Raw genomic sequence first — 57,671 nt, 5'->3', positions numbered from 1 at the left:
AAGAGCTTGCTGAACATCTGTTAGCGAGTTTTCAACACCGATTCTAGCCATAATTCTCACCTCCTACCATCTAGTTGCTAGTATGCTCAAGTACATCGCATATATTTATGAAAGATGGTAGGATACATTTAGCCGACTTTAATGGGCAGTAAGACCCCCACCTCAAAATGCAGCGAAAGCAAAGAAGTTAGGTGGGGGATGAAGAAAACCCCCACTGATTAAAATTTCACTTTATTTGTTTAGTCGTTATATACACCAGTAAGCATTTGGCTTACGAATTGATCGTTTAAAGTATCTTGGGCGGAAGAAGTATTTGAATGGATGTCGATGGAAGCAATAAAATTGTTATGTTTTTTATTATTTGGTTCTACCTCTACATAATTATCGAATTTACAAAAACCTTTCGTATCCATTAGATCAAATAGTTGAAGCATTTCTACTACCTCTTGTCTCGTTCCTTTAATTTGTACACACGCCATATTGATTTCCTCCTTCATTTTGACAAATTGTTTTTTTAAAATAGGATTATGATTCCGAAATGGAAAATATGAATGTTATTTTTAGACAGCGTTATTTTTACTATTTCCCCCTTTTTCAGCAAAAGTCGTTGTATATTCCCGAATTTATAAAAACGGACGTCCGTTTATTGAATACAATAGATTCGTATCAATTGACGAAAATCCTTCTTTTAAGCAAATATTTTTTTAATGGAAATTGACGAAAAAAATTTTTCGACTTTTTGTAAACGTTAACAATGTTGTTAAATCAATATAATTAAAGATGTACGTACGAATAAAAATTATAAATTTTCTAAAAATTCACTTGATTTATTTAGAAAGGAGAGTAAACTAGGAAACAATAAAAAATTCATAGAACATAGGAGGCGCTTTCCAGTGAACGAGCAATGGATTTTCTTAAATGGAGAATTTGTTCCAAAAGACGAGGCAAAAGTATCAGTATATGATCATGGTTATTTATATGGAGATGGAGTATTTGAAGGAATTAGAGTCTATAGCGGTAATGTTTTCCGTTTGAGAGAGCATCTTGTCCGGTTATATGAATCAGCAAAATCCATCATGTTAGAAATTCCATATTCTTTAGATGAAGTAACGAATATTGTTGTTGAGACGATTCGACAAAATAGATTATCTAATGGATACATTCGCCTAGTTGTATCGAGAGGAGCAGGAAATCTTGGGTTAGATCCTGATTCTTGTAAAAAACCGAATGTAGTAGTAATTGCAGAGCAACTATCTTTATTCCCGCAAGAATATTATGAAAAAGGGATTCCAGTTGTAACAGTTGCAACGCGCCGAAACCGTCCAGATGTATTGTCGCCTCAAGTAAAATCTTTAAATTACTTAAACAATATTTTAGTTCGCATCGAAGCGAAATTGGCTGGAGTACAAGAAGCGCTTATGTTAAATGATCAAGGATACGTAGCTGAAGGCTCAGGAGATAACGTATTTATTGTAAAAGGAAATAAATTAATTACACCACCAAGTTCTGCTGGAGCGTTAGAAGGTATTACACGAAACGCTATTTTAGAAATTGGTGAAAAACTTGGATATGACGTTAGAGAAGAGTTATTTACAAGACATGACGTATATGTAGCTGATGAAGTATTTTTAACAGGAACAGCAGCTGAAGTAATTGCTGTTACGACAGTAGATGGTAGAACGATTGGTTTAGGGCAAACGGGTCCACATACGAATCGTTTATTAGAGGAATTCCGAAAGTTAGTTATAGAAGATGGAGAGAAAATTTACGAAGAAAATAAAGTTGGATAACAACTTTTTATAACATAAGAAAGCGTTGATAGGGAGGAGTAGTTGATTGTGAAGCCTCACAGAGAGTCGGTGGTTGCTGGAAACCGATGGTTCACGTCGACGAACATCGCCCTTGAGTGCTAAGCTGAAGCATTTGTCTAGGCTTAGACGGTAGCTCCGTTATTAGCTAGACTCATTTATGGGTCACTGAGGCAAGAGTATTCTTGCAAAGAAGGGTGGTACCGCGAAATCTTTCGTCCCTTCAGCACATAGCTGGAGTGTGGACGTAGGATTTTTTTTATTGATAAAAGTTTTTAAAAGGGGGCTTATAAGAACAATGTCTTCAAAAACGGAAGAGAAACTGGCAACTGGTGCACAGCTATTGTTAGAAGCGCTAGAAAAGGAAGGAGTAGAAGTGATTTTCGGTTATCCTGGTGGTGCTGTTTTACCTCTTTATGATGCACTCTATGACTGTGAAATTCCGCATATTTTAACAAGGCATGAACAAGGTGCTATTCACGCTGCTGAAGGGTATGCCAGAATTACTGGCAATCCAGGGGTTGTCATTGCAACGAGTGGACCGGGTGCTACAAATGTGATTACTGGTCTAGCAGATGCGATGATTGATTCGTTACCACTTGTTGTATTCACAGGGCAAGTAGCGACAACGTTAATTGGAAGTGATGCTTTCCAAGAAGCCGATATTATGGGGCTTACGATGCCGGTGACAAAACATAATTATCAAGTGCGAAAGGCTTCAGATTTACCTCGAATTATTAAAGAAGCATTTCATATTGCTAGAACAGGAAGACCAGGGCCAGTCGTTATTGACCTTCCGAAAGATATGGTAGTAGAGCAAGGCGAACGATGTAGTGATGCGCAAATGGATTTACCAGGATACAACCCGAATTATGAACCGAATCTACTTCAAATAAACAAATTATTACAAGCAATTATGGTTGCAAACAAGCCATTAATTTTAGCTGGAGCAGGTGTATTGCATGCGAAAGCTTCGAAAGAATTAACAAGTTTTGCTCGTAAATACGAAATTCCTGTTGTGCATACATTACTTGGTCTTGGTGGCTTTCCGCCAGATGAAGAGCTTTTTCTAGGGATGGGAGGAATGCATGGTTCTTACACAGCTAATATGGCGTTATATGAATGCGACTTACTCATTAATATAGGCGCTAGATTCGATGATCGTCTTACTGGAAATTTAGCTTATTTTGCGAAAGAGGCGACTGTCGCGCATATCGATATTGATCCAGCAGAAATCGGAAAAAATGTACCGACTGAAATTCCTATTGTTGCAAGTGCTAAGCAAGCGCTCCAAGTATTACTTCAACCAGAAGGAAGCAAAGAAAATCATCATGAGTGGATCTCTTTATTAAAGAATAGAAAAGAAAAGTATCCATTCTCTTATAAACGAAATTCTGAAAGTATTAAGCCTCAATATGCAATTGATATGTTATATGAAATTACGAAGGGAGAAGCGATTGTAACGACAGATGTGGGGCAACATCAAATGTGGGCAGCCCAATATTATCCGCTGAAAAATCCAGATAAATGGGTAACTTCAGGAGGACTAGGAACGATGGGCTTCGGATTTCCAGCAGCAATTGGTGCCCAAATTGCAAAGCCTGATGAATTAGTTATTGCAATTGTTGGTGACGCTGGATTTCAAATGACTCTGCAAGAATTAAGTGTGTTAAAAGAACACTCTTTACCTGTTAAAGTATTTATTTTAAATAATGAAGCTTTAGGGATGGTAAGACAATGGCAAGATGAATTTTATAACAAAAGATATTCGCACTCTTTACTATCGTGTCAACCAGATTTCGTTGCTCTTGCGAATGCGTATGGCATAAAAGGGGTTCGCATAGATGATCCACTTCTTGCAAAGAAACAATTGCAGCATGCAATTCAATTACAAGAGCCAGTTGTAATTGATTGCCGTGTACTTCAATCAGAAAAGGTAATGCCGATGGTTGCGCCCGGGAAAGGTGTTCACCAAATGGAGGGAGTGGAAAAAAGGTGAAGAGAATTGTTACAGCAACAGTTCGAAATCAAAGTGGTGTGTTAAACCGAATTACAGGTGTTATGACACGAAGACATTTTAATATTGAAAGTATTTCAGTAGGTCATACGGAATCATCGGACATATCGCGGATGACGATTGTTGTACACGTTGAAAATGAACAGCAAGTAGAGCAGTTAATTAAACAACTTCATAAGCAAATTGATGTTTTGAAAGTATCAGATATTACAGAAGAAGCGATGATTGCAAGAGAACTCGCACTTATTAAAGTAGCAACATCAGTAGCAAGAGCAGAATTATACAGTTTAATTGAACCGTTTCGAGCCGCTGTAATAGATGTTGGGAAGGATTCCATAGTTGTGCAAGTAACAGGTACACAGGAGAAAGTAGAAGCATTAATTGAATTACTTCGTCCATACGGTTTGAAAGAAATTGCAAGAACAGGTGTAACAGCTTTTACGCGTAGTATGAAAAAACAAGATAAGCAAGTTATGTTAATTCAATAATCATTTAAATATAGGGGGAAATGAAAATGGCAAAAGTTTATTATGAAAAAGATGTAACGGTAAATGTATTAAAGGAAAAGAAAGTAGCAATCATTGGATATGGCTCGCAAGGTCATGCGCATGCGCAAAATTTACGTGATAACGGATTTGATGTAGTAGTAGGTTTAAGAAAAGGGAAGTCTTGGGATAAAGCGAAAGAAGATGGATTTTCTGTATATACAGTAGCAGAAGCAGCAAAGCAGGCTGATGTAGTAATGATTTTACTGCCAGATGAACTGCAACCAGAAGTATATGAAGCGGAAATTGCGCCAAATTTACAGGCAGGAAATTCTCTCGTTTTTGCACACGGATTTAATGTTCACTTTGATCAAGTGAAACCACCAGCGAATGTAGATGTATTTTTAGTAGCACCAAAAGGGCCGGGACATTTAGTTCGTCGTACGTTTGCTGAAGGAGGAGCTGTTCCTGCATTATTTGCAGTATACCAAGATGCAACAGGAGTTGCGACTGAAAAGGCACTTTCTTATGCCGATGGAATTGGAGCGACGAGAGCTGGTGTATTAGAAACGACATTTAAAGAAGAAACAGAAACAGACTTATTTGGAGAGCAAGCTGTACTTTGCGGCGGAGTAACTGCGCTAGTAAAAGCTGGATTTGAAACGTTAGTTGATGCGGGATATCAGCCGGAACTTGCATATTTTGAATGTTTACATGAACTGAAACTTATTGTTGATCTTATGTATGAAGGTGGACTTGAAAATATGAGATATTCAGTTTCAGATACAGCGCAGTGGGGCGACTTCGTATCAGGGCCACGCGTTGTAACGGAAGATACGAAGAAAGCGATGGGTACAGTGCTAGCAGAAATTCAAGATGGTACATTTGCAAGAGGTTGGATTGCAGAGCATAAAGCAGGAAGACCGAATTTCCATGCGACAAATGAGAAAGAGAATGAACACGAAATCGAAGTAGTTGGACGTAAATTACGTGAAATGATGCCTTTCGTACAGCCGCGAGTAAAGGTAGGGATGAAATAATATGAAGCAGATTTTGTTCATGGATACGACGCTACGTGATGGCGAACAATCACCAGGAGTGAATTTAAATGAACAAGAGAAATTGCAAATTGCAAGGCAATTAGAAAGACTAGGGATTCATGTTATGGAAGCTGGCTTTGCAGCAGCTTCCGAAGGGGATTTTCAATCGGTAAAACGTATCGCAAATACAATTCAAAATGCTACAGTTATGAGTTTAGCTAGAGCGAAAGAAAGCGATATTCGAAGAGCATATGAAGCTGTGAAAGGTGCGGTATCTCCCCGTTTACACGTATTTTTAGCTACGAGTGATATTCATATGAAATATAAACTTTGTATGTCAAAAGAGGATGTGTTAGATAGTATTCATCGTTCTGTTACACTTGGAAAATCATTATTTCCAACAGTACAATTTTCTGCAGAAGATGCTACAAGAACAGCAAGAGATTTTTTAGCTGAGGCAGTAGAAGTTGCGATTCGTGCAGGAGCCAATGTAATTAACATTCCAGATACAGTTGGATATACGAATCCAGAAGAATATTATTCTCTTTTTAAGTACTTACAAGAATCCGTTCCTTCATATGAAAAAGCAATTTTCTCTTGTCATTGTCACGATGACCTTGGAATGGCTGTAGCAAATTCGTTAGCTGCAGTTGAAGGGGGAGCATTGCAAGTAGAGGGAACAATTAATGGAATTGGTGAAAGAGCAGGGAATGCGGCGTTAGAAGAGGTTGCAGTTGCTCTTCATATTAGAAAAGATTTCTATCAAGCAGAGCCTTCTATGACGCTAAAAGAAATTAAAGCGACAAGTACATTAGTAAGCAGATTAACAGGTATGGTTGTACCGAAAAATAAAGCAATCGTGGGAGCGAATGCATTCGCTCATGAATCCGGAATTCATCAAGATGGTGTATTAAAAGAAGTGACAACGTATGAAATTATTGAACCAGAGTTAGTAGGCGAATCTCAAAACTTATTTGTACTTGGAAAACATTCTGGACGTCACGCGTTTACAGAAAAAATGAAAGAGCTTGGCTATGAATTTACAAAGGAAGAACGAGATGCAGTGTTTGAAGCGTTTAAAAAATTAGCTGATCGTAAGAAGGAAATTACGGAGGAAGATTTACGAGCACTTATGCTTGGTGAAGCAGCATTTGCGGCTCAGCAATATAATATTACGCAACTGCAAGTACATTTCGTATCAAATAGTACACAATGTGCGACAGTTGTACTAAAAGATGAGGAAGGAAATGTATTCGAAGATGCAGCTACTGGCTCTGGTAGTATTGAAGCAATTTATAATGCAATCCAAAGAATTTTAGGATTAGAATGTGAATTGGCGGATTATCGCATACAATCCATTACACAAGGTCAAGATGCACTGGCTCATGTTCATGTTGAATTAAAAGAAGGAGCACATCAAGTATCAGGTTTTGGTGTTGCGCAAGACGTATTGGAAGCGTCGGCAAGAGCATATGTCCACGCAGCGGGGAAATTGAAATCTTTTATCCAGCTTGTGAAATAAGTGTTTGATAGGTGAGAGGGGCTATTCTCACCTATCAAATTAAAGTTCTGAAAATTCAGTTAAAAGAGGTGTTGAAATTGGAAAAACGTATCGTTTGTTTAGCTGGTGATGGGGTTGGACCGGAAGTTATGGAAAGTGCGAAGGAAGTATTGCATATGGTAGAAAGGTTATATGGTCATCATTTTCATTTGCAAGATGAGTACTTCGGCGGGAGTGCTATCGATTTAAATGGGCAACCATTACCACAACGAACGCTTGCCGCTTGTTTAGCAAGTGATGCGGTTTTACTAGGAGCAGTTGGTGGACCAAGGTGGGATAGTGCGAAAGAAAGACCAGAGAAAGGATTATTAGCTTTAAGAAAAGGGCTCGGTGTATTTGCGAACGTTCGCCCTGTAACGGTAGAAAGTGCAACGGCACATTTATCGCCATTAAAAAAGGCTGATGAAATTGATTTCGTTGTCGTTCGTGAATTAACAGGTGGGATTTATTTTTCTTATCCGAAAGAACGAACCGACGAAGTAGCAACGGATACACTTACGTATCATCGCCATGAAATTGAACGTATCGTTTCTTATGCTTTTCAATTAGCAAGTAAACGGAAGAAAAAAGTAACATCTATTGATAAGGCGAATGTTTTAGAATCTAGTAAACTATGGAGAACTGTAACAGAAGAAGTAGCACTTCGTTATCCAGATGTTGAACTAGAACATATTTTAGTAGATGCAGCTGCTATGGAGTTAATTCGGAATCCAGGACGGTTTGATGTAATTGTAACAGAAAATTTATTTGGGGATATTTTAAGTGACGAAGCTTCCGTATTAGCTGGATCATTAGGAATGCTTCCGTCAGCAAGTCACGCGGAAAAGGGCCCTTCGCTATACGAGCCTATTCACGGATCAGCACCGGATATTGCCGGGAAAAATAAGGCAAATCCAATTGCGATGATGCGCTCTGTTGCGATGATGCTTGGGCAATCGTTCGGATTAACGAGAGAAGGGTGTGCAATTGAAGAAGCGATTTCAGCAGTCCTTAAATTAGGAAAATGTACAGCAGATATCGGGGGGACTGAAACGACAACTTCATTTACGAAGGCAGTAATGCAAGAAATGGAAGAGCAAGCACTAGTAGGGAGAGGAAGATAATGGGGAAAAGGTTGCTAGATAAACTTTGGGAAAGACACGTAGTTGCGACAAATGAAAATGGATTAGATTTATTATATATCGATCTGCACCTTGTTCATGAAGTAACGTCACCGCAAGCCTTTGAAGGCTTGCGGCTTACAAATCGAACGGTACGCAGACCAGATTTAACGTTCGCAACGATGGATCATAATATTCCAACGAAAGATGTTTGGAATATTACCGATCGCATTGCGAAGCAGCAACTAGATACACTTCGGGAAAATTGTAAACAATTTCAGGTGCCGTTAGCGGATATCGGAGATGAAGAACAAGGGATCGTTCATGTTATAGGGCCAGAACTTGGGCTCACGCAGCCAGGAAAAACAATTGTTTGTGGTGATAGTCATACAGCGACGCACGGTGCGTTTGGTGCGCTAGCGTTTGGTATTGGTACGAGTGAAGTGGAACATGTATTGGCAACGCAAACGCTGTGGCAAAGAAAACCGAAAGCGATGGGAATTGAACTAAAAGGAAAATTAAAGAAAGGTGTTTACGCAAAAGATATTATTTTGCATCTCCTTTCAAAGTACGGTGTAGCAGTTGGAACTGGATACGTAATGGAATTTTACGGAGAGACGATTCAGGCTATGGAGATGGAAGAGAGAATGACGCTTTGTAATATGGCGATTGAAGGAGGAGCAAAAGCAGGTATTATCGCGCCAGATGAAAAAACAGTTGCTTATGTAAAAGGACGTAAATATGCACCGAGAGACTATGAAACTTTCGAGAAGAAATGGTCTGAACTTTATACAGATGCAGATGCAATTTATGATTTACATATTTCGATAGATGTTACAGATTTAGCGCCATACGTTACGTGGGGAACAAATCCGAGTATGGGAGTTCGTATTGATGAGAAATTGCCAGAAAAACATGATGTAAATGACGAAAGAGCATTTTCTTATATGGGATTAAGCCCTGGACAAAGTACGTATGACATTCCAGTTCAGCATGTCTTCATTGGATCTTGTACAAATTCCAGGCTCTCTGATTTAGAAATTGCTGCAGCTGTTGTGAAAGGGAGAAAGGTAAAAGAAGGTGTGCGAGCCCTTGTTGTGCCTGGATCGAAAAGAGTAAGGGAAGCAGCGATGCAAAAAGGACTGCACCGCATATTTGAAGAAGCAGGATTTGAATGGAGAGAACCTGGATGTTCCATGTGTCTTGGAATGAATCCAGATCAAGTACCTGAAGGAGAGCATTGCGCTTCCACTTCAAATCGAAATTTTGAAGGAAGACAAGGAAAAGGGGCACGAACACATTTAGTTAGCCCAGCAATGGCGGCAGCAGCTGCGTTATATGGGCATTTTGTTGATACTAGAAAGGAGAGTTATGATGGAGCCATTTCGTATTCATAAAGGTACTGCCGCAGTACTTATGAATGATAACATTGATACAGATCAAATTATTCCGAAGCAATATTTAAAGAGAATTGAAAGGACGGGATTTGGAAAATATTTATTTGATGAGTGGCGATATGATAATGAACGACAAGAAAACCCTAATTTCCCGCTTAATGCACACGAAAGAAAAGGGGCAAGTATATTAATTACAGGTGATAATTTTGGATGTGGTTCTTCAAGAGAACATGCACCTTGGGCACTTGCTGATTATGGTTTTCGCGTAATTATTGCGGGAGGGTTTGCAGATATTTTTTATATGAATTGTATGAAGAATGGTATGTTACCAATTGTAATGGATAAAGAAATGCGAGAAAAGCTTGCCAAAACGGATGCAAGAGAACAAATAGAAGTAGATTTAGAGAATGAAGTCATTACAACGAGTACGCACAGGTTTCATTTTACAATCGAAAAAATGTGGAAAGAGAAATTATTAAATGGTTTAGATGAAATTAGTATTACAATGCAATATGAACAAGAAATAAAAGAGTATGAAAGAAGGGTAGCTGTATATTAAAAGATAACGGAATTTTTAAAATGTATTTACATTCAGAATTAAGTGTTATATACTATGTAAAAATTAGAGGAGAAAGGGAGTAAGTATTATGAAAACAATGCAATCTATTAAAATGCTTACACAACTACATCATCATACATAAAGCCCTTGAACCTAGCGTGAAAACGTGTAGGTGCAAGGGTTATTCCCGTTGTACCTACACGCTACGAAAGAGCCTTGTAGGTATATTTTATCTACAAGGCTCTTTTTATTTTCGGTTTAGGTGCATGAAATAAGCATACATTAGAAAGGGAAAGGTGTGAGAATTTCGATGACAAAATGGAAACGGGCAAATCCAAATGGAACGAGAGATTATTTATTCGAAGAATGTACGTTAATTGAAGAAGTGGAGCAAAAATTAAGGCGTACTTTTTTAGAGAGAGGTTATGAAGAAATAAGGACACCAACAATTGAATTTTATGATGTGTTCGCCTTTCAAAGCAGGCCGATAGATGAAGAAAAGATGTATAAATTTTTTGATGAAAAGGGACGGATTATCGTATTGCGTCCAGATATGACAATTCCTTTAGCGAGAGTGATGGGAACACAGAGGTGTGATACGCCACTTAAAGTAACATATAGCGGAAATGTATTTCGAGCGAATGAGTCCCTTGCTGGAAAATATAATGAGATTGTACAAAGTGGTATTGAAGTTATCGGTATTGATAATGTAAGAGCTGAAATTGAATGTGTTATAAGCGTCATTCAATCACTTCAAAAGTTGAAGGTGCAATCTTTTACAATAGAGATTGGGCAAGTACAGTTATATAAATGTATTGTCAAAAAGCTCTCCATTCATGAGGAAGAAGAGAAAGCTCTTAGAACATATATTGAAAGTAAAAATTATGCTGCTCTATCAAATTTTATTAGAGAAAAGAAATTAGATCGATGTGATGAAACAGTAAGTTTACTAGAGAAATTACCAAGGTTATTTGGGAATTTAGAAGTAATTGAGGAAGCAGAAAAACTCGCCTCCAGTAATGAAATGAAAATGGCCATTGCCAGAGTGAAAGAAATATATGAAGCAATTGACAAGCTAGGCTATGGATCGTACATATCCATTGATTTAGGTATGATTCAACATTTGGACTATTATACAGGTGTTATTTTCAAAGGGTATATATATGAAATTGGGGAAGAAATTGTTAGTGGCGGAAGATATGATGAGTTAATTGGAAATTTTGGAGAAATGTTGCCGGCTGTTGGACTCGCGGTGCAAGTTAATCAAATTGTAAAGGCGCTGCAAGAGCAGCAAGAGCCATATGAACGAAAGAGAATAGATATTATGATTCATTATGAGTTAAATAGATTAGCAGAAGCGGAACGGTTACGAAATTTACTTCAAAAGGACGGGAAAAAAGTAGAGATATCTTTATTTTCTAATTTAAATGACACCTTTCAATTTGCAAGAAAAAATCAAATCGTAACGGTCGTTGAGGCAAAGAACGAATCGTTAGTGGAATATGTATGGAAAGAGAAATGGGTCATCCAGAAAGAAGGAGAAACTTCATGCGTAACATTCAAATTGCGTTAACGAAAGGGAGATTAGAAAAACATGTGATTCCGCTCTTTGAGCAGATTGGAATTGATTGTTCAGAGCTCAAAAATAAAGGAAGAAAACTGGTCTTTCAAAGTAAAAATACGGACATCTCATTTATTTTAGTGAAAGCAGTAGATGTTGCTACTTATGTAGAACATGGAGTAGCGGATATCGGAGTCGTTGGAAAAGATATTTTAATGGAAAACGAGAAAGATATTTATGAAATGTTAGATTTAGGAGTAGGCGTGTGTAAGTTTTGTGTCGCTTCTATTCCTACGTATAATCCGAAGAGCTACCGGAAGAAACGTATTGCGACGAAATATCCACATATTACTTCTAACTATTTTCATAATAAAGGAGAGGATGTAGAAATTATTAAAATAGAAGGTTCTGTAGAAATTGCTCCTATTCTTGGATTGGCAGATGCGATTGTTGATATTGTTGAAACAGGAAAAACATTACAAGAAAATGGACTCATTGTATTTGAGGAAATGTATTCTATATCTGCTCGAATGATTGTAAATAAGGCTGCATTAAAAACTAAAAAAGATGAAATATTCAGTATTATAAATGTGATGGAGCAAGAAATTTTGTCAGGAAAATAGGGGGACTTGTAATGGAGATCGTTTTTGAAGATTTTCAAAAGGCTTTATCGAAAATAAAATTACTACGAGAAAATGCCAATATAATAGAAGAAACTGTTCAAAGAAGTGTAAGTGAAATCGTTCAAAATGTAAGGGAGAGTAGGGATGATGCCTTATCTTTTTATACAAAAAAGTTTGATGGTGTAAAGATTAAAGAGTTTCGTGTAAGTGAAGAAGAAATAAAACGAGCGAGTATGTTTGTAGAGAATTCATTTTTAGAAGCGTTACAAGAGGCGAAGAAAAACATTATTTCGTACCATGAAAAGCAAAAAAGACAATCGATGTTCGATTGCGCGAGTAAAGGCATCATTAGAGGACAAATCATTCGGCCGTTAGAGAATGTAGGAGTATATGTTCCAGGCGGAACTGCTTCGTATCCTTCGTCAGTATTAATGAATGTATTGCCAGCAAAGCTCGCTGGTGTGAAAAAGATTGTAATGGTAACACCGCCAAGAGCAGTAGGAATTGATCCGCATATTTTAGTTGCTGCAAGCCTTGCAGGAGTAGATGAAATTTATACGATAGGTGGTGCGCAAGCAATTGCTGCTTTAGCATACGGGACGGAATCGATTCCGAAAGTGGATAAAATAGTTGGACCAGGAAATTTGTACGTCGCTTTAGCGAAACGAGAAGTATATGGAATAGTAAATATCGATATGATTGCTGGACCGTCAGAAATTGTAGTTATTGCAGATGAAACTGGCAATGCAAAATATATTGCTGCTGATTTATTATCACAAGCAGAACATGACGAGAGAGCGACAGCAATTTGTATTACAACGAATATAGAATTAGCAAAAGAAGTAGAAAAAGAGATAGAAAGGCAGTTAGAAACATTACCAAGAAGCGAAATTGCACGTGAATCAATAAAGAGAAATGGAGCCATTTTTATCGTTCCTTCTTTAGATGAGGCGCTAAAGTTATCGAATGAAATTGCCCCGGAACATTTAGAGTTACATATAAAAGAACCGATGAATGCTCTAGCTTATGTGAAACATGCAGGATCTATCTTTCTTGGACCATATGCACCAGAACCACTCGGGGATTATTTAGCAGGACCGAATCACGTATTACCGACAAGTGGAACGGCAAGGTTTTTCTCGCCGTTATCAGTCGATGATTTTGTGAAAAAATCAAGTTTTCTATCTTATACGGAGGAAGCATTAAGAGATGTAAAACATCATATTGTAGAACTTGCCAATAAAGAAGGGCTACATGCGCATGCGAGAGCAATTCAAATAAGATTTGGGGAGGAAGAATAATGCGGGAGTCTAGTCAAATACGTGAGACGACAGAGACAAAAATAAAATTAAGTTTACAGCTTGATGATGGGAAGAACGTTTCTGTACAAACGGGAGTTGGTTTTTTTGATCATATGCTAACTTTATTTGCAAGGCATGGAAGATTCGGTTTGCAAGTGGAGGTAGAAGGGGATGTATTCGTTGATGCACATCATACAGTTGAGGATGTTGGGATTGTACTCGGAAATTGTTTGAAAGAAGCATTGCACAGTAAAGAGGGGATTAACAGGTACGGCTCAGCATATGTACCGATGGATGAGTCTTTAGGCTTTGTTGCAATTGATATAAGTGGACGCTCATATATTGTATTTCAAGGAGAATTAACGAATCCGAAGCTTGGGGATTTTGATACAGAACTAACGGAAGAATTTTTTAGAGCAGTTGCTCATGCTGCCAATATTACATTACATGCTCGTATTTTATACGGAAGCAATACACATCACAAAATTGAAGCGTTATTTAAAGCGTTTGGTAGAGCGCTTAGAGAAGCAGTTGAAAGAAATGCCAATATTACTGGTGTAAATTCAACGAAAGGGATGTTGTAATTGATTGCCATTATAGATTATGGAATGGGAAACATTCGTAGTGTAGAACAAGCATTAAAGTATATTGGAGCAGCGTATATCGTAACGAGTGATAAAGAAGAGATTTTTAGAAGTGATGGAGTGATTTTACCAGGAGTAGGTGCATTTCCAAAAGCGATGGATGTATTGGAGGAAAAAGATTTAGTACGTGTGTTACAAGAAATTGGGCGTTCCAGAAAACCACTTCTAGGTATTTGTCTAGGAATGCAGCTTTTATTTGAAAAAAGTGAGGAACTACAAGACTGTAACGGGTTAAGTTTATTGCCAGGCGTTATTCGAAAGTTAAAGGTTCCTTATAAAATTCCTCATATGGGATGGAATGAGTTAAAGAAAGAAGGAGAAATAGCGCTTTGGAATGGAGTAGAGGACGGTTCTTTCGTATATTATGTCCACTCTTATTACGCAGATTGTCCAAATGAAATTGTATATGGAATAAGTGAATATGGAGTGAAAGTACCTGGTTTTGTAGCAAAAGGAAATATATATGGTGCACAGTTTCATCCTGAAAAAAGTGGTGACATAGGAATGCAAATGTTGAAAAATTTTAAAGGAGTGGTAGAATCATGGAAATCTTCCCAGCTATCGATTTAAAAAAGGGACGATGCGTTAGACTGTATCAAGGAGAATTTAGTAAAGAAACAGTAATGAATGAAGATCCGGTTGCGCAAGCGATTATATTTGAAAATTTTGGAGCGAAACGGTTGCACATTGTTGATTTAGATGGTGCAGTTGCTGGTGAGTCGTTAAACTTGTCCGTCATTGAAAGAATTTGCAAGGCAGTACGTATTCCAGTGCAAGTTGGCGGAGGAATTCGATCACTTGTAGCCGTAGAGAAATTATTTTCAGTAGGGGTAGATAAAGTGATTTTAGGAACAGCTGCTCTTTATGATAAGCCATTTTTAGAAGAAGCAGTTTTTCTATATAAAGAAAAAATCATCGTCGGAATTGATGCGAAAAATGGTTTCGTAGCAACGAGAGGCTGGCTTGATATGTCTGAAATTTCTTACATTGATTTAGCAAAACAAATGGAGAATGTAGGTGTTCAAACGATTGTATTTACAGACATTTCGAAAGACGGGACACTTGCAGGACCGAATATAGAACAATTGGAGTTACTACAAAAAAGCGTTTCTACTCGACTTATTGCTTCTGGAGGAATTGCATCTATACAAGATGTGAAAAAGTTAAATGATATGAATATATACGGCGTCATAATTGGTAAGGCTCTTTACGAGAAAACGATTGATTTAGAAGAAGTGCTAGAGGTAACAAAGTTATGTTAGCGAAACGCATTATTCCATGTCTAGATGTGAAAGAAGGGCGAGTCGTAAAGGGGGTAAATTTTATAGGGTTACAAGATGTCGGTGATCCTGTTGAAATAGCAGCTTTATATAATGATGCGGGAGCAGATGAAATAGTATTTTTAGATATTACGGCAACGCATGAAGGACGAAAAACGATTATAGATGTTGTAGAAAAAACGGCTTCAAAAGTATTTATTCCTCTTACAGTTGGAGGAGGAATTTCAAGTGTGAAAGATATGTACAATTTACTAAGAGCTGGAGCAGATAAAGTTTCAATTAACTCAGCAACAGTGCGAAATCCAAAATTAATCGAAGAAGGGGCAGAGCATTTTGGCTCACAATGTATTGTTGTAGCAATTGATGCTAGAAAAGTAGCGGAGGATAAGTGGAATGTATATGTGAACGGCGGAAGAGTTGATACAGGAATGGATGCAATCAGGTGGGCAAAGCGTGTTACAGAGCTAGGCGCAGGCGAAATTTTATTAACGAGTATGGATGCAGACGGAACGAAAAACGGATATGACCTTCGTTTAACAGAAGAAATTTCAAAAAGTGTTTCCGTACCTGTCATCGCGTCAGGTGGATGCGGTCATGCTGATCACATTATAGAAGTGTTTCAAAAGACAACAGTTGATGCAGCATTAGCGGCATCAATCTTTCATTACGGTGAGGCGACAATAGGGGACGTAAAGAGAAAGTTAAGAAATGCAAATGTTGAGGTGCGGCTATGAAACCTAACTTTTCAAAAGGACTATTACCAGCAGTTGTAATTGAAGAAGATACAAAAGAAGTTTTAATGCTAGCTTATATGAATGAAGAGGCATATGAAAAAACAATAGAAACGAAAAGAACATGGTTTTATTCTCGTTCAAGAAGGTCGTTATGGAATAAAGGAGAAACATCAGGTAATGTCCAAAATGTGCAATCTCTTTATTTAGATTGTGATCAAGATTCAATCGTTGTTGTCGTAAAGCAAGTAGGACCTGCATGTCATACGGGAGAAAAAACATGTTTTCATTACAAAATTATATAGGGGGATACATATGAAAAATGCCTTTACATTACTATTTGAAACAATTAAAGAACGAAAGAGAAATCCACTTTCTGAATCATATACAAATTACTTGTTTTCAAAAGGAGAAGATAAAATTTTAAAGAAAATTGGTGAGGAATGTACAGAAGTAATTATTGCATCCAAAAATAATGATAACGAAGAGCTAGTGAAAGAAATGGTTGATGTAATGTATCACTGCTTCGTTTTATTAGCCGAAAAAAATATATCATTAGAAGATATTATGGAGGAAGTGACAGAAAGAAATGGGAAGCTTTCGAGAGTAGGGGACAGAAGAGAAATAGATACATTATAGGGGGAATATGTATGAAGGTGGATTATCACATTCATTTAGAAGAAGGGCCATATTCAATAGGATGGCTAGCTAAAATAAATGAATCATTACAACATTATGAACCGCTAAAAGAAGAAAAACATTCTATGGAATGGCTTGTGAAAACACAAGAACGCCTGCAAAGACGTGTGAATGAAGGGCCATTTACAATGAAATGGATTGATTTATATTTAGAAGAAGCTTTGCGAAAAGGGATAAAAGAAGTTGGTATTGTCGATCATTTATATCGTTTTTATGAAGCGAAAGAATACTATGAAAAATATGTTGATATTAGTGATTCGGGTCTTGGACGTTTACAAAAGGAATGGTTAGACCAAGTAAGGGTAGCTTCACTACATGATTTTACAAAGGCAATTGAAGAGGCGAAAGAACGGTGGAGTAAAAGAGGTGTTACGCTTAAACTTGGAATTGAAGCAGATTATTTTATTGGTGGTGAACAACAATTACAATCTTTACTCGCATTAGGAGATTTTGATTATGTAATTGGTTCTGTTCATTTTTTAAATGGCTGGGGATTTGATAATCCAGATACGAAAGAATATTTTAAGGAACATGACTTATATGTTTTATATGATACGTTTTTCAAAACGGTTGAGTGCGCAGTTCGTTCTGAGTTATTTGATATTATTGCTCATCTTGACAACATAAAAGTATTTAATTATCGATTAGATGAGAATGAACAACTTTCTTATTATAAGAAAATTGCGCGTGCATTAGTAGAAACAAATACAGCAACGGAAATAAATGCGGGATTGTACTATCGCTATCCTGTGCGCGAAATGTGTCCGAGTCCGCTATATTTACAAGTATTAGCTAAACACGAAGTTCCGATTACACTCTCTTCAGATGCTCATTATCCGAATGATTTAGGAAAATATGTGGAAGAGAATATAAAGACGTTACGTAATCATGATATTGCTCACTTAGCTACATTTACGAAACGAGTTAGAACGATGAGATTACTAGAAGAAGTAACAATTTCAAAATGATCACGATTTTTTCATGAAAACCCATCTTTTTGTTCAAAATAAGAAAGAATAAAAAGGAGGGTAAGAAATGTCGAAACAGCAAAATAAGCAAAATGTACAAGGTGCACAGCAACAAGCGTATACTTCTGAAACGAATGCTACATCTCAATCCGTTATTGAGGAACAAATTAGTGATACAGTTGCAGAAGGAACGATCGATGTGAAGCTTGGAAAACAATCGCAAGAAAAAGCATAAGAAGAGGGGGAGACTTGCATCTCCTCTTTTTTTGTGGAAAAGTGTCGATTTTCAAAACTATAATCAAATTCCTTGGTTTTTATATGTGGATTTCTTACAATGAAAGATAAGAGAGATCTTATTTTCTATAGAAGAGGTGTTAGTAGTGGCAAAAATATTAGTAGCAGGGAAAATTCCAGCAATCGGATTAGAACTATTAAAGGATCATGATGTAGAAATGTACGATAAAGAGGAGTTAATTTCTTTAGATGAATTAACAGAGCGTGTAAAAGACAAAGATGCATTGTTAAGCCTACTTTCTACAAAGGTGACAAAAGAAGTGATTGATGCGGCACCTAATTTGAAGATTGTTGCAAACTACGGTGCTGGTTACGATAATATTGATTACTCATATGCCGAAAAAAAGGGGATTGCGGTAACGAATACACCGAAAGTATCAACGGAAGCTACCGCAGAACTAACATTTGCACTTCTTTTAGCAGCGGCACGTAGAATTCCTGAAGGTGATACGCTATGTCGTACAACTGGATTTAACGGATGGGCACCGTTATTTTTCTTAGGCCGCGAAGTACATGGTAAGACAATTGGAATTATCGGCCTTGGAGAAATCGGAAAGGCAGTTGCAAAGCGTGCGAAAGCGTTTGGAATGAATGTTTTATATACAGGACCAAATCGAAAGCCTGAAGCTGAAAGTGAACTGGAAGCAACATATGTAACATTGGAAGAATTATTACAAACAGCAGACTTTATTACAATTAACTGTGCGTATAATCCGAAATTGCACCATATGATTGATGAAGAACAGTTCAAAATGATGAAGAAAACAGCGTATATTATAAATGCTTCACGTGGACCAATTATGCATGAAGCGGCACTTGCTCATGCTTTAAAAACAAATGAAATTGAAGGGGCAGCTCTTGACGTGTTTGAATTTGAGCCGAAAATTACGGAAGAGCTAAAAGGATTAAAGAATGTGGTACTTGCTCCTCACGTAGGAAATGCAACATTCGAAACGCGTGATGCGATGGCCGAAACGGCGGTAAGAAATATTTTAGCTGTATTAAATGGCGAAGAAGCTGTAACGCCTGTTAATCAAAAAGTATTCGTTACAAAATAAAAAGAAACCTTCCGATTCCGGAAGGTTTCTTTTTATTTTTCTTTATTTGCTCTTTTTGATGGTCTTTGTCTAAGGAATTGAGATAGCATGTACAAAATATATAGTGGAATAGCAATGAATAAGAAAACAGAAAAATTACCGAACCCTGTTTGGTACATTGTGATAATGATGCCCACTAAAAATAGTGTAATAATGATGCTATATCGTGGAATTGGTACATCTTTTAAACTTGGGATACGAATGCGGCTCACCATTAAAAATGCGAACGTTACAAATACTGTAATAAGAACGATTTTTGGAATGGTATGTGAAAATAATGTTAAGAAAGCAACAAGCCCTCCCGCTGCTGTAATCGGTACCCCAGTGAAATATTTCATTGAAGTAGAAGATGGTGTTACATTAAATCGTGCTAAACGATATGCTCCGAAAAGAGGGAATAGCCCCGCTATGTATAGTCCGATGATTCCATAATTAGAGAAAGATGTGTAATACATGAGAACAGCAGGTGCTGCACCAAATGTTACGACATCCGCAAGCGAGTCAAGCTCTTTTCCCATTTGTGAATCAACACGTAATAAACGAGCAACACGCCCATCAAGACTATCTAACATCATCCCGATAAGTACTAAAATAGCAGCTGATTTATAATATCCTAAAGATGCATAGCCGATTGACAAGAATCCACTATATAAATTTCCGAGCGTAAATAAGTTTGGAATAGCTGCTCTATACAAAATCTGATCCCTTGCTTTCTGTAATAAATTCTTAATTAGTGTATGAAAGTTTACTTATTTTATCATACCATAAATTTCTTCTTCACACGAAAGAAATTCCCAATTTGTGAAAGATTTCATATCAGAATGATTTGAAAAATAAGTGAAAAAAGAAGGGGCTGTCTCATAAGTCTCTTTCGAAGTAAGATCACATGAAATTGAAAAGGCAGAAACGTTATAAAATTAACATTTCTGCCCTTCACTTTTTATTCGATTTTGGCTAAAAAGCACTTTTTGGGACAGCCTCTTCTTGTATTATTCAAAGTTCGTTATCATAGTTCCAGTTTTATACCGATTGTTAGGATCGAAACGTAACAAATCTCCATAAATGAGTTTGTCGGAAAGTTTCAATTCTGTTTTTGCTTTTTCAATATTCGGTTGACATAATGAGATGTCTGCTTCTTCACCTGTGTTTCGTTTATAGCACATGTTTTTTGTATACACATAATCTTCCGAAACGAAGCTACCATCACGCATTACCATAAGTGGATCTTCTTCTTTAATAAATAAGTCAGTTCCAAATTCAACTGATTTATTTGTTTTAATACCAAGTAAATGAAGTAGCGTTGGTTTAATATCAATTTGACCAGACACTTTAGAAATGACTTTTCCTTCTTGACCAGGTACATGAATTATGAGAGGGACGCGTTGTAATTGCATAGAATCAAATGGTGTAATAGCGTCTTTCCCAAGGAACTGAGCCATAGCTGCGTTATGGTTTTCAGAAATACCGTAATGATCTCCGTAAATGACAATAACAGAGTTGTCATACAGTCCTTCTGCTTTTAATTGTTTAATAAATTGTTTAAGAGCTTCATCCGTATAACGAACGGTTGGGAAGTAACGGTTTACAACGCCACTTTCCGAATTAAACTCATCAACATATTGATCTTCTGGATTTAGAAGAAATGGAAAATGGTTTGTTAAAGTAATGAATTTTGTATAGAACGGCTGTGGTAAAGATTTTAACTTTGGAATAGATTGTTCAAAGAACTCTTTATCTTTTAACCCCCAACCGACAGACATTTGTTCCGTGCCTACGTAATCACTTAAATTAAAGTAACGATCATATCCAAGTGCAGGGTACATTACATCACGATTCCAAAACGTTTTATCGTTTGAATGGAAGACAGCAGAAGAATATCCGTATTTCTTTAATTGTTCTGGTGTAGCTGTATATTCATTTGTTGCATGAGTAAAGAATACAGAACCGCGGTCTAACGGATAAAGTGAATTTTCAACGATAAATTCAGCATCAGAAGTTTTACCTTGCCCTGTTTGATGATAGAAGTTATCGAAATAAAAACTATCTTTAATAAATTCATTTAAAAATGGAGTAATTTCTTTTCCATTTATTTTTTTATTAATAACAAAACTTTGTGTAGATTCCATTGAAATCAAAATTACATTTTTACCTTTTGCAGCTCCAAATAAGTTCTTATCAACTTGCTTATCTTTTGAGTCTGTATAGTTTTTAATTTCAGAGAATCCGTCCCCACTTGCAAATACACGTTCAGCTGAAGATTTTGATTGCAGTGTAATATCAAATAGATGATATGTGTATAAACCTAAATTTTTCACGACAGTTTGACGGTCAAACGAGCGTGAGAACATTTGTGGTTTATAAATAATGGAAACAACAATTTGTAGTGCTAATAGAGCTGTTACACCGCTAAAGAAAGTTCTCTTCTCAGAGCGAGAAAGCGGCGTTTTGTCGCAAAATGATGGGAATTTACGCGAAAGAAACATTAAGATGATCGCATCTGCAAATAACAGTAATGTTTTATACGTAAAGAGTTCTTTTATACTCGTCCCTAAATCAGCCATATTATTTGTTTGAAATAATACTGGGAACGTAACGAAATCGTTATAAAACCCATAAAACATTGCATTTCCAAATAAAATGAATGACAGTATAAAACTAATTCCAACTATAATGCGATTTCGGTGTTTAGATGCAAATAATGCAAAACCGAAAAATAAAAGTAACGCAGCTAGTGGATTCATAAAAAGCATAAATTCTTCAAAGAAATTATCAATTTTAATATCAAACGCTAGCTTGTACACAATATATGTTTTTATCCATAATAAAACGACTGCAACGAGTGCGAATCGCAGTTTTGGAAACAGACGTTGTAGCATAATATACTCCTCTCCTAAAAAGCATGACGGTTCTTGTGGGCCTATTTGATTAGCGCCTCATTTTATATATACGAACAGTCCTTTATTATTATGTTTATTATACTATGAGTATCATTATACGAAAATAAAAGAGAGTTGTGGACTTTTTTATAACAATTGAGTAGAAAAAGGGCAGTAGGAGACAATAAAATGGAGTTTCTATGTATGATTATTATCGTGCGCGGAAAGAATCGTGTAACAATACGGAGGTTATAATGCGAAAATTATTATATTTTATAGTATGCAGTAGTGTTATACTTTTTGCTTCACCAAGTGTGTCGGTAGCAGAGTATGATGCACCTCTTATGGAAGATGCCCTTTATTCTGTGTTATTTCCGAAAATAAATAAAGCAATCGAAAAACAATATGGGAGCTTGAAGCCTTATCAATGCCCGAAAATTATTAGTTTAAAAAAAGTGTATAGCGGCACATATTTATTTCAAGCGAGTATTGAAGTGACAAAGTATGAACGTGTTGCAGGGAAAATTGCGCCACCATTTGAGAAGGTAACGATTACATTTAATAACGAAGAAGGCGAATGGGAAGTGATAAAGGTTTCAGTAAAGCGCTTACCAAACGATACGAAACTAAACTGTCAAAAAGCAATATAAAAAATTGTTTGACAAATAAAATGGTCCTTTGGTATTGTTAATAGCAACAATCAGATGTTTGAAAATTAAATAGACTTACCTCATCTACTCTCAAAGGTAGAGGCCGCGATAGGAAAGAGTAAGCTATGGGAGATTTAATGGAATCTGTGATCATAGGTTGAAAGGGACTATTGCCGAAATATAAGAATAACCATCTTATTCATATATTGGGACTGCATTGAATAAATGTAGTACTGTCATAAGATTTATTTTATGGAGAGCTATTTGGAGATGTTGATGCGGTTTCTTATTTTGAGGAGATAACAACTCGTTTATTTTTTCAATATATATTTTTCCTAATAAGAAACGCGTGTGAACATTGTTCCGCGCGTTTTTTGTCTATCTAAAAGCGTGCTGCAATGAATAGAAGATTGGGGTTATGAGTTTTAGAGGAAATAAGGGAGGAATTCAAATGTATTTACACGGCACAAGCCGAATCAATGGGCAAGGACACTTAGAAATTGGAGGGTGCGACACGACGCAGCTAGCAAAACAATATGGAACACCACTTTATGTATACGATGAAGAGTCAATTCGAGGAAAGTGCCGCGCGTTTCATCGTGCTTTTAAAGAAAGTGGGTTCTCTTATCAAGTAGCATATGCAAGCAAGGCGTTCTTGTGCATGGAGATGTGCCGAGTAGCTCGTGAAGAGAATATGTCATTAGATGTTGTTTCTGGAGGAGAATTATATACTGCACTACAAGCAGGATTTCCTGCATCGCGCATTCATTTTCATGGCAATAACAAAACAGATGAAGAAATTGTGATGGCTCTTCAGGCGAATATTGGTTGTTTTGTCGTAGATAACTTCTTAGAATTAGAAATTTTGCATGATTTAGCAGTGCAACATGGGAAATTTGTGAACATATTAATTCGTGTAACGCCCGGAGTAGAGGCGCACACACATGAATATATTACAACAGGTCAAGATGATTCAAAATTTGGATTTGGCGTGTCAAATGGTCAAGCGATGCAGGCAATTGAGCTTGCTTTACAAAAATCAAATTATAACGTGTTAGGAATTCATTCACATATTGGATCACAAATATTTGAAACGGCTGGCTTTGTGCGAGCGATTGAAGTTCTTCGTCAATTTTTAGAAGCAGTGAGAGAGCGAACAAACTATGTAGTAAAAGTGCTAAATGTAGGGGGAGGATTCGGAATACGCTACACAGAGTCCGATACACCATTAACTCTTGAGACGTATGTGCGAGCTGTAACAAGTGCGGTGAGAGAACAATTTACGTTATGTAATTATCCATTGCCAGAAATATGGGTTGAACCAGGCCGTAGTATTGTGGGTGATGCCGGAACGACACTTTATACAGTCGGATCTGTGAAAGACATTCCTGGTATTCGGAAATATGTATCAGTGGATGGTGGGATGACTGATAACTTAAGACCTGCTTTATATAACGCTCGTTATGAAGCGATGTTAGCGAATCGAGGGAATGATGAGAACGAGGAAGTTGTTTCGATTGCAGGGAAATGCTGTGAGAGTGGAGATATGTTAATTTGGGATATTAATCTACCGAAAGTTGCTTCTGCGGATTTACTAGCAATTTCTTGTACAGGGGCATACGGGTACTCGATGGCAAATAATTATAATCGGATTCGTAGACCAGCTGTCGTCTTCGCGAAAGGTGGTACATCACAAATTGTTGTAGAGCGCGAAACATATGAAAATATTATTGGGAACGATCGCATACGTATAAAAGAACTTGTTTAAATGAGGAAAAAGGAGTTGTTCGGATGGGCAATTCCTTTTTTATAAAATAAAATAATTAAAATATATCGGAAAACTAGGATTGAAAAAAATCAGAATTGTGATAAAATACAAATACAAAGCTTATCAAGAGAAGCGGAGGGAACTGGCCCGGCGAAGCTCGGCAACCTGCTTATAGAAAGCAAGGTGCTAAATCCAGCAAAATGGAATCCATTTTGAAAGATAAGGTAAAATATATTACCGAACAGTCTTTTCGAAATGGGAAAGATTTTTTTTATGAATAAAAAGGGGGGCTGTTCGCGTGAGCGTACGGGAACATTTTGAGGAAGTATCTGAGAAAATTGAAGCGATGCTTGCTGATATGAAATATGGTTCAATTACAATTGTTGTGCAAGATGGAAAAGTCATTCAATTAGAGAAAAGTGAAAAAGTACGTTTAAAGTAAAAAGCGCTGACTAGAAAAACTAGAGGCGGTTTTAACCTATTTTATTAGGTTAAAACCGTCTTTTTGCTTTTACAGGGGGAAAAAACATGTTGACGTATGAAACGTGGGAAGAAAATGATGTTTCATTTTCAGAAGAAGATGAAACGAAAGGCGCGTTATCTGTATTAAGTTGGGCTTATAAAGAATATAAAAGTGAAATTGTATACGCATGTAGCTTCGGAGTGGAAGGGATGGTACTGCTGCATCTTATTAACCAAGTAAATCCATCTGCTAAAGTTGTTTTTTTAGATACTAACGTACATTTTCAAGAAACGTATGAATTAATTCAAAAAGTGCGGGAACGATTTCCTTCATTAAATATTATAGAAAAACAGCCAAAACTTACACTTGATGAACAAGTCAACTTGTATGGTAACAAGCTATGGGAAAGCAATCCTAATCTTTGTTGTAAAATTAGGAAAATTTTACCGTTAGAAGAATCATTAGCGAATGAAAAAGCGTGGATATCGGGACTGAGGAGGGAACAATCAGAAACCCGTAAGCATACAAAGTTTATAAATCAAGATCATCGCTTTCGATCTATTAAAGTTTGTCCGCTCATTCATTGGACGTGGAAAGAGGTATGGCGATATGTATACAAACATAGTTTGCCGTATAACCCATTACATGACATTGGATATCCAAGTATTGGGTGTGAGAAGTGTACGTTACCTGTAGGAGAGGGTGGCGATTCAAGGGATGGTAGATGGGCAGGGAAAGTAAAAACTGAATGTGGCCTTCATTATCAATAAGGTGAATTTGAAAATAAAGCTAAGAGAGGGTTTAGAAAATGAGTACAAGAAACGAATTAGTAAATCTTTTAGACGAGACATATGATGTATCACAAATTGAAAAAGAAATTGAGCTAGACAACATTGCGTTAAGTGATTTAGAGCTATTAGCAACAGGAGGATATAGCCCGCTTACTGGTTTTCTAGGAAAGAAAGATTATGATTCGGTTGTAGAAACGCTTCGTTTAAATAATGGAAGTGTTTGGAGTATACCAATTACATTACCAGTAACGGAAGAGGTAGCAGAGACGCTAAAAGTTGGAGAGGAAGTAAAGCTTGTTAACGGTGGAAACGTATATGGTGTCATTCAAATAGAAGATATTTTTGTGCCTGATAAGGAAAAAGAAGCGTTACTAGTATATAAAACGACGGATGAGGCTCATCCGGGAGTGAAAAAATTATATGAACGACCGAACGTTTATGTCGGTGGGGCTATTGTTCTTACGAAACGCTTTGAAAATAATCCGTTTCCTTCTTATCATTTAGACCCAATTGAAACGAGAGAAGAATTTAAAAAACGTGGTTGGAAAACAGTAGTCGGATTCCAAACGAGAAATCCTGTACATCGTGCCCATGAATATATTCAAAAATCTGCTCTTGAAATTGTAGATGGTCTCTTTTTAAATCCCCTCGTTGGGGAAACGAAGTCGGACGATATTCCTGCTGATGTAAGAATGGAAAGCTATGAAGTGTTACTTCAAAACTATTATCCGAAAGATCGTGTCTTTTTAAGTGTATTTCCTGCAGCGATGCGTTATGCAGGACCGAGGGAAGCAATATTTCATGCACTAGTCAGAAAGAATTTTGGATGTACCCACTTTATTGTAGGGCGAGATCATGCAGGGGTAGGAGATTATTACGGTACTTATGAAGCGCAAGAAATTTTTACAAACTTTACAGTAGAAGAATTAGGGATTACACCGTTATTTTTTGAACATAGTTTTTACTGTACGAAATGTGAAGCAATGGCTTCGACGAAAACATGCCCGCACGGAAAAGAAGATCATGTTATTTTATCGGGTACGAAAGTAAGAGAACTATTACGAAACGGTGAGATTCCGCCAAGTACATTTAGTCGTAAAGAGGTAGTGGAAGTGCTAATTAAAGGCTTGAAAAAAGAAGTAGTAACAGAATAGGGAGAGAATGAGATGGACACAAATATTACTTGGCATACAGCTTCGGTTTCAAAAGATGAGAGAAGAGTGAAGAATGGGCATCATAGTTTTGTAATTTGGTTTACTGGTTTATCAGCGTCGGGTAAATCTACAGTAGCAAACGCGGTTGCTCGTAAACTATTTGAAAAGAATATTGGAAACTATGTACTTGATGGAGATAATATACGCCACGGTTTAAATAAAGATTTAGGTTTTTCTGAAAGTGATCGTATGGAAAATATAAGACGGATTGGCGAAGTGGCAAAGCTATTTGTAGATCAAGGTACTGTTGTTCTTACAGCGTTTATTTCACCGTTTCGAGTAGACCGAAAACAAGTTAGAGATCTATTAGCTGCAGATGAATTTATAGAAGTGTTTGTAAAATGTCCAATTGAAGAGTGTGAGAAACGTGATCCGAAAGGGCTTTATAAAAAAGCAAGAAAAGGTGATATTAAAGACTTTACAGGTATCGATTCACCATATGAGGAACCAGAGAAAGCGGAGTTAATTGTACAAACGCACAAGTATTCTATTGAAGAATGTGCAGAACAAATCGTGAAGTACTTACAAGAGCGTAGTTTTATATAGGGGGATAAAAAATGAGTTATGAAAAAGTATGGGCTAACAATGAAAAATTAAATCAAACTGAGAAAAATAAATTAAAAAAAGATGGATTGGAAATCTTTAATGACATTCCTTACTATGCAGAGAATGGCTTCGAATCTATTCCGAAAGAAGAGTGGGACGCATTCAAATGGGCAGGGTTGTATTTACAAAGACCGAAAGAAGCTGGTTATTTTATGATGCGTGTAAATATTCCTTCTGGCATTATTACGAATGCACAGGCAGAAGTGCTTGCTTCTATCGCTGAGGATTATGGACGTGACGTAATAGATATTACGACAAGACAGGCGATTCAGTTTCATTGGTTACAAATTCATCAAATTCCAGATATTTTTAAAAGATTAGCAAGAGTTGGGTTATCTTCAGCTGGGGCGTGTGGTGATATAACGCGTAATATTACAGGAAATCCACTTGCTGGCATTGATGCAAATGAATTATTTGATACAACGCATATTGTGAAAGAGGTATATGACTACTTCCAACATAATGAAGAGTTTTCTAACTTACCACGTAAATTTAAAATGTCTATTAGTTCTAACATTTATAACGCAGCAAACGCAGAGATTAACTGTGTTGCATTTACACCTGCTACGAAAGAAATAGATGGTGAGAAAAAAGTTGGTTTTCATATAAAAGTAGGCGGTGGGTTATCGGCTCGTCCATATTTAGCTGATGAATTAGATGTATTCGTTTTACCAGAAGAAGTCAAAGCGGTAGCGATTGCGATTGCTACGATATTCCGTGATTTTGGATATCGTGAAAAACGTCATTTAGCTCGTTTGAAATTTCTTGTTGCAGACTGGGGAGCAGAGAAGTTTAAAGAGAAACTAATAGAATATACAGGACCATTACAAAGTAAAGGAGAAAGTGCTCTTAAAGGCTGGAATGCGGGATACTTTTATGGTGTCCAAGACCAAAAACAAGATGGACTAAAATATGTAGGTTTTAATGTGCCGGTAGGACGCCTACATGCAGAAGAAATGTTTGAGATTGCAAGAATTGCTAAACAATATGGAAATGGACAAATTCGTACATGTAATTCACAAAACTTCATTATTCCGAATGTTCCGCCAGAAAATGTAACTGGCTTGCTAAATGAGCCGTTGTTTGAAGCGATATCAGCAAATCCGAAATCGTTTATTGGTCACGCGGTTTCTTGTACTGGTATTGAATATTGCAATCTTGCATTAGTAGAAACGAAAGAAAGATTACGAAAAATTGCCGAATACTTAGATACACAAATTGCACTCGATGTTCCGATTCGTATTCATATGGTAGGATGCCCGAATTCATGTGGTCAACGTCAAATTGCTGACATTGGATTACAAGGTGTAAAAATGAAAACGAAGGAAAAAGGAATTGTTGAAGCCTTTGAAATATATGTAGGTGGAACGCTGTTAGATGGTGGTGCTTATAACCAAGAGTTAAAAGGAAAAATAGATGGTGAGGATCTACCTGATGTACTCGTATCATTTATAAGTTATTTCAAAGAAAATAAATTACTAGCTGAAACGTTTTATGATTTTGTAGGCCGTGTTGGTGTAGAGACATTACAAACAGCGTTAAATAACGTGTTAGAAGAAGTAATAGCGTCTTAGGAGGGACAATATGGATTTATATCGATTTGAAGCTGTATTAGAGAATAGTATTGTTCCAATTGTTGTTGTTGCTGAAAGTGAAGAAAAGGCATTTAAGATGGCGGAGATTGAACTTGAAAAACATTTTTTACCGTTACCAGAAGTAAAGGAGATTGCTCTATTTGAAAAAAAGAAGATTCGAAAAAGCGCGGCTTTTGTTATTCATGAGTAAGGAACATTGAAATATGAAGAAATGAAAACTTCCATTCCTATATAAGGATGGAAGTTTCACTTTAATAGTAGAAATGAGGAGAGATGATGGGAAAAGTATATATCGTTGGAGCGGGCCCTGGAGATCCAGATTTAATTACTGTAAAAGGATTGAAATGTATTGAGAAGGCAGATGTTATTTTGTACGACCGTCTCGTAAATAAAGAGTTGCTTTCCTATGCAAAGTCTGGAGCGGATTTAATTTATTGCGGAAAACTACCAAATTATCACACGATGAAGCAAGAGACAATTAACACGTTTCTTATTAAATATGCGAAAAAAGGAAAAGTTGTAACGAGGCTAAAAGGTGGGGATCCATTTGTATTTGGTAGAGGAGGAGAAGAAGCTGAAGCGTTAGCAAAGCAAGGTGTACCGTTTGAAATCGTTCCTGGTATTTCAGCTGGAATAGCTGCTCCTGCTTATGCTGGTATTCCAGTGACACATCGTGATGCAAGTGCAAGTTTTGCTATTGTGACAGGGCATAGAAAAGAAGATGCTGAAGAGGAAGTGAAGTGGGAAAATTTAGCGAAAGGTGTAGAGACTTTAGCTGTATATATGGGGGTTAGCAATTTACCCTACATATGTGAGCAACTGATAAAGCATGGAAAAAATAAAAGTACGCCTGCTGCTATTATTGAGCGGGGAACGACATCTATGCAGCGCACAGTTGTTGGGACGTTAGGAACAATTGTAGATGTTGCGAAAAAAGAACAAATTCAAAATCCAAGCATGATTGTAATTGGAGAAGTCGTCCGTTTTAGAGAAAAAATCCATTGGTTTGAAAAGCAGACAGAAAGTACGTATCAAGTAAGTGGAGTGTTATAAAATGAAAGCCATCTTATATATATGTCATGGAAGTCGCTTGAAAGCAGCGAAAGAAGAAGCGGTTGCATTTATTACGTCATGTATGAACCGTGTAGAGGCAAGTATTCAAGAAATTTGTTTTTTAGAGTTAGCGAGTCCAACTATTGATGAAGGGTTCCGTACATGTGTGAAGCGTGGTGCTACAGAGATTATCGTTATTCCAGTTTTTTTATTAGCAGCAGGTCATGTGAAAAAAGATATTCCGTTTGAATTGGAAAAGTTAAATAATCAATATCCAAGTATAAAAGTGACCTATGGTAATCCATTTGGCGTATCAGAAACACTTATAAAATCAGTGTATAACGGTAGTGGCATTGAACAGGAAAATAAGAATGAAGTGACGTTACTTCTCGTTGCAAGAGGGAGCAGTGATCCTGAAGTATTACGAGATATAAACTGGATCGCTTCTTTATTTCAAACGGAAGAGAAAATTAAAAAAGTAGAAATTTGTTATTTAGCAGCTGCCGAGCCGAAATTTGAGAAGAAGTTAAAGGAAGTTGTAGAACGAAAAGAAAAGAATATCGTTGTACTGCCTTACTTGTTATTTACAGGTTTGCTTATGAAGCATATTGAAAAAGAAGTACGCCAATATGAGCTAGATGAGATAAAAATAAGTCCATATTTAGGGAAGAATGAAGCGTTTCAGTATATGTTAATTCAGAAAACGAAGAAATTATTGAAGGGAGATCAATATGTATCCACTTACAGTGCGAGTTGAGAAGAAACGTGTTGTTGTCATTGGTGGAGGGAAAGTCGCGGGATTCAAAATTATTCCTTTACTCAAACAAGGTGCAGATATAGTTGTGGTAAGTCCTGAATTGGATGCAAATTTAGTGAAACTTGTAGAAGAAAAGAAAATTCGTTGGTATCAAAGGGAGTATGAAAAAAGTGATATTAAAGACGCCTTTTTAGTTGTTGCAGCGAGTAGTGATGCTGTATTGAATGAACAAATTGCTGAAGATGTCGCAGAGAATCAATTAGTAAATGTTATTACGAATCCGGAAAGTGGTAATGTTCATTTTCCGGCAGCGATTCATCGTGGATTACTGAATGTGGCTGTTTCTACTGGCGGAGCGAGCCCAAAACTTGCAAAAAAAATTCGTGATGATATCGCAAATAAATATGATGAGACGTATGAATCGTATCTTGATTTTTTATACGAAGTTAGAATAAAAGTGAAAGAATTACAAATAGAGAAAAGGCAGAGAAATATATTGTTGCAAGAGGTATTAAAGTCGATATATGTTCAAAATGAACAAAAAAGAGAATTGTTTTTACAAGAATTAGAGAGAAGAGTTCATATAGGATAATAAATAAATTGTACTTTACAACTATAAGAATATAATTTATAATCACAAGTAACTTCAATAGATGAAATCGATGAGCAAGAAGAGTATGTATATTTGATACGTTCAGAGAGCTGGGGTAAGGTGTGAGCCCGGTACGATAAAATATACAGAATGGGCTTGCGAGAGGTATGTTGAACATTGTAGTAGGCAACCCGGGTTCCGCCGTTAAAAGGATAGAGTATCGGAGTTTTTCCTGTACTTGAACAAGTGGGATTTATCAATCCAATTGAGGTGGTACCACGGTATTAATATTACATATATCGTCCTCTACATGCATATTTGCGTGTAGGGGACTTTTTTATTTTCTAAAGGAGGTGTGCGAGTATGAAATGAAAGTGTATAATTAACAAAAGTTTAAATATTCAGAAAAGGAGAAATTATGATGAAAGAAACACAGCAATGGACGTCGAAAATAGGCTTTGTACTCGCAGCAGCCGGAGCCGCAGTAGGTCTTGGTGCGATATGGAAATTTCCATATGTTGCAGGTAATGGCGGGGGAGGCGCATTCTTCCTTGTATTTTTACTATTAACTTTATTTATAGGTATGCCGCTTCTTATAGCTGAATTTGTTATTGGACGTAGTACACAAAAAGAGGCAGTTACTGCATATAAAGTATTAGTGCCAAATAGCAAGTTATATCCTTGGATTGGTCGCATGGGAGTTGTTACTTGTTTTAGTGTACTATCTTTTTATAGTGTTGTAGGTGGATGGATTTTACTTTACTTATACTATAGTGTGACAGGAAGTTTCTGGAATGGAGTGACTGATTATGGGCAATTATTCGGTGAGACGATTTCAAATCCAGTAAGCGCGATCGGAGCACAATTTATCTTTATGCTTTGTACGATTTTTGTCGTAAGTAAAGGTGTAGAGAAAGGGATAGAAAAGGCAAGTAAGTATATGATGCCGTTATTATTTATTTTATTTATTGCAATTATTGTTCGTGCGTTAACACTGGATGGTGCTTTTGCTGGGGTAGAGTTCTTCTTAAAACCAGATTTTTCAAAGCTGACAGCAGATACGATTTTATATGCGATGGGACAATCTTTCTTCTCTCTAACAGTAGGGGCCTCAGTAATGGTAACGTATAGTTCATATTTAAAGAAAGAAGAACATTTAGCGAAGTCAGCAACATCTATTGTAAGTTTAACTGTTTTTGTTACAGTACTTGCAGGATTAGCGATTTTCCCGGCGATTTTCGCACTAGGTGTTAAGCCGACTGAAGGACCAGGGTTACTATTTATCGTCCTTCCAGCAGTATTTGCGAAAATACCATTTGGACAATTTTTCTTCATTATGTTTTTAGTGCTATTCTTCTTTGCAACGTTAACATCTGCGATTTCCATGCTTGAAATTGTAGTAGCATCTGTTGCGAAGGGGAATGAGAAGAAGCGTCCGTCAGCATCGTTATTAATTGGTATTCTAATTTTTGCAGTTGGAATTCCGTCAGCGTTATCGTTTGGTATTATGAGTGATGTGAAAATATTTGGGAAAACATTCTTTGACTTAGTCGACTTCTCAGTAAGTAACGTATTGCTGCCGTTAGGGGTACTAGCTATTTCGCTATTCGTACCAAATAAAATGAGTAAAGAAATGTTAATGAAAGAATTAGAAGTTACGGAAACGAAAGGGAAAACATTATTTAATATTTGGTTCTTCTTACTTCGTTATGTTATTCCAATAACTGTAATTATTGTATTTTTAAATGTGATAGGTGTATTTAAAATGTTTGCATAATAAAAAGACGGAGAAATCTCCGTCTTTTTATTATGTTGTAGGTGTATTTAGTAAGCGATTATATGCTTTGTAGGCTGTGATGACTGCGAGGAATGATCCGATTAAAAATAAAACTGAGCCACCAAATGTAAATAGCCGGCCAATAAAAGTCTCTCTAGCTTCTTGTATTTCTTGCTGTAATTGTGTATTCATATAATTCACCCCGTAAACTATAGATAGGCATTTAGTTATAGTCTATGTAGAATGCCTATAGTGTGTGAAGTGGAAATAAAAGAACTCGGTATGCACCGAGTTTTTTTATAATCCGATATAAGGAGATGGATCAACTGCGTTTGTCTTGCCGACATTCCATTCTCCCAGATGAAGTTCGAAGTGTAAATGTTGTCCGTATGATTGGCCAGTATTCCCCATAAATCCAAGTTGAGTTCCTTGTTTTACAGTTTGTCCATTTGATACAGAACGGCTACTCATATGAGCATATACTGTTGTATATGTTTTTCCGTTAATACGGTGAGATAAGTACACAACATTTCCGTAACTAGATGATAATTCTGAGCGAATAACAACGCCATCTGCAGCGGCAATAATTGGAACAGTTCCTGAAGCAGCGATATCGATTCCTTTATGGTTATCTATAGAGCGTACGCCAAAACCAGAAGTTTTTGATCCAGCTGCTGGTTTAATAAATCCTCCGATGTTTGTATCGTGTGGTGTTGGGGCCGCTTGAGCTGTTTGAGCAGATGTAGCAGCTTGTTTACGAGCTTCTTCCGCCTTGCGAGCTTCCTCAGCTTTACGAGCTTCTTCTGCGCGTTTTTCTTCTTCAATTGCCTTTTGAACAGCTTGACGCTGGTTTTCTAAAATGCCTTTAGATTCTTCTAATCCTTCAATCTCTGAATCTACTTTTGCTACTTTCGTATGTAGATCGCTAATAAGAGTTTGTTGCTGTTGTTGGTTGTTTTGTAATTCTTGTTGTTTTTGTTCTAATTTTTGCTCGGATTCTTTCAGTTGTTGCTCTTTTTTCTCAACAGCCTCTTTTTCTTTCGTCACAGCATCTTGGTCATTTGTTTGTTTTTTCACAATGTCAGTATCATTATTTAAAATTAAACTGACAGAGTACATATTATCAACAAGATCAGCAATGTTTGCAGAATTTGTTAATACTTCCGTAATGATATTTGTGCGAGGTTTTTCTTGCATAGATTGCAGTCGTTGCTTAATAACTTCCTGACGCGTATCTATGTTTGTTTGTAATTGCTCTATATGTTTCTTTTTTTCAGTAATTACTTGTTGTGTCTTACTAATTTCTTTTTTTGTATCGTTTAATTCAGCTTCGTTTTTATTAATAGAAGTAGTTAAATCGTCGATTTTCTTTTGTAATTCTTGAATTTCTTTTTCTATTTGTTCTTTCTCGGCTGATTTATTTTGTAAGTCATTTTGTTTTCCTTCTAATTCAGATTGAATATTAGATAATTTATCTTGATTCGTTTCAGCGTATGTGGGTGAAAGTAACGGGGAAGCAAAAATCGTTCCTGCTGCTAAAACGCTGAACGCTACAAATTTCTTTTTCATGGTTGTCTGGCTCCTTTCCCTATGAATGTTATATATCATAAGAAGAAGAGTGTCTATCGTTGTAACCATAATGTAAAGAAAATTTTATAAAATTACTAAGTTTTGTCGGAATTTATCATTGTTTTACGGTAATTGTAATGGTGATTCTCTTTCTTAATTTGTGTAACAAAGGTGTGTTCTGGATTACATTTTGTTAAATAAAGGAATAAATAGGTCTATTTTATGTAGTGAAATTTAATTTGGAAACTCAATAAAATACTAGTAAGGAATCGTTCTCATGTGAGGTTTTCTGACATGGGTTTTGTTTTTGTCAAGAAAATTATTTGCGTTCGGGCAAAGTTATTTTGTTGTCAGATTTTAAATTTTGATTTATGATTTTTAACAGGGACAAAATGTAGTGAATTGTCGAATAATATGTAATACTCTTAATTTCAAGTTTTATAGATATAGAATGAGAGGTAGAGTGACACATCGAAGAGGGGGTTACAACAAATATGAAAAGAATAGGACTTGCATGGCAAATTTTAATAGGGCTTGCGCTTGGTATTGCAGTTGGAGCGATTTTCTTTGGCAATCCGGCAGTGGTGAGTTACTTACAACCAATTGGTGATATTTTCATCCGATTAATTAAAATGATCGTTGTACCGATTGTTGTAGCAAGTATTGTTGTTGGGGTTGCTGGTGTTGGCGATGTAAAAAAATTAGGCCGACTAGGCGGAAAAACAATTATTTACTTTGAAATTATTACAACAATTGCAATTATTGTCGGTCTATTAATTGCGAATATTTTCCAACCGGGAAAAGGCGTAAATATGGATCAGTTAACGAAGACAGATATTTCGAAATATACACATACGACAGAGCAAGTACAAAGTCATTCATTTGCAGATACATTTGTAAATATTGTTCCAACGAACATTATGAAGTCATTAGCTGACGGAGATATGCTTGCTATTATCTTCTTCTCTGTATTATTTGGTTTAGGGGTAGCAGCAATTGGTGAAAGAGGAAGACCGGTTCTTCAATTTTTCCAAGGTGTAGCTGATGCAATGTTTTATGTAACAAACCAAGTTATGAAATTTGCACCATTTGGTGTATTCGCACTAATTGGTGTTACAGTTTCTACATTTGGTCTTGCTTCATTAATTCCATTAGGGAAATTACTAATTGTAGTATATGGGGCAATGATTTTCTTCGTTGTAGTTGTCTTAGGACTTACAGCGAAAATATTTGGAATTAACATTTTCCAATTCTTTAAAATTTTAAAAGACGAACTGATCTTAGCGTATTCAACAGCAAGTTCAGAAACAGTTTTACCGAAAATTATGGAGAAAATGGAAAAGTTCGGTTGTCCGAAAGCAATTACATCTTTCGTTATTCCGACAGGTTATTCCTTTAACTTAGATGGATCAACTTTATATCAAGCAATTGCAGCTCTTTTCTTAGCACAAATGTACGGTATTGATTTATCTATTACACAACAAATTACATTATTGCTTGTATTAATGGTTACATCAAAAGGTATTGCGGGTGTACCGGGCGTATCATTCGTTGTATTATTAGCGACACTTGGTACAGTAGGTATTCCAGCTGAAGGTTTAGCCTTCATCGCCGGTATTGACCGTATTTTAGATATGGCTCGTACAGCAGTTAACGTTGTAGGTAACTCTTTAGCAGCTGTAGTTATGTCTAAGTGGGAAGGTCAGTATGATGCTGAAAAAGGACAAGCCTATTTAGAGGAAATTTCCAATAAGCAAGCAGCTTAATTATAATTTGAAAGAGCTCTCACATAATATGTGGGAGCTTTTCTATATAGAAGGGGAGCGGACGTAATGAAACGTAAATATGGTGACGGTTCTTCGTGGAAGCGACTAATAGAGAAAGATTATACGGTTAAGCAAATAGAAGAGGGAATACTAGGAATACTGGAAATAAAAAAGGTGAGAGAACCTAGTTGTAAAGAATATGACGGTAAAGAGCTATGTATTGCTGGCAATCAGTATACGTGGATTCAATATTTCATAGACGAGAAAAACTTTGCGATTACCGCTATGTTAGATGATCAAAAGGAATTAGTGCAATATTATATCGATGTGGCGAAAGACTATGAAATAGACGAGCGTGGTTTACCGTATTTTGATGATTTATATTTAGATGTAGTATTATTACCGAATGGTAAAATGTATGTATTGGATGAAGATGAGTTAGAGGATGCTTATAAAAGTGGCGATGTTACAAAAGAAGAGTATGAGTTAGCTTGGTACACTACAAAGTGGATTATAGCTGCAATAAAAAATAATGAATTTTATTGGATTTCAATATTGGAAGAAGAAATCAAAAAGTTAAAATGATTATTGTATTCAAATTTTTGTATAATTACCAAAAAAATCTATACAAAAAATAATTGACTTTTGTTTTGTAAGCGAGTAAAGTTAGGGAAGAAATTATTATTAAAAAATAAATATGAAACCTTCTTATAAAGAGAGGCGGAGGGACTGGCCCTACGATGCCTCGGCAGCGGACTCGATTTCAGAGTGCTGTGCCAAATCCAGCAAGCATATGCTTGAAAGATGAGAAGAGCGTTTCTTATAGATGTATAAGACCTCTTCTCGTTGGAAGAGGTCTTTTGTTATTCATTAGAAAAAGGTTGAAACTAGGGAGAGATGGTACTTTGAAAGAAACGAGAGGAAATGGTTTGGCATTATTACCACTTGGGATATTTTTGGCGCTATTTATTGGTTCTGGAATTATTACAGGTGATTTCTATAAATTGCCGATACTTGTAGCAATTTCAATTGCTGTAGGAGTCGCTTTAGCAATGAATCGTAAAGAAAGTTTTCATGTAAAAGTGGAACGATTTGCTAAAGGTGCAGGGAACCCAGACATTATGATTATGGTTCTAATTTTTGTACTGGCAGGGGCATTTTCTGAAACAGCAAAAGGGATGGGTGGCGTTGATTCTACAGTTAACTTAGCGTTATCAATTTTACCACAAGGATTTATCGTAGCTGGCATTTTCGTTATAGGAGCATTTATTTCATTAGCGATGGGAACTTCAATGGGAACAATTGCTGCATTAGCACCAATTGCTGTAGGTATTAGTGGGCAAACTGATATCTCAATTGCACTTACGATGGCTACTGTTGTTGGCGGAGCGATGTTTGGTGATAATTTATCATTTATTTCAGATACAACAATCGCAGCTGTACGTTCACAAGGAACAGAAATGAAAGATAAGTTTAAAACGAACTTTTTAATTGTATTACCAGCAGCTATTATTACAATTGTACTATTAGTAATCATTACTTTAGGAAGTGATACGCAGATTAAAACGCATAGCTTTGACTGGATAAAGATTTTACCGTATGCAGGAGTACTTATTACAGCGCTACTTGGTTGGAATGTACTTATCGTTTTAACTGGTGGAACTGTACTATCTGGGGTTATCGGTCTTTTAGATGGAAGTTATACGTTAGAGAGTTTCTTTAAAAGTGTAACGACTGGAATGGGCGGTATGATGGAGTTAGTATTACTTGCTATTTTAATTGGCGGTATGGTCGAATTGATTCAATATAATGGTGGCATTCAATATTTAATGAATATTTTAACGCGTAACATTCGTTCAAAAAAAGGAGCAGAGTTCGGTATTGCTGGCTTAGTAAGTATGACGAATATGTGTACAGCGAATAATACGATTTCTATTATCTTTACAGGTCCGCTTGCGAAAAACATTGCAGATCAATATGAAATTGATCCTCGTAAATCAGCGAGTGTATTAGATCTTTTCTCGTGCTGTGTGCAAGGTTTAATTCCGTATGGTGCGCAAATGTTAACAGCAGCAGGATTTGCGGCGTTATCTCCAATTGAACTGTTACCATATGCGTTTTATCCAATCTTAGTTGGAGTATGTGGAATCATTTCTATATTAATTGGTTTCCCGAGGTTTTCTAAAGTAGCGGAAAAGAAAGAGTATGATAAAACAGCATAATGAAAATGAAGTGTATGAAAAGTAACGAAAGCCGTACAGAGAATGTTCTCTGTACGGCTTTTTATGTACGGGAAAAGAGTGGATGATCCCATGCTACCGTATGTTTTTACAAAAGGCTGAATGCAACTCGGTCTTAAGTCTGAGTTAAAAACGGTTCTTAAGCTCGTTATGGAAAAAAGAAAAAATAGTTAAGATAAGAGTATCAAATCGAAGGGAGGCAAGCACAAGATGAAACAATTTCTAGCGTTTATCGCGGCTGGTATTTTAGCTTTAATTGCTCTTGGTAGTCTTGCTGGTATTGTAGGATTCGCAATCGGAGCAGGAGTTGTGTACTGGAGCTATAAATCATTTGTGCGAGCACAATCATTTTTTGGAAAGTTAGCTTGGGGTATTGTTGGTTTGATCGGTTTGTCCATCGCCCTTTCTCATTCCCCAGCATTAATCGGTATTGCAGCATTAGTAGTTTTATACTACGGATACCGTGAGTGGAAAAAAGAAAAAGATGTAGTTGTTGATTCTGCTCCAGAAAGTTCTAAACCATATAGCAACTTTGAAGATGAGTGGAACAAGTTAATGAAAAACTAATATAAAATCAATCAAATCAAATTTATAAAGTAGAAGAGAGGAAGATTATAATGAAACAATCTTTATTCGGACGTGTACGCGATGCAATTTTAGCAGATTTTCATAATGTGTTAGATGAGAAAGAAAGAAAAAATCCAATTGCTATGTTAAACCAATATTTACGTGATAGTGAGCGTGAAATAACAAAAATTGAGAAGTTAATTCAGCGTCATAAAACATTAAAATCTAACTTTGCTCGTGAGCTTGAGCAAGCACGTTATTTCGTGAATAAAAGATCTAAGCAAGCGATCATCGCTCAAGAAGCAGGCGAATTACAACTACATGAGCGTGCATTAGAAGAAGTAGCTTATTATGAAGGGCAAGTAACTCGATTAGAAGAAATGTATGCAGGTGTTGTAGAACAAATTGATGAGCTAGAGCGTCGTCTTTCTGAAATGAAAAATAAATTAAAAGAAATGCACGCAAAACGTATGGAATTAATGGCACGTGAAAATATGGCACATGCAAATCGTCGTATGAATACTGCGATGCATAAAATGGATGAAAATAATCCATTCTTACGCTTTGAAGAAATTGAAGATCATATTCGCGACTTAGAAACTCGTATGAACGAGGAGCATGAACGTGATACATTTGATATGAAGATTGCAAAGCTTGAGCGTGAAATGAAAGAAAAGAATGATGTATCGTTAACGAAAGAGTTAACAAAATAATAGTAGTATATTATAAAACAGGCTTATGATATAGTGATAGGAGAAAAGGTGTTGGAAAGCAATGCCTTTTCTTCTATGTATATGTGACAAGAAGGGGGGAGCTGAAATGAAGAAACATTTTTCAAAGACACAATTAATGGGGATGCTCCTCATCATATTTGGATTCGGTCTTTTTCTTGATATGATACTTGGACATTTTGAACCAGGTGGTCTCATTTTTGCATTTATTATGCTTATGTTTGGAAGGCATTATCGTAAAAAGAATCGTTATGTACGGGGAAATGTATTTTTATTTGTCGGTGGTATCGTATTTTTATTCTTCTTATTTTCATCAGCAGCATTTGTTCTTGTCGTATTTGCTTGTTTAGCTTTAATTGGTTATCAATTGATTCAACAAGGGCATCAGCAAAAAGCAATGAAGGTTGAAATTAAAGAAGAAGGGATTATAGACGAAGAGAAGCAAATATATCGTACAGAACCATATTTGAAAAATATGTTTGTAGGCAATGTACGAATGATGGATCATATTTATGAACTTGAGGATATTAATGTTCAATATGGTGCTTGTGATGTGGAAATAGATTTAACAACTGCTATGATTCCAGAAGGAGAAACGGTAATTGTTATTCGGGGTGTTGTTGGTAATATTCGTTTATATGTGCCATATGATATTGAACTGTCTTTAAATCATTCTGTTATTGTCGGGCGTGTGCTCTTGCCAGGTCATGAGGAGACAGGGTTTAACCGCAATGTTACATTTAGAACAGAGCAGTATAAAGAGGCTCCTCGTCGTATTAAAATTATTTCTTCGCTTGTCGTAGGCGATACGGAAGTGAGGAAAGTATAATGAAGAAACAAAAAAATATTTCGTGGATGTATATTCGTTATTCTATGTTGTCCTCAGTTAGTATCGCACTCATTTGTACAATTGTATATGTATGGAAAAGCGAGCAACAAGTATATGATTTATTATGGAAGGAATCCATCGCTTCTGTTCCAATTGGCTTGTTTATTATGACTACAAGCTTACTTATCGGGGGAATTGTAGGATATGCAATCGGTTACTATATAGAGCAGCGTATACAAGGATTAAATACGTTTCTATTTGAAGTAGAGCGAGGGAATTTTCCGAGTGATGTTTCGTTTACCGCAGATGATGAATTTCATGAAGTGGAACGAAAAGTGATCGGTCTGGCTCGTCGATTAGAGGAGCAAGCTGGACTCTTTCAAAAGGTAACGAATGAACGAGCTCATTGGAATGAAGAGATGAGACAAGAAGCGATTTCCCAAGAAAGGCATCGATTGGCGAGGGAGCTGCATGATTCTGTAAGTCAGCAGCTTTTTGCAATGTCGATGATGATGTCGGCTATTAATGAACAAGTAGCTGAATTTCCAGAAACGACGAAAAAGCAGTTACAGCTTGTTGAAAATATGGTTGTAAATGCACAGTCAGAAATGAGAGCATTGCTTCTTCATTTACGCCCAGTACAGTTAGAAGGTAAGAAACTAACAGAAGGTATAGAAGAATTATTAACAGAACTATCTAGAAAGCAACATATGAAAATTGAATGGTTAATTGAACCGATTCAATTAAAAAAAGGTGTAGAAGATCACTTATTCCGCATTGTGCAAGAGGCGCTATCTAACACTTTACGTCATGCGAAGGCAAAGAAAACAGAAGTGCGTCTTCGAAAAATTGATCAATATGCAATATTGAAAATTATTGATGATGGTGTAGGTTTTAAAGTAGGAGTGAATAAGGCTGGTTCTTACGGATTAAGGTCAATACAAGAGCGTGTTCATGAAATTGGTGGGACATTAAAGGTACTTAGTTTTCCAAATAAAGGTACACAAATAGAAGTAAAAGTACCGATTATGATTGAGAGAGGAGGAGAATCATGATTAAAGTATTACTAGTGGATGATCATGAAATGGTTCGAATGGGTGTATCAGCATATTTATCAACGCAGCCAGATATTGAAGTAGTTGGAGAAGCTGAAAATGGAAGAAAAGGTTCAGAGTTAGCACTGCAATTAAGACCGGATATTATTTTAATGGACCTTGTCATGGATGAGATGGATGGTGTTGAAGCAACACGTGCTATTATTCAAGAATGGCCAGAAGCAAAAATTGTAGTTGTAACGAGCTTTTTAGATGATGAGAAATTGTATCCTGTTATTGAGGCCGGAGCGACAAGTTATTTATTAAAAACATCAAGAGCGAGTGATATAGCAGACGCTGTACGAGCTACTTATGATGGAGAAACGGTATTAGAGCCGAAAGTTACTGGTAAAATGATGTCTCGTATGCGTCAGAAGAAAGAACAACCTTTGCATGAGGAGTTAACAGAAAGAGAGTCTGAAATTTTGTTATTAATTGCAGAGGGGAAAAGTAATCAAGAGATTGCAGACGAGTTGTTTATTGCCCTCAAAACAGTAAAGACACATGTGAGCAATATATTAAATAAGCTAAATGTAAGTGACCGGACACAGGCGGTTATTTATGCGTTTCGACATCAATTGACGAAATGATAAAGTGAAATTTTAACCAGTGGGGTGGTCCCCACTGGTTATTAGTTTGTACAAAATCTTTTTATTGACGCTAATAAATGTAAGCGTTATCATTTAGTTGTTAACAGTACATACAAAGGGGAGAATGTATATGCTAGTTCAAACGATATTTGGCATGGATAAATCAAAAAAATTAGGGGATTATGTGAACGCATTACAAGCGCTTTGTGAACAATATAATGTTGAAACAGATAAAATTGCAATTGTTGAGGCGACAGAAGAGTACTATTTATTTTTAGTAAAGCAAGAAGAGTGCTACGATGTTGTCAAAGTAGAAACAGTGGATACAAATATTGATTATTATACGAAAGCGTATAAAATAAGTAGTTTTAATCATAGCGCTTATCAAAAGTAAAAAAACTCCCTTTTGGGAGTTTTTTAGGATGCTTTTACTTCATGAGATTCGGTTAGTAAGGGAACTTTTTTCGCGCCACTTAGCTTAGCGATTGCAAGGCCAATAAGAGCTCCGGCTAATGCAGGTACTAGCCAACCTATTCCTTCATTATATAAAGGGATAAATTCAAAATATGATGTGATAAATGAAACTGAAATACCACCTTGTTTTAATCCATCAAATACGCTTACAATTGCAGCTCCAATTAAAGCACCTACATAAACAGAGCGATATCCACCAAAATATTTATGAAGTAACGATAGTAGAACAAGTACAATCGCAACTGGATATACAACAAGTAGAATTGGAACAGAGATGGAAATGATTTTTGTTAAACCTAAGTTGGCAACTAATAATCCCAATACACAAATGATACTTGCGAACGTTTTGTATGAAAATTTAGTCAATAATGTCGAGAAATATTGACTACATGCAGATACAAGTCCAACACATGTTGTTAAGCAAGCGAGTGTAACGATAAGAGATAATAAAAGTAGACCATATGGACCGAATAATTGTTGTACGATCACAGTAAGTAATTGTCCACCATTCTTTGCATATCCGAGCGAGACGCTAGTTGCACCGAGCCAGCCAAGCGCACCATATACAAGTACGAGGCCAGTAGCAGCAATAAGTCCAGCTTTGGCTGTTGCGATGGCAATGGATTTACGATCCTTTACACCTTTAGAGCGAATGGTATTTACAACGATAATTCCAAATGCAAGTGCTGAAATGGTATCCATCGTTAAGTATCCTTCCATAAAGCCTTTGAAAATCGGAGAAGTTTGATACTCTTGCATTGCAGGTCCTGATTGTCCAAGTGGTGTAAAGACACTTTTAACAAACAATAAGAAAATAGAGAGTAATAAAATAGGTGTTAATATATTTCCAATACGATCTACAAGTTTAGATGGATTCAAACTCAGCCAATATACGATAGCAAAGAAGATGATTGTATATACAAAAAGTACGAGGTTGCTAGAGCGAATCGTTTCTGGTAAGAAAGAACTAGCGCCCATTTCATAAGCAACATTTGCCACGCGTGGAATACCCATAGAAGGACCAATGGCGATGTATACAACTACCGTAAAGAATATTCCGAATAATGGGTGAACATGACTTGCAAGTTGCTGCATACCATTTCCTGATAAAGAAATTGCGATAACTGTTAGTAGTGGTAAACCGACTCCTGTTAGTAAAAATCCAATCATTGCCGGCCAAAAGTTTTCGCCTGCATTTTGTCCAAGCATGGGAGGGAAAATTAAATTACCTGCCCCAAAAAATAAAGAAAATAGCATAAGACCCGTGAAAAAAATATGTTTTTTTGATACAGTGTTCATTGTTTTTCCTCCTTTTTTAAAATTCATTTGTAAGAACACAAAAAACTCGTCCCTAAAGAAAGGGACGAGTTATATTTACCCGCGATACCACCCTAATTTATACATGTAGAAATAATTCTATATGTATACGGCTTTGCAACGTACAACATGATACGTGTTCCTTGTAACGGGGGACAGCCGGTAAGAACTTACTATAACATTCAGTTCTACTTCTCGGAGATGATTTTCGGCTACGCACTGAACGTTGGCTTTCAGCAAATCGCCAACTCTCTGGGGAACAGTTCTATAACGTACTCGTTCTCGTCAATGAATTTTTATTCAAGTATTCTGACAGTATTGTTACATGTTTTTTTTTGAAAGTCAATATTTTTTTGGAAGATATATTTATATCCAGAAATATTGAATGTGATATTTGTTGTAGTAAAAGGAATGGTGAATTGTAAAAAGGGAGTGAAATTTTGTAGAGAATTGTAAAGTTTGTGGAGAAAGTTGATATTTATAGGAGTAAAGAAGGTATTATTTGAATTTACAGAGAATAATATAACAATCCACTTGCTGGAAAGAACAAACCAAAAGAGGTGACTGAAATGCTTGCGATGGGAGTATTATTTGGCATTATTGCTATAATTGGTTTTATGTGGTTATATTATTCGCGTTCGTTTAAACAAGCAGAAGTTTTACTCTTTCAAAAAGGTAGTTTGTTGACAAATCAGTCTAGATATTTAGTATGTCCGAAGTGTGGAAGTGCACAGGCCAGAAGTGGAGGGTATCAAGAGTGTTGCAAAATTAGATTATGAAAGAAGGAAGCCTCACATTATTTTGTGAGGCTTCCTTCCTTACAATTTCATGGCACTCCAAATTGTCCATCGATCTCTTTCGATAATAGGAGATACGTTTTGTAAGGCAGTCTGTACTTGGTGTAAAAGTTGAGAAAGTTCATAGTCTGTTAATTCGTATAGAATGGATCGACCTGTTCGAGGTGATAAATCTTGTAGCAATGCCTCTACGGAATCATGTATTTTTCGTACTTCCCATTGTGTTTGAGCGGGGAATACGTGAAGAAAATATTTTTGTAATTCTTGCTGTATCGTGGTGGTTTTTGGACGTCTTTTTGATTCTATTTCAATGAGTTTTGGGAAGGTAGAGAAAAAATATCCACGGATGTGTTCGGGACTTCCAGGGATCGTACAATCTTCAATAGTTCGGTCTTGTACAATAAGTACACCGTTTTTCTTTAATATACGAGAAGCTTCACGTAGAAATGTAGGAACGTCTTGTAAATGATGAATAACTGCACGCGAAATAACAATGTCGAATGTATCATTAGGATAGGGGACGCTATGTGCATCACCGTGAATGAATGAAATATTTGAAAATCCGCTACAATTTTCTTTTGCAGCCTGTAATATTTCTTTTGAAAAATCAAGTCCAACAACACTTTCTGCTCCCATAAGAGCAAGTTCTTTCGTATAAATCCCGCCACCACAGCCGATATCAATTATTCGTTTATTTTGTATGTCTGTAATATTTTTTATCATTTCTCTCCAAGAAATATGGGCGTTTCGCTGTGCATATGTGTATTTATTATTTGCATCGTGAAAATTAATGGACATGAAAAAGACCTCCTTTCAATGCTTAGTATAGCGTATTTTATAGTGTGTCACGTTTTTGTTTTTTGTATGAAGATTATAAGAGTTTCTTATTGTAAAAGGAGGATTAAGTTGAAAAGGAAATATGTATTGCTGTTATTTGTTATGTTACTAGCATCTTGTAGTCAAGTTGAGCAAAAAAAAGAAACAAAAAAAGTGGAAGAGACGGTGAATGAAGTGAAAGAAACAATAGAGGTAACCGTTATACAAAAAAAACATAAAGAGAAAAAGTTACAGGAATCAGAAGCTAAGGTAGTAATAGACATTATAGATAAAGCTGAGAAACAAGAAATAACAGGTAGCTTTGGTGAACCTGAATATGAAATACAAATTAGTAGAGATGGGAAGAAAGAAACGTATTATGCATGGCTAAGAGGAGAAGACAGACGAGGATGGGTACAACATAAGAAAGCTATGTATATGCTGAATAAAAAAGATACAGAAAAGCTTTTGGCTATATTTCCAAATGTTTCAGAACAAAAAGAAGATGAGAAGCAGGTAGGTCCTTTAACGGAAGTAACAAAAAAAGATTTGCAGATTACCGCGTTTCATATTAAAGCAAGTGATCAAAAAGTGAATTATACGGTACGGTATACGATTTCACAATCACTATATAACAAGTTAGAGAAGGAACAAAAATACTATTTGCAGGTCATTTATCCGGAAAAAGTTCAAAAATTAATTGGAGCAAAAGAGAGTGAAGAAATTTTAGGTGAAAAGGTAAAGGAAGGATATAAACAGTATGAATTACATGCTACTGTGCAGGTAAAAGGTGCTTCAGAATCACAATTAAAGGCATTAGAAACATATTATGAAAATTATGATTTGAAAATATTAAATAGTAAACAAGAAAAAATAGGTGTTTTTCAAAATATTATTCAAATTGTTAAAGAGTATGGTGAAAAAATGAATTTACAAAGGTAAAGTGAATCTTTATTTAGTCCTTACAGATTGGGTTGAATAAAAATTTGTCAATTTTATATGTACTTTCCTAGGAAATGATAATAGAGAGGGGACGCCCCTCTCTATTACTTTGCTTTTGCAGATGGCTCATTCATTGATTTTCGTGTAATAAGGAAAGAAATCATAAGAGCGGAAAGGATGATAAGGGCAATAAATACGTGATTAGGCAACAAATCTAATAATAATACGTAACTAACGGTATAAAAAATAAGAGTTGAAGCTAAAAACGATAGAGCGCCTATTATGAGAGATTGTAAATTCAATTGTGTGCACCTCCTTTTATTTATATTTTTGGCTAAAAATGGATTATATAAACATTATTTCTAACAATAGAAAAAAAGATGTCATAAATGATGCAACATGAAATAAATGTATTAAGGCAAAAAGAAAGAGGGAAAGAATTAAAAAAAGGAGAGCTTCAAAAATTGAAGTATTAGAGTATCTGTTACGAAAGTTTGAGCCGCTAGATTAAGTCCCATATAAAGATGAAAAAGAAACACATACCATTCATATAAGAGCAGCGTTTGAATTGTCAGAAAGAAAAATACAGGAATGGGATGCAGAAAAGAGACAACAGAAAAACTATTATAAAGTGGATACGAAAACGAAATGGACGGTATTTGCTTGTTATATCGGATTAATGGCTATACTCGGTTACGCAGCTTATGAAGGATATATTGTTTTACAAGAACATTTGCCAACGAGAAATGTATAAAAGAATATTGTCGAAATGATAGGGAGAATTTATACAGGAATTATATTTCTACGAGAGAATGTTACAAGTATAGTCATACATTGTAATAACTTTAGTAGAGAAGGAGTTCTGTATATGAAGAAATTGTTAAATGTATTCGTGATTATTACCGTAATGATCATTGCGAGCTATAGTCTTATGAAAGTATTATTACATTATGCGAATAAGCCCGCTGGGGTAAGTACAACATCTGAAATAGAAGATGTGCAAGAAGAGACAAAAGTACTAGATTTTATTCGTATGACACATGAAAGTTATAATAATTTCTTAAATTATGGTAAAGCAGAGAATTATACAGAAGGGGACTGGAACCAATTTAAACAATGGTTTCAACAACAAGAATCATCGTTAAAAAATATACATACAGACATAAAGAATGAAAAAATAAAACGTGATGTAAATAGAAGCTATGAAATTGTAAAAAAAGGTGTGGAGCTCCAAAATATTGAGTATGTAGTGTATGCACATCGCGTATACCATGACTTAGATATTATTGTAAATAAATATAGAGGTGAAACGAACATCTGGGGGTATACAGAATTTGGAGATGGGAAAGATATAAAGGTAATTGAACAAGCGATACAGTCTAAATAATAAGCTAGCTAGCATTCTAGTTAGCTTATTTTCTTTTGTAAGTGCACTGTTCATATATTTTTCACAAAAACACCGTGTTAATAGTGATTAAAATCACAATCTGTATTATACAATTCAGTTAAACTAAAAACAGTTAAGGAAATAGAGGAGTGGGATACAATGTTAAGTGAAAAAACAATTGAAATCGTAAAGTCAACAGTACCATTATTACAAGAAAAAGGCGTTGAAATTACAACGAGATTTTATGAAATTTTATTTTCGGAACATCCGGAGTTATTGAATATTTTCAACCATACAAATCAGAAAAAGGGAAGACAACAACAAGCGTTAGCGAATGCTGTTTATGCAGCTGCAACGTATATTGATAATTTAGAAGTTATTATTCCGGTTGTAAAACAAATTGGTCATAAGCATAGAAGTTTAGGTATTAAAGCAGAGCATTATCCGATTGTAGGTACATGTTTACTACGTGCAATTAAAGAGGTCGCAGGTGCACCTGATGAAGTGTTAAACGCATGGGGAGAAGCTTACGGTGTCATCGCTGATGCATTCATTAGCATTGAAGCAGAGATGTATGAAGAAGCGGCACATAAAGAGGGCGGATGGAAGGATTTCCGTAACTTTGTAGTTGTTAAAAAAGTGAAGGAAAGCGATGTTATTACATCATTTTATTTGAAACCTGAAGATGGAGGGAAAGTTTCTTCATTCATCCCAGGACAATATGTAACGGTTCAGATAAATATTGAAGGTGAAACATATACACATAATCGTCAATATAGCTTATCAGATGCCCCTGGAAAAGAATATTATCGTATTAGTGTAAAGAAAGAAAAAGGTGTAGATACACCGGATGGTAAAGTATCTAACTACTTACATGATCATGTAAAAGAAGGCGATATATTACCAGTAAGTGCACCTGCAGGAGATTTCGTATTAAATATGGATTCAACATTACCAGTTGTACTAATTAGTGGTGGAGTAGGTATTACACCAATGATGAGTATGCTAAATACGTTAATTGAACAAAATTCAAAACGTAATGTATGTTTTGTTCATGCAGCGATAAATAGCAATACACATGCAATGAAAGAACACGTTGAGGCAGTAGATAATGAATACGAACAAGTTAAAGCATATACTTGTTATTCTGCACCAACTGAAAAAGATTTAGAAATGAAGAACTTTGATAAAGAAGGTTTTGTGGAAAGAGAATGGTTACAAACTATTATTCCGACAACTGAAGCAGAGTTTTATTTCTGTGGTCCAATACCATTTATGAAACATATAAATGCTGTACTAACTGATTTAGGTGTGAAACAAGAACATATTCATTATGAATTTTTCGGCCCAGCAGCAAGCTTACAATAAATTGAACTTTAATAAGCAAAAAACGAGGTGTTATTTTACCTCGTTTTTTATTTGTTCTCGTAATAGTCGATTTACTGTTTCACGGCGTATACCGATCAGTTGACCAATTTCAGTTTGTGTTAATATTTCATATATAGGAATGTCACCTAAATATAGTGTGAACCATTCTTGTAAGCGATGAAGACGTTCTTTTGGCGAGACGGTCGTCAATTGATCGATACGCTGCTGCATCATTCTTAATTTTGATTGTAATTGCATGGCGATATTTGCATATGATGCAGGATTCGCTTGAAGTTGATCGTACCACTCATTACTACTTATAAGTTCAACTTCTGTTTTCATTAAAGCGATTGCTGTACCGTGATATTCCTTCGGTGAAATTAAAGAATGATGAGGTATCGTTTCTCCTGGAACGATAATATTGAATAGAAAAGGTGTTCCATCTTCTTCTATTCTTACTACTTTTAATAAACCTGTTTTTATAAAATATAAAGGACCGTCCTCGCCTTGACGGAATAGTACATCTCCTTTGTGTAGAATCAATGTTAGCCCCCCATTTAAACATTTCTATTACTTTTATTTTAGCGTATATGTATACAGACAATATGTTTTTAAACAGCAATTTCATTGACGAAATATATGCTATTACAGTAGTATACTATTTAGTGTGTAATAGTACTAGCAATGAATACGCTGTAGGGGGTTTAGTATATTGTTAGATGCGATAAAAATGACGGATATGAGAATTCCAGCGAATGCCATCATTCATGTAGAAGAGATGAAAGGTGGAGTCGTGTTATCCGTTGAAGTAGATGGCCAAATTATTTATACGATGGCTTATGATGAAGAAACAGATAGTTATGCTGAATTATATGATCGAAACGATAAGAGGGCGTGCCAAGTACATGAAGATTTTATGGGATGGTCACTTCTTCATTAAAAAAGATGTCAATATGACATCTTTTTTTATTAAACCGATAGAATATACAAAGAAATGAAATATAAGGATAAAATTTGTAATAAATGATTTTGCATTGTTAGCACTTTGTAACTGCAACTGAATTATTTTTTCGCTATCATAAAGATAACAGTCGCAGTCATAGGAGTGGTCAACGTGAAGAAAGTACATATTTCCAATTACATGTTATTATGTGTTTGTCTAATTTTATTTGTTCTCTTAGGAGGATTTTTATATTCATGTGTATAAGAAAAAACGCATTCTAAAAAGAACGCGTTATAAAAAAGAAGTAATGATTAATCTAGTCCCAAGAATAATTAATGTGATACGCAATAAATTAATTACGGCGTTACCGCTTAATTTTGTATTAATATATGCCCCGATTTTTCCACCAATCCATGCACCAGGAATAAGAATTAATGCGTAAATCCAGCTGACATTTCCAAGGGAGATGTGAGTTGCAGAACTTACAATTGCTGATAGAAATACGATAAACATCGAAGTTGCTACAGCAATATGTGCTGGGAATGCAAAAAGTAGCATCATTGCTGGAACAAGTAAAGCACCGCCACCAATTCCAAATAATCCAGATATAAAACCAACTATAAAGGCGATAAAGATAGCGAGAAGCGGTGGGAATTGATAGTGTACAGTGTTTCCTTCGTTATCTGTAAAAGAGCGCTTGATTACAGTCATATTTGATAAAGAAAGGGGTTTTAATTTGTCTCGTAACATAAGAAGAATGGAGACAAAAATAAGAAAAATCCCAAAATATAAAGAAAATGTATCTTGGTTTAAAAATTTATTCGCCCACGAGCCGATGATACCACCAGGGCCACTCCCGATAAATAAAATAAGTCCACTTTTGTAATCTACTCGTTTATGCTTCATATAAGTAAGGGTGGAAGATAGTCCCGTAAAAACGACTGTTACCATTGAAGTTCCTACTGCAAGTTGTGGTGACAGGCTATGTAATCCGATTAATAACGGAACAATAATAATTCCGCCGCCAAGTCCGACTAGACTCCCGACTGTCCCGGCGATTAGCCCGATGAAAAGTAACATGATGTATTCCAAAATTGCCAACTCCTCTATATAACTTATCCACCAATTATTATACACGCTTTTTCATGAGAAAAAGCTTTGTTCACAAAAAAGTCGTCTTCCTAGAAAAATAAGGAAGACGACTTTTAATTAAAAGATTAAATGTAATAAAGAATAAAATAAAGCAGCTAATGAAGCTGAAATAGGAAGTGTGATAACCCAAGTAATTAACATGCGTTTTGCAGTTCCCCATTTTACACCTTTTACACGATGAGAAGCACCAACCCCTAAAATAGAAGAGGAGATAACGTGCGTCGTACTAACTGGTAAGTGAATGAATGTTGCCCCGAAAATAACAAGAGATGATGATAAATCAGCAGCTACACCATTTACAGGACGAATCTTCATAATTTGTCCACCGACAGTTTTAATAATTTTCCATCCGCCGACAGAAGTACCAAGACCCATTGCAATGGCACAAGATAATTGTACCCAGAACGGGATGTCGCTAGAAGTATGATAACTATTCGCCATAAGAGCCATTGTAATAATTCCCATTGCTTTTTGCGCATCATTCGTACCATGTGTATAAGCTTGTAATGCAGCAGTGAAAATCTGGAATATACGGAAGTTTTTGTTCGTCTTCGTTAAATTAAAGTTTTTAAAGACGACTTTAAAAATACTGTATACGATATAACCAATAACAAATGCGATAATTGGTGAAATGATTAAAGCTTCAATAATTTTTATGAATCCTTTAAAGTTTAATGAACTAAAACCAGCAGCAGCGATAGCTGCACCTGCGATGGAGCCAATGATTGCATGCGAAGAACTACTTGGAATACCGTAGTACCAAGTAATCAAATTCCATGCTATTGCTGCAAGTAAAGCGGCTAAAATTACAAGAGAACCATTTTGTAAAGCGAACGGATCAACGATATCTTTCGTAATCGTTTTTGCTACACCTGTAAATGTCATCGCACCTAAAAAGTTCATAATAGCTGCCATAATAATTGCATGTCTAGGCTTTAGAGCTTTCGTTGAAACAGCCGTTGCAATAGCGTTTGCTGTATCGTGAAATCCATTAATAAAGTCAAAAGCTAAAGCGCAAATGACTACTAAAACGGTCAGTATCAAGAGTGTATCCATGATCAAACTCCTTACGCGTTCTTCATAATAATTGTTTCTAATACGTTTGCAACGCTTTGGCAGCTATCCGCTACTTCTTCAAGCTCTTCGTAAATCTCTTTGTATTGAATGATCTTAATTGGATCTTTTTCACGAGAGAATAAGTGCTTAATCGCGTGACGGCGAATATCATCACATTGTGATTCATAATCTTTAATCTTAATCGCATTTGTACGAATGTCGACTAATTTTTTGTTAGACATTAATTCAACAGAGTTTGCAATTTCAATCGCACATTGATTAATTGCTTCTACGAATTTAATCATGTATTCATCAGCTTCTGTAATAGAATACATTTCGAATAGACCAGCACTATGATCTAATCCGTCTAATACATCATCCATACTCATTGCAAGCTGTAGGATGTCCTCACGTTCAATAGGAGTAATAAACGCTTTGTTTAGCTCCATAATGATTTCGTGAATAAATGAGTCACCTTTTGACTCGTACTCTTTCATGCGCATAGAAAACTCTTTTAAATCGCTAGCATTTTTAATTTTATACTCCACGAAAAACTGCGCGCCTTCTTTTAAATTTTCGGAAACATTCATTAACATTTCAGAAAATTTATCTTTTTTTGATTTAAAGACCATTATTAGTTACCCCCACAAAAGTAATATATGTAAAATATATTGGCTAGTCAATTCTAACAAAAAACTGTCGTTTTTTAAAACATTTTATCGAAAAGTTTACAAAAACTTAACATAACTCTTATTGTTGTATTAATAATATTAATAATCAATATTGAATATCTTACTTGTAGAATGTCCTTTTCTTGCAAAAAGTATGAATGTGAAAGAAAAGCTTTACACTACAGGAAAGACTACGTTATTATAATAAATTTAAAAGGAGGTATATTCTTCCTTTTGAAAAGAAGAGTGTAAACAAACGAAGGAAGTGAACGAATGAAATTGAAGAACACTCACTTAAAAAAAATGCAGGAGTGGTTCAACAAGAGGAAGAAGCTTCGTAATTCATTAATTGTATTAGGAAGTTTGCTCGCTACTCTATTTATTGCTATAAATATAATAATTTCTATTCAAGACATATCTGAATTAAAGCAAGCTGTTCCGCAGCCGACCTTAATTTATGATGCAAATAATGAAGTTGCGACTAAATTAGCTTCTTCTAAAACAGAAGGCGTAAAAAAGAAAGATATTCCTGATATTATGGTTCAGGCCATTGTTGCAGTAGAAGATAAGGAATTTTTTAACCATCACGGGATTTACTATAGTGGAATTATAAATGCAGTTTTTAAAAATATTACAGCAGGAGAAGTTGTAGCAGGTGGAAGTACAATTACACAACAACTTGCGAAAAATGTATTTCTGACACAAGACCGCACATACTCTCGAAAAATTAAGGAATATTTTTTAACAAAAAAAATAGAGCGTACGTATACGAAAGATGAAATCATTGAAATGTATATGAACCAAATTTATTTTGGTGAAGGTGCTTGGGGTATAAAAAGGGCAGCTAAATCTTATTTTGATAAAGATGTAAAAGATTTAACAATTTCAGAAGCAGCAACGATTGCGGGCTTGATTAAAGCACCATCTGCGTATTCACCTTATAAAAACTTTAACAAGTCAATTGAAAGACGTAATGTCGTATTAAGTTTAATGAAAGAGCAAGGGTATATTTCGGACGAACAGTATAATAAAGAAAAAGAGAGTGGACTTGTGTTAAAACGTGGCGTTGATGATAAATACAAGGGAAAATACTCTCAATATGTAGACTATATTGTTAGAGAGGCGATGGACAAGTACGAATTAACACAAAATGAAATTTTAGCAGGTGGTTATCGTATTTATACAGAGCTTGACCCGAAAAAACAACAGGCCGTAGAAGACGTTGTGAATAATGATAGTTATTTCAAAGATAGTGGCTCAGACCAACTCATGCAAACGGGTGTAGTTCTTATGAATCCCAAAACAGGTGGTATACCAGCTTTAGTTGGAGGCAGAGGGCCGTATCAGTTTTTACAGTTTAACCATGCAACCCAATTAAAAAGACAACCGGGCTCAACGTTAAAACCTTTGGCTGTATATGTACCAGCGTTAGAACAAGGATATGAAGTATACGATATATTAAAAGATGAACCATTTAACATTAAAGAATATAAACCACAAAATAGCGATCATACTTTTCACGGTGATGTGACAATGTATGAAGCCGTAGCAAAGTCGTATAATGTTTCAGCTGTGTGGCTATTAGAACAAATTGGACTAGATAAAGGATTGAAATCTTTAGAGCGATTTGGTATTCCATTAGTGCCAGAAGATCGTACGTATCCGATTGCTTTAGGCGGTATGCATGTGGGGACATCTCCATTTGTAATGGCTCAAGCATACAGTACATTTGCAAATGACGGAGTCCAAGTGGAAGCTCATGCAATTAGGGAGATACAAAATGCTGAAGGTGAAACGCTTGGAAAGTGGTATAAGAAAGAGACACGAGTGACGAGTGAGAAAGTTTCTCAAAAAATGACATATTTATTAAAAGGTGTTGTCGAAAAGGGAACGGGCGAAAAGGCAAAAGTTAATAATGTTGATACGGCAGGTAAGACAGGAACTACTCAAATTGTAAATGGCCCGAGCACCGGTGCAAAGGATTCATGGTTTGTTGGATACACACCAGATTTAGTAGGTGCGATTTGGGTAGGATATGATAAAACCGATAGCGATCATTATGTTCCGGGTGGTAGTCAAATTACGACGACAATGTTCCGGGATATTATGAAAAAAGCGAACGCAAATCCAGCTCAAAAAGCATTTCAGTTATCGCTCATATCTGAGGCTGATTATAAAAAACAATTGACTACAATAGAAGAGGAAAAACGAAGAAAAGAAGAAGAGAAGAGAAGGAAAGAAGAGGAACAACAACGAAAACAAGAGCAACAAGAGTGGCTTGATAAAGTGAAAGAATGGATTCCTTCATTTTGGTAAAAGAAAGAGGCGAATAACGAAATTCGCCTCTTTTTTGTATGAAAAACAAAATGAAACTTTAAATGGTAGAGATTTTCATCTATCTTTATTAGCTATTATTCGTTAAGTATAATGTTCGTACTGCCATAGGATTCGGAATCGTATGTGACACTTATTCTACCTTTGCTTATAGGTTCATAAAGTAATTCTTCTTCGTAATTACCGTTATTCTCATTGTGGATAGAAAGTGTAATTTCATCGATTTTTTTATTTGTATACTGATTTTTAATCGTTTCAGCAATTTGGAGTAACGCCTCGGAACTAGAAGCTTTCGTAATAAGCATTCCTTTTATAACCCTTTTTTCATTATTTGTGGAATTGGAATAAGGGATGTTGCTTTGTTTTGTATACAAAAGTTTGTATGGAGCAGTTTTTCTCTCTGCTTTTGATATAGTGGAATATTTTAGAGTTAAAAAAAATCCTACACATAAAATAATGCATACCATAAGTGCAAACCAAATGCGTATTAGTGACATAACTCTCATTTTCATCCCTCTTTCATATCTTTGACTTCACTATTTATCATACAAAATAAGGATTAAGATAGAGTAAATTTGAGGTAAAGAAACGTAAAGAAGGAGCACTTATCCTCCCAAATAAGTGCTCCTTTCTATATAAAGAGAGATTTAATGCACGGTTAAACGATACATATTATTATAAATATACTTTTTAAGCGAAAATTAGTAAATTCGGAATACAGATAGTGTTGCTGTTGTATCGCCTGTGTTAGGAATAGAAATAGTGTTTGCTGTAGGCTGTATAGAAATCGTTGTACCAGCTTGTAAAGTAACAATTGTAGAGAAAGAAACAGCACTACCGATAACGTTAGTTGAGAAATTACGAGTAGGTGGTTGACCATTGAATGAAATACCGAATCCAAATGGTGAAGACCCTGGGAAAGTTGTAGACGCTGAGAAACTAATATCATATACGCCTGTTTCTAAAATCGTTAAAGTATCTGAAGTATCATTGAAAGAGATATTAGTTAATTCAAACACTTGATTGAATTGAAGGTTTGTTCCAGGTGATATAGTTTGTGGATTTGAGTTTCCGATTGCGGCGATCGTTACAGGAATTGGTGTACCCGCTGGTCCGGTTGCACCAGTAGCACCTTGAGCACCAGTAGCACCAGTAGCCCCTGCTGGCCCTTGAATACCTTGAGGTCCTTGAGGTCCAGTAGCGCCGGTAGCCCCCGCCGGTCCTTGAATACCTTGAGGTCCTTGAGCACCAGTAGCGCCAGTAGCCCCCGCTGGCCCTTGAATGCCTTGAGGTCCAGTAGCACCAGTAGCGCCAGTAGCCCCTGCTGGTCCTTGAACACCTTGAGGTCCTTGAGGCCCAGTAGCGCCAGTAGCGCCGGTAGCCCCCGCTGGTCCTTGAATACCTTGAGGTCCTTGAGCACCAGTAGCGCCAGTAGCCCCTGCTGGCCCTTGAACACCTTGAGGCCCAGTAGCCCCCACTGGCCCTTGAACGCCTTGAGGTCCAGTAGCACCAGTAGCGCCGGTAGCCCCCGCTGGTCCTTGAACGCCTTGAGGTCCTTGAGCACCAGTAGCGCCAGTAGCCCCCGCTGGCCCTTGAACGCCTTGAGGTCCTTGAGCACCAGTAGCGCCAGTAGCCCCTGCTGGCCCTTGAACACCTTGAGGTCCTTGAGGTCCAGTAGCGCCAGTAGCGCCGGTAGCCCCCGCTGGCCCTTGAACACCTTG

At 36.2% G+C, this 57,671-nt stretch carries 62 protein-coding genes, 2 pseudogenes, 3 riboswitches and 3 other annotated features (1 of these 70 running past the window's edge); of the genes and pseudogenes, 49 read left to right on the top strand and 15 right to left on the bottom strand.

Features of this window, described 5'->3' with window-relative positions; genetic code table 11:
* Together FH036_RS21435 and FH036_RS21430 are read right to left on the bottom strand one after the other, a co-directional pair.
* Positions 1-51: the start of a YkuS family protein gene (locus FH036_RS21435; protein WP_000101003.1), read on the bottom strand. It extends 189 nt beyond the left edge of the window; the window shows 51 of its 240 coding nt (coding positions 1-51); the start codon lies at positions 49-51; its stop codon lies beyond the left edge, outside the window.
* A 188-nt stretch (positions 52-239) separates the two neighbouring features.
* A complete protein-coding gene (locus tag FH036_RS21430) occupies positions 240-479 on the bottom strand; it encodes a DUF3911 family protein (protein WP_000752509.1) in 240 nt (79 codons plus the stop codon).
* Positions 480-538: 59 nt separating this feature from the next.
* Between FH036_RS21430 and FH036_RS27670 the strand changes: the two are divergent.
* The 21 genes and pseudogenes from FH036_RS27670 to FH036_RS21330 all read left to right on the top strand — a co-directional run bounded on the left by FH036_RS27670 (position 539) and on the right by FH036_RS21330 (position 19,126).
* Positions 539-752: pseudogene (locus FH036_RS27670) on the top strand (hypothetical protein).
* Positions 753-893: 141 nt separating this feature from the next.
* A complete protein-coding gene (gene ilvE / locus FH036_RS21425) occupies positions 894-1,790 on the top strand; it encodes a branched-chain-amino-acid transaminase (RefSeq protein WP_139896211.1) in 897 nt (298 codons plus the stop codon).
* Between the two features lie 16 nt (positions 1,791-1,806).
* Positions 1,807-2,034, top strand: a binding site (T-box leader).
* Positions 2,035-2,106: 72 nt separating this feature from the next.
* On the top strand, positions 2,107-3,807 hold the full coding sequence (ilvB, locus tag FH036_RS21420; RefSeq protein ID WP_000095844.1) for an acetolactate synthase large subunit: 1,701 nt from the start codon (positions 2,107-2,109) through the stop codon (positions 3,805-3,807).
* A complete protein-coding gene (ilvN, locus tag FH036_RS21415; RefSeq protein ID WP_000822948.1) occupies positions 3,804-4,313 on the top strand; it encodes an acetolactate synthase small subunit in 510 nt (169 codons plus the stop codon). The genes ilvB and ilvN overlap by 4 nt, the downstream gene beginning before the upstream one ends.
* A 26-nt stretch (positions 4,314-4,339) precedes the next feature.
* Positions 4,340-5,350 (top strand): ketol-acid reductoisomerase, encoded by a 1,011-nt coding sequence (gene ilvC / locus FH036_RS21410; RefSeq protein ID WP_001151733.1) that lies wholly within the window; start codon positions 4,340-4,342, stop codon positions 5,348-5,350.
* A gap of 1 nt (position 5,351) precedes the next feature.
* Complete coding sequence (gene leuA / locus FH036_RS21405; protein WP_139896210.1) at positions 5,352-6,872, top strand: 2-isopropylmalate synthase; 1,521 nt, start codon at positions 5,352-5,354, stop codon at positions 6,870-6,872.
* Positions 6,873-6,949: 77 nt separating this feature from the next.
* Positions 6,950-8,014: a 3-isopropylmalate dehydrogenase gene (gene leuB / locus FH036_RS21400; RefSeq protein WP_000415369.1), complete on the top strand. Its 1,065-nt coding sequence runs from the start codon at positions 6,950-6,952 to the stop codon at positions 8,012-8,014.
* The gene (leuC, locus tag FH036_RS21395; RefSeq protein WP_139896209.1) at positions 8,014-9,408 is read left to right on the top strand and encodes a 3-isopropylmalate dehydratase large subunit; all 1,395 of its coding nucleotides are present in this window, start codon (positions 8,014-8,016) and stop codon (positions 9,406-9,408) included. Before leuB ends, leuC begins: the two co-directional genes overlap by 1 nt.
* Positions 9,386-9,967, top strand: a complete 582-nt coding sequence (leuD, locus tag FH036_RS21390) for a 3-isopropylmalate dehydratase small subunit (protein ID WP_070805579.1) — start codon at positions 9,386-9,388, stop codon at positions 9,965-9,967. The genes leuC and leuD overlap by 23 nt, the downstream gene beginning before the upstream one ends.
* Positions 9,968-10,277: 310 nt before the next feature.
* The gene (hisZ, locus tag FH036_RS21385; RefSeq protein WP_139896208.1) at positions 10,278-11,540 is read left to right on the top strand and encodes an ATP phosphoribosyltransferase regulatory subunit; all 1,263 of its coding nucleotides are present in this window, start codon (positions 10,278-10,280) and stop codon (positions 11,538-11,540) included.
* Entirely contained in the window at positions 11,516-12,151 is a 636-nt protein-coding gene (gene hisG, locus FH036_RS21380) for an ATP phosphoribosyltransferase (RefSeq protein WP_001244480.1), read from the top strand. Before hisZ ends, hisG begins: the two co-directional genes overlap by 25 nt.
* A gap of 11 nt (positions 12,152-12,162) precedes the next feature.
* Positions 12,163-13,452: a histidinol dehydrogenase gene (hisD, locus tag FH036_RS21375; RefSeq protein ID WP_139896207.1), complete on the top strand. Its 1,290-nt coding sequence runs from the start codon at positions 12,163-12,165 to the stop codon at positions 13,450-13,452.
* Positions 13,452-14,036, top strand: a complete 585-nt coding sequence (hisB, locus tag FH036_RS21370; RefSeq protein ID WP_070805582.1) for an imidazoleglycerol-phosphate dehydratase HisB — start codon at positions 13,452-13,454, stop codon at positions 14,034-14,036. The genes hisD and hisB overlap by 1 nt, the downstream gene beginning before the upstream one ends.
* Entirely contained in the window at positions 14,037-14,666 is a 630-nt protein-coding gene (gene hisH, locus FH036_RS21365) for an imidazole glycerol phosphate synthase subunit HisH (protein ID WP_070805583.1), read from the top strand. It begins immediately after the preceding gene.
* Entirely contained in the window at positions 14,639-15,358 is a 720-nt protein-coding gene (gene hisA / locus FH036_RS21360) for a 1-(5-phosphoribosyl)-5-[(5-phosphoribosylamino)methylideneamino]imidazole-4-carboxamide isomerase (RefSeq protein WP_000402314.1), read from the top strand. The genes hisH and hisA overlap by 28 nt, the downstream gene beginning before the upstream one ends.
* Positions 15,352-16,110 carry an imidazoleglycerol phosphate synthase cyclase subunit gene (hisF, locus tag FH036_RS21355; RefSeq protein WP_000880093.1) on the top strand — a complete coding sequence of 253 codons (759 nt, stop codon included), beginning with the start codon at positions 15,352-15,354 and terminating at the stop codon, positions 16,108-16,110. Before hisA ends, hisF begins: the two co-directional genes overlap by 7 nt.
* Positions 16,107-16,412 carry a phosphoribosyl-AMP cyclohydrolase gene (hisI, locus tag FH036_RS21350; protein WP_044793714.1) on the top strand — a complete coding sequence of 102 codons (306 nt, stop codon included), beginning with the start codon at positions 16,107-16,109 and terminating at the stop codon, positions 16,410-16,412. Before hisF ends, hisI begins: the two co-directional genes overlap by 4 nt.
* A gap of 10 nt (positions 16,413-16,422) precedes the next feature.
* Entirely contained in the window at positions 16,423-16,746 is a 324-nt protein-coding gene (gene hisE, locus FH036_RS21345) for a phosphoribosyl-ATP diphosphatase (RefSeq protein ID WP_000786132.1), read from the top strand.
* Between the two features lie 11 nt (positions 16,747-16,757).
* Positions 16,758-17,774 (top strand): histidinol phosphate phosphatase domain-containing protein, encoded by a 1,017-nt coding sequence (locus FH036_RS21340; protein WP_044793713.1) that lies wholly within the window; start codon positions 16,758-16,760, stop codon positions 17,772-17,774.
* A gap of 67 nt (positions 17,775-17,841) precedes the next feature.
* Complete coding sequence (locus FH036_RS21335) at positions 17,842-18,009, top strand: YozQ family protein (protein ID WP_000043572.1); 168 nt, start codon at positions 17,842-17,844, stop codon at positions 18,007-18,009.
* A gap of 145 nt (positions 18,010-18,154) precedes the next feature.
* On the top strand, positions 18,155-19,126 hold the full coding sequence (locus tag FH036_RS21330) for an NAD(P)-dependent oxidoreductase (protein ID WP_001062823.1): 972 nt from the start codon (positions 18,155-18,157) through the stop codon (positions 19,124-19,126).
* A gap of 32 nt (positions 19,127-19,158) precedes the next feature.
* On the opposite strand, the gene pssA is transcribed toward FH036_RS21330, so the two are convergent.
* Positions 19,159-19,860, bottom strand: coding sequence for a CDP-diacylglycerol--serine O-phosphatidyltransferase (pssA, locus tag FH036_RS21325; RefSeq protein ID WP_000285422.1), 702 nt, complete (start codon positions 19,858-19,860; stop codon positions 19,159-19,161).
* A 294-nt stretch (positions 19,861-20,154) separates the two neighbouring features.
* Positions 20,155-22,041, bottom strand: coding sequence for an LTA synthase family protein (locus FH036_RS21320; protein ID WP_000941731.1), 1,887 nt, complete (start codon positions 22,039-22,041; stop codon positions 20,155-20,157).
* A 200-nt stretch (positions 22,042-22,241) separates the two neighbouring features.
* Between FH036_RS21320 and FH036_RS21315 the strand changes: the two genes are divergently transcribed.
* The 12 genes from FH036_RS21315 to FH036_RS21255 all read left to right on the top strand — a co-directional run bounded on the left by FH036_RS21315 (position 22,242) and on the right by FH036_RS21255 (position 33,307).
* A complete protein-coding gene (locus FH036_RS21315) occupies positions 22,242-22,691 on the top strand; it encodes a DUF3888 domain-containing protein (RefSeq protein WP_139896206.1) in 450 nt (149 codons plus the stop codon).
* A gap of 89 nt (positions 22,692-22,780) precedes the next feature.
* Positions 22,781-22,962: riboswitch (Lysine riboswitch) on the top strand.
* Positions 22,963-23,142: 180 nt separating this feature from the next.
* Complete coding sequence (lysA, locus tag FH036_RS21310; protein WP_000280638.1) at positions 23,143-24,459, top strand: diaminopimelate decarboxylase; 1,317 nt, start codon at positions 23,143-23,145, stop codon at positions 24,457-24,459.
* Positions 24,460-24,576: 117 nt separating this feature from the next.
* Positions 24,577-24,685: riboswitch (SAM riboswitch) on the top strand.
* A 72-nt stretch (positions 24,686-24,757) separates the two neighbouring features.
* The gene (locus FH036_RS21305) at positions 24,758-24,901 is read left to right on the top strand and encodes a YezD family protein (protein ID WP_000116161.1); all 144 of its coding nucleotides are present in this window, start codon (positions 24,758-24,760) and stop codon (positions 24,899-24,901) included.
* A gap of 86 nt (positions 24,902-24,987) precedes the next feature.
* Positions 24,988-25,692: a phosphoadenylyl-sulfate reductase gene (locus FH036_RS21300; protein WP_000958995.1), complete on the top strand. Its 705-nt coding sequence runs from the start codon at positions 24,988-24,990 to the stop codon at positions 25,690-25,692.
* A 38-nt stretch (positions 25,693-25,730) separates the two neighbouring features.
* Positions 25,731-26,867 (top strand): sulfate adenylyltransferase, encoded by a 1,137-nt coding sequence (sat, locus tag FH036_RS21295; RefSeq protein ID WP_044793710.1) that lies wholly within the window; start codon positions 25,731-25,733, stop codon positions 26,865-26,867.
* A 12-nt stretch (positions 26,868-26,879) separates the two neighbouring features.
* Positions 26,880-27,473, top strand: coding sequence for an adenylyl-sulfate kinase (gene cysC, locus FH036_RS21290; protein WP_000380508.1), 594 nt, complete (start codon positions 26,880-26,882; stop codon positions 27,471-27,473).
* Positions 27,474-27,484: 11 nt separating this feature from the next.
* Entirely contained in the window at positions 27,485-29,107 is a 1,623-nt protein-coding gene (locus FH036_RS21285) for a nitrite/sulfite reductase (RefSeq protein ID WP_139896205.1), read from the top strand.
* Between the two features lie 10 nt (positions 29,108-29,117).
* Entirely contained in the window at positions 29,118-29,318 is a 201-nt protein-coding gene (locus FH036_RS21280) for a DUF3906 family protein (protein ID WP_000366909.1), read from the top strand.
* A gap of 86 nt (positions 29,319-29,404) precedes the next feature.
* Positions 29,405-30,181: a uroporphyrinogen-III C-methyltransferase gene (cobA, locus tag FH036_RS21275; RefSeq protein ID WP_000521286.1), complete on the top strand. Its 777-nt coding sequence runs from the start codon at positions 29,405-29,407 to the stop codon at positions 30,179-30,181.
* A 1-nt stretch (position 30,182) separates the two neighbouring features.
* Positions 30,183-30,938: a sirohydrochlorin chelatase gene (locus FH036_RS21270; protein ID WP_000644361.1), complete on the top strand. Its 756-nt coding sequence runs from the start codon at positions 30,183-30,185 to the stop codon at positions 30,936-30,938.
* A complete protein-coding gene (locus tag FH036_RS21265) occupies positions 30,913-31,530 on the top strand; it encodes an NAD(P)-binding protein (RefSeq protein ID WP_044793707.1) in 618 nt (205 codons plus the stop codon). The genes FH036_RS21270 and FH036_RS21265 overlap by 26 nt, the downstream gene beginning before the upstream one ends.
* Positions 31,531-31,591: 61 nt before the next feature.
* Positions 31,592-31,840, top strand: a binding site (T-box leader).
* Between the two features lie 111 nt (positions 31,841-31,951).
* Positions 31,952-33,307: a sodium-dependent transporter gene (locus FH036_RS21255; RefSeq protein ID WP_044793706.1), complete on the top strand. Its 1,356-nt coding sequence runs from the start codon at positions 31,952-31,954 to the stop codon at positions 33,305-33,307.
* Positions 33,308-33,337: 30 nt separating this feature from the next.
* Here FH036_RS21255 and FH036_RS27200 read toward each other — a convergent pair whose 3' ends face one another.
* Positions 33,338-33,499, bottom strand: coding sequence for a hypothetical protein (locus tag FH036_RS27200; protein ID WP_001095995.1), 162 nt, complete (start codon positions 33,497-33,499; stop codon positions 33,338-33,340).
* A 105-nt stretch (positions 33,500-33,604) separates the two neighbouring features.
* Positions 33,605-34,876: a murein hydrolase activator EnvC family protein gene (locus FH036_RS21250; protein ID WP_139896204.1), complete on the bottom strand. Its 1,272-nt coding sequence runs from the start codon at positions 34,874-34,876 to the stop codon at positions 33,605-33,607.
* A gap of 494 nt (positions 34,877-35,370) precedes the next feature.
* Between FH036_RS21250 and gltP the strand changes: the two genes are divergently transcribed.
* The 9 genes from gltP to FH036_RS21205 all read left to right on the top strand — a co-directional run bounded on the left by gltP (position 35,371) and on the right by FH036_RS21205 (position 43,087).
* Positions 35,371-36,642 carry a glutamate/aspartate:proton symporter GltP gene (gene gltP / locus FH036_RS21245; protein ID WP_070805591.1) on the top strand — a complete coding sequence of 424 codons (1,272 nt, stop codon included), beginning with the start codon at positions 35,371-35,373 and terminating at the stop codon, positions 36,640-36,642.
* A 66-nt stretch (positions 36,643-36,708) separates the two neighbouring features.
* Positions 36,709-37,227: a ribonuclease FAU-1 family protein gene (locus tag FH036_RS21240; RefSeq protein WP_070805592.1), complete on the top strand. Its 519-nt coding sequence runs from the start codon at positions 36,709-36,711 to the stop codon at positions 37,225-37,227.
* Between the two features lie 120 nt (positions 37,228-37,347).
* A riboswitch (SAM riboswitch) is annotated at positions 37,348-37,453 on the top strand.
* Positions 37,454-37,547: 94 nt separating this feature from the next.
* Entirely contained in the window at positions 37,548-38,864 is a 1,317-nt protein-coding gene (locus FH036_RS21235; protein WP_139896203.1) for a Na+/H+ antiporter NhaC family protein, read from the top strand.
* 228 nt (positions 38,865-39,092) lie between these two features.
* Positions 39,093-39,449, top strand: a complete 357-nt coding sequence (locus FH036_RS21230; RefSeq protein ID WP_000808648.1) for a lmo0954 family membrane protein — start codon at positions 39,093-39,095, stop codon at positions 39,447-39,449.
* Positions 39,450-39,499: 50 nt separating this feature from the next.
* The gene (locus FH036_RS21225) at positions 39,500-40,162 is read left to right on the top strand and encodes a PspA/IM30 family protein (RefSeq protein ID WP_000814138.1); all 663 of its coding nucleotides are present in this window, start codon (positions 39,500-39,502) and stop codon (positions 40,160-40,162) included.
* Positions 40,163-40,268: 106 nt separating this feature from the next.
* Entirely contained in the window at positions 40,269-41,009 is a 741-nt protein-coding gene (liaF, locus tag FH036_RS21220; protein WP_000716091.1) for a cell wall-active antibiotics response protein LiaF, read from the top strand.
* On the top strand, positions 41,009-42,064 hold the full coding sequence (locus FH036_RS21215; protein ID WP_000744320.1) for a sensor histidine kinase: 1,056 nt from the start codon (positions 41,009-41,011) through the stop codon (positions 42,062-42,064). The genes liaF and FH036_RS21215 overlap by 1 nt, the downstream gene beginning before the upstream one ends.
* Positions 42,061-42,693 (top strand): response regulator, encoded by a 633-nt coding sequence (locus tag FH036_RS21210; RefSeq protein WP_000598709.1) that lies wholly within the window; start codon positions 42,061-42,063, stop codon positions 42,691-42,693. Before FH036_RS21215 ends, FH036_RS21210 begins: the two co-directional genes overlap by 4 nt.
* A 124-nt stretch (positions 42,694-42,817) precedes the next feature.
* The gene (locus tag FH036_RS21205) at positions 42,818-43,087 is read left to right on the top strand and encodes a DUF3922 domain-containing protein (RefSeq protein WP_264195422.1); all 270 of its coding nucleotides are present in this window, start codon (positions 42,818-42,820) and stop codon (positions 43,085-43,087) included.
* A 23-nt stretch (positions 43,088-43,110) separates the two neighbouring features.
* Here the strand turns inward: FH036_RS21205 and brnQ3 are convergent, their stop codons facing one another.
* The gene (gene brnQ3 / locus FH036_RS21200; protein ID WP_001099145.1) at positions 43,111-44,466 is read right to left on the bottom strand and encodes a branched-chain amino acid transport system II carrier protein BrnQ3; all 1,356 of its coding nucleotides are present in this window, start codon (positions 44,464-44,466) and stop codon (positions 43,111-43,113) included.
* Positions 44,467-44,523: 57 nt separating this feature from the next.
* Positions 44,524-44,782 (bottom strand) — a binding site (T-box leader).
* Between the two features lie 271 nt (positions 44,783-45,053).
* Between brnQ3 and FH036_RS21195 the strand changes: the two genes are divergently transcribed.
* Positions 45,054-45,263: a hypothetical protein gene (locus FH036_RS21195; RefSeq protein WP_000880630.1), complete on the top strand. Its 210-nt coding sequence runs from the start codon at positions 45,054-45,056 to the stop codon at positions 45,261-45,263.
* A gap of 39 nt (positions 45,264-45,302) precedes the next feature.
* Here FH036_RS21195 and FH036_RS21190 read toward each other — a convergent pair whose 3' ends face one another.
* Positions 45,303-46,079: a class I SAM-dependent methyltransferase gene (locus FH036_RS21190; protein ID WP_044793705.1), complete on the bottom strand. Its 777-nt coding sequence runs from the start codon at positions 46,077-46,079 to the stop codon at positions 45,303-45,305.
* 108 nt (positions 46,080-46,187) lie between these two features.
* Here FH036_RS21190 and FH036_RS21185 point away from each other — a divergent pair, with 108 nt between their 5' ends.
* Positions 46,188-47,039, top strand: coding sequence for a YhfM domain-containing protein (locus tag FH036_RS21185; RefSeq protein ID WP_000824716.1), 852 nt, complete (start codon positions 46,188-46,190; stop codon positions 47,037-47,039).
* Positions 47,040-47,143: 104 nt separating this feature from the next.
* On the opposite strand, the gene FH036_RS21180 is transcribed toward FH036_RS21185, so the two are convergent.
* Positions 47,144-47,341, bottom strand: a complete 198-nt coding sequence (locus FH036_RS21180) for a hypothetical protein (protein WP_001053353.1) — start codon at positions 47,339-47,341, stop codon at positions 47,144-47,146.
* Positions 47,342-47,428: 87 nt separating this feature from the next.
* Here FH036_RS21180 and FH036_RS21175 point away from each other — a divergent pair.
* From FH036_RS21175 to hmpA, 3 genes and pseudogenes are all read left to right on the top strand, one after another.
* Positions 47,429-47,793, top strand: a pseudogene (locus FH036_RS21175) (site-2 protease family protein); the annotation flags it as partial.
* A 114-nt stretch (positions 47,794-47,907) separates the two neighbouring features.
* Positions 47,908-48,426: a hypothetical protein gene (locus tag FH036_RS21170; RefSeq protein WP_044793704.1), complete on the top strand. Its 519-nt coding sequence runs from the start codon at positions 47,908-47,910 to the stop codon at positions 48,424-48,426.
* A gap of 159 nt (positions 48,427-48,585) precedes the next feature.
* On the top strand, positions 48,586-49,794 hold the full coding sequence (gene hmpA, locus FH036_RS21165) for an NO-inducible flavohemoprotein (protein ID WP_139896201.1): 1,209 nt from the start codon (positions 48,586-48,588) through the stop codon (positions 49,792-49,794).
* A 30-nt stretch (positions 49,795-49,824) separates the two neighbouring features.
* Here hmpA and FH036_RS21160 read toward each other — a convergent pair whose 3' ends face one another.
* Positions 49,825-50,337, bottom strand: a complete 513-nt coding sequence (locus FH036_RS21160; protein WP_000600573.1) for a Crp/Fnr family transcriptional regulator — start codon at positions 50,335-50,337, stop codon at positions 49,825-49,827.
* A 169-nt stretch (positions 50,338-50,506) separates the two neighbouring features.
* Between FH036_RS21160 and FH036_RS21155 the strand changes: the two genes are divergently transcribed.
* Positions 50,507-50,734: a hypothetical protein gene (locus FH036_RS21155; protein ID WP_000882907.1), complete on the top strand. Its 228-nt coding sequence runs from the start codon at positions 50,507-50,509 to the stop codon at positions 50,732-50,734.
* Positions 50,735-51,028: 294 nt separating this feature from the next.
* Here the strand turns inward: FH036_RS21155 and FH036_RS21150 are convergent, their stop codons facing one another.
* From FH036_RS21150 to FH036_RS21140, 3 genes are all read right to left on the bottom strand, one after another.
* Positions 51,029-51,829 carry a sulfite exporter TauE/SafE family protein gene (locus FH036_RS21150; RefSeq protein ID WP_000455758.1) on the bottom strand — a complete coding sequence of 267 codons (801 nt, stop codon included), beginning with the start codon at positions 51,827-51,829 and terminating at the stop codon, positions 51,029-51,031.
* Positions 51,830-51,946: 117 nt separating this feature from the next.
* A complete protein-coding gene (locus FH036_RS21145; protein ID WP_000380271.1) occupies positions 51,947-52,945 on the bottom strand; it encodes an inorganic phosphate transporter in 999 nt (332 codons plus the stop codon).
* Positions 52,946-52,956: 11 nt separating this feature from the next.
* Positions 52,957-53,577 carry a DUF47 domain-containing protein gene (locus FH036_RS21140; RefSeq protein ID WP_000231448.1) on the bottom strand — a complete coding sequence of 207 codons (621 nt, stop codon included), beginning with the start codon at positions 53,575-53,577 and terminating at the stop codon, positions 52,957-52,959.
* A gap of 312 nt (positions 53,578-53,889) precedes the next feature.
* Between FH036_RS21140 and FH036_RS21135 the strand changes: the two genes are divergently transcribed.
* Complete coding sequence (locus FH036_RS21135; protein ID WP_000769280.1) at positions 53,890-55,932, top strand: transglycosylase domain-containing protein; 2,043 nt, start codon at positions 53,890-53,892, stop codon at positions 55,930-55,932.
* 95 nt (positions 55,933-56,027) lie between these two features.
* Here FH036_RS21135 and FH036_RS21130 read toward each other — a convergent pair whose 3' ends face one another.
* Positions 56,028-56,456: a hypothetical protein gene (locus FH036_RS21130; RefSeq protein WP_044793702.1), complete on the bottom strand. Its 429-nt coding sequence runs from the start codon at positions 56,454-56,456 to the stop codon at positions 56,028-56,030.
* A gap of 195 nt (positions 56,457-56,651) precedes the next feature.
* A partial coding sequence (locus FH036_RS21125) for a Gly-Xaa-Xaa repeat protein (protein ID WP_139896200.1) occupies positions 56,652-57,671 on the bottom strand: 1,020 nt, incomplete at its 5' end.

This window comes from Bacillus sp. CD3-5 (genome assembly GCF_006349665.1).
GTDB classification, from domain to species: Bacteria; Bacillota; Bacilli; order Bacillales; family Bacillaceae_G; genus Bacillus_A; species Bacillus_A paranthracis.
This window is presented reverse-complemented; position numbering and strand designations above follow the sequence as displayed.

Bases quoted from the DNA above. Each gene is read 5' to 3' on its own strand.
- FH036_RS21430 (WP_000752509.1), bottom strand. From the start codon at position 479: ATGGCGTGTGTACAAATTAAAGGAACGAGACAAGAGGTAGTAGAAATG.
- ilvB (WP_000095844.1), top strand. From the start codon at position 2,107: ATGTCTTCAAAAACGGAAGAGAAACTGGCAACTGGTGCACAGCTATTG.
- ilvC (WP_001151733.1), top strand. From the start codon at position 4,340: ATGGCAAAAGTTTATTATGAAAAAGATGTAACGGTAAATGTATTAAAG.
- leuA (WP_139896210.1), top strand. From the start codon at position 5,352: ATGAAGCAGATTTTGTTCATGGATACGACGCTACGTGATGGCGAACAA.
- leuC (WP_139896209.1), top strand. From the start codon at position 8,014: ATGGGGAAAAGGTTGCTAGATAAACTTTGGGAAAGACACGTAGTTGCG.
- leuD (WP_070805579.1), top strand. From the start codon at position 9,386: ATGGAGCCATTTCGTATTCATAAAGGTACTGCCGCAGTACTTATGAAT.
- hisZ (WP_139896208.1), top strand. From the start codon at position 10,278: ATGACAAAATGGAAACGGGCAAATCCAAATGGAACGAGAGATTATTTA.
- hisG (WP_001244480.1), top strand. From the start codon at position 11,516: ATGCGTAACATTCAAATTGCGTTAACGAAAGGGAGATTAGAAAAACAT.
- hisD (WP_139896207.1), top strand. From the start codon at position 12,163: ATGGAGATCGTTTTTGAAGATTTTCAAAAGGCTTTATCGAAAATAAAA.
- hisB (WP_070805582.1), top strand. From the start codon at position 13,452: ATGCGGGAGTCTAGTCAAATACGTGAGACGACAGAGACAAAAATAAAA.
- hisA (WP_000402314.1), top strand. From the start codon at position 14,639: ATGGAAATCTTCCCAGCTATCGATTTAAAAAAGGGACGATGCGTTAGA.
- hisF (WP_000880093.1), top strand. From the start codon at position 15,352: ATGTTAGCGAAACGCATTATTCCATGTCTAGATGTGAAAGAAGGGCGA.
- hisI (WP_044793714.1), top strand. From the start codon at position 16,107: ATGAAACCTAACTTTTCAAAAGGACTATTACCAGCAGTTGTAATTGAA.
- hisE (WP_000786132.1), top strand. From the start codon at position 16,423: ATGAAAAATGCCTTTACATTACTATTTGAAACAATTAAAGAACGAAAG.
- FH036_RS21340 (WP_044793713.1), top strand. From the start codon at position 16,758: ATGAAGGTGGATTATCACATTCATTTAGAAGAAGGGCCATATTCAATA.
- FH036_RS21335 (WP_000043572.1), top strand. From the start codon at position 17,842: ATGTCGAAACAGCAAAATAAGCAAAATGTACAAGGTGCACAGCAACAA.
- FH036_RS21320 (WP_000941731.1), bottom strand. From the start codon at position 22,041: ATGCTACAACGTCTGTTTCCAAAACTGCGATTCGCACTCGTTGCAGTC.
- FH036_RS21315 (WP_139896206.1), top strand. From the start codon at position 22,242: ATGTATGATTATTATCGTGCGCGGAAAGAATCGTGTAACAATACGGAG.
- lysA (WP_000280638.1), top strand. From the start codon at position 23,143: ATGTATTTACACGGCACAAGCCGAATCAATGGGCAAGGACACTTAGAA.
- FH036_RS21300 (WP_000958995.1), top strand. From the start codon at position 24,988: ATGTTGACGTATGAAACGTGGGAAGAAAATGATGTTTCATTTTCAGAA.
- sat (WP_044793710.1), top strand. From the start codon at position 25,731: ATGAGTACAAGAAACGAATTAGTAAATCTTTTAGACGAGACATATGAT.
- cysC (WP_000380508.1), top strand. From the start codon at position 26,880: ATGGACACAAATATTACTTGGCATACAGCTTCGGTTTCAAAAGATGAG.
- FH036_RS21285 (WP_139896205.1), top strand. From the start codon at position 27,485: ATGAGTTATGAAAAAGTATGGGCTAACAATGAAAAATTAAATCAAACT.
- FH036_RS21280 (WP_000366909.1), top strand. From the start codon at position 29,118: ATGGATTTATATCGATTTGAAGCTGTATTAGAGAATAGTATTGTTCCA.
- cobA (WP_000521286.1), top strand. From the start codon at position 29,405: ATGGGAAAAGTATATATCGTTGGAGCGGGCCCTGGAGATCCAGATTTA.
- FH036_RS21270 (WP_000644361.1), top strand. From the start codon at position 30,183: ATGAAAGCCATCTTATATATATGTCATGGAAGTCGCTTGAAAGCAGCG.
- FH036_RS21265 (WP_044793707.1), top strand. From the start codon at position 30,913: ATGTATCCACTTACAGTGCGAGTTGAGAAGAAACGTGTTGTTGTCATT.
- FH036_RS21255 (WP_044793706.1), top strand. From the start codon at position 31,952: ATGAAAGAAACACAGCAATGGACGTCGAAAATAGGCTTTGTACTCGCA.
- FH036_RS27200 (WP_001095995.1), bottom strand. From the start codon at position 33,499: ATGAATACACAATTACAGCAAGAAATACAAGAAGCTAGAGAGACTTTT.
- FH036_RS21250 (WP_139896204.1), bottom strand. From the start codon at position 34,876: ATGAAAAAGAAATTTGTAGCGTTCAGCGTTTTAGCAGCAGGAACGATT.
- gltP (WP_070805591.1), top strand. From the start codon at position 35,371: ATGAAAAGAATAGGACTTGCATGGCAAATTTTAATAGGGCTTGCGCTT.
- FH036_RS21240 (WP_070805592.1), top strand. From the start codon at position 36,709: ATGAAACGTAAATATGGTGACGGTTCTTCGTGGAAGCGACTAATAGAG.
- FH036_RS21230 (WP_000808648.1), top strand. From the start codon at position 39,093: ATGAAACAATTTCTAGCGTTTATCGCGGCTGGTATTTTAGCTTTAATT.
- FH036_RS21225 (WP_000814138.1), top strand. From the start codon at position 39,500: ATGAAACAATCTTTATTCGGACGTGTACGCGATGCAATTTTAGCAGAT.
- liaF (WP_000716091.1), top strand. From the start codon at position 40,269: ATGAAGAAACATTTTTCAAAGACACAATTAATGGGGATGCTCCTCATC.
- FH036_RS21215 (WP_000744320.1), top strand. From the start codon at position 41,009: ATGAAGAAACAAAAAAATATTTCGTGGATGTATATTCGTTATTCTATG.
- FH036_RS21210 (WP_000598709.1), top strand. From the start codon at position 42,061: ATGATTAAAGTATTACTAGTGGATGATCATGAAATGGTTCGAATGGGT.
- FH036_RS21205 (WP_264195422.1), top strand. From the start codon at position 42,818: ATGTATATGCTAGTTCAAACGATATTTGGCATGGATAAATCAAAAAAA.
- brnQ3 (WP_001099145.1), bottom strand. From the start codon at position 44,466: ATGAACACTGTATCAAAAAAACATATTTTTTTCACGGGTCTTATGCTA.
- FH036_RS21195 (WP_000880630.1), top strand. From the start codon at position 45,054: ATGCTTGCGATGGGAGTATTATTTGGCATTATTGCTATAATTGGTTTT.
- FH036_RS21190 (WP_044793705.1), bottom strand. From the start codon at position 46,079: ATGTCCATTAATTTTCACGATGCAAATAATAAATACACATATGCACAG.
- FH036_RS21170 (WP_044793704.1), top strand. From the start codon at position 47,908: ATGAAGAAATTGTTAAATGTATTCGTGATTATTACCGTAATGATCATT.
- hmpA (WP_139896201.1), top strand. From the start codon at position 48,586: ATGTTAAGTGAAAAAACAATTGAAATCGTAAAGTCAACAGTACCATTA.
- FH036_RS21145 (WP_000380271.1), bottom strand. From the start codon at position 52,945: ATGGATACACTCTTGATACTGACCGTTTTAGTAGTCATTTGCGCTTTA.
- FH036_RS21140 (WP_000231448.1), bottom strand. From the start codon at position 53,577: ATGGTCTTTAAATCAAAAAAAGATAAATTTTCTGAAATGTTAATGAAT.
- FH036_RS21135 (WP_000769280.1), top strand. From the start codon at position 53,890: ATGAAATTGAAGAACACTCACTTAAAAAAAATGCAGGAGTGGTTCAAC.
- FH036_RS21130 (WP_044793702.1), bottom strand. From the start codon at position 56,456: ATGAGAGTTATGTCACTAATACGCATTTGGTTTGCACTTATGGTATGC.